The following is a 52,898-nucleotide window of genomic DNA, read 5'->3' on the forward strand; positions in this document are numbered from 1 at the left end:
GATCATGAAAATCCGCACCAGGAAGCCCGCCGCCGGCAAGATCAGCACCAGCCCCCACCAATGGCCATAGGCAAAGGCGATCGAGGACAGCGCCCAGAGTGCTGCGAAAGGGATCAGGGTGATCGCCAGTTCGACGGCGCTGCGCCGCCTGTCCGGCTTCTTGTAGCGCGCCAGGATCTTCAACCAGGCGCGCTTACTGTTGGCGGCAGTCTCAGGGGAAATCATGTTCATCATGAAGCATAGGCGGAGGGGCCCGGCTCCCGCAAGGCTAATCACGAGAAATTACCGCGCGTAATTGTCGCGATGGGGCGCGGGATCCTCGATCCAGGCCGCGACTTCAGGTTCTGTTCTAACCCTTGCAACTCTGCCAACCCGGATCGCATCCGGTCACATGCATCAATGGCGCGCGCCGCCAGCCATGCTGTTTTCCAGGCCGTCGAGACGTTCGAGTTGGTCCCGGAAGCGGTCGGGAATGTCTTTCTCGGCGCGAAAGGCCGGCAGCGCATGCAGAAAGCGTCTCACCGCCGCCGTGCCTAGCTGGCGCCGGATTTCGGCGGCGATCCGATCTTTCTTTTCGCCCTTGTCGCGGGGTGTCATTTCAAAAATCCTGTGTCGGTTCGAAAATCCTCCAGCCAGCAAATGGTTCCCCGATCGCGCCGCCGGGGCAAGCAAAGGTGGAAGCTATGGTAAAGTTTGAATTAAAATCGAAGCATCGCACTGATCGCCATTCGGTTTGAACGGCTGGGCGCGTGCCTTCGCTTACCCCTTGATTTTTGCCCACCAAACCTCGATATCGGGCTCAAAATCTACACTATTCGAGATGATGGGAAACGGCGATGAGCGACCAGGCAAAAGACGAACGCGCGCCCGACGAAATTGAGGCGACCGAAGCCAATGCCGAGCGCACGGAAGGTGGCGTCGATGGCGATTATGAAGCGGTTGTGCGGCTCCTGAAGGAGAATGAAGAGCTGAAGGACAGGGCGCTTCGCGTTGCGGCCGAGATGGAGAACCTGCGTCGCCGCACCGCGCGCGACGTGCATGACGCGCGTACCTATGCGGTCGCGAACTTCGCCCGCGACATGCTGTCGGTTTCGGACAATCTGCGCCGCGCGCTGGACGCTATTCCCGCCGAGGCCAAGGCGTCCGGCGATGCGGGTTTCAAGGCGCTGATCGACGGCGTCGATCTCACCGAGCGTGCCATGCTGTCCGCACTGGAGCGGCACGGCGTCAAGAAGCTCGCGCCGGAAGGCGAGAAGTTCGATCCCAATTTCCACCAGGCCATGTTCGAAGTGCCCAATCCCGATGTGCCGGCCAACACGGTGGTGCAGGTCGTGCAGCCGGGCTATTCGATCGGGGAGCGGGTGCTGCGCCCGGCCATGGTCGGCGTTGCCAAGGGCGGCCCGAAAATCGCCGCCGGCGAAGCGCCGGTCGAGCCGGGGCCCGTCAACGAGCAGACGGAGAAGGACGCGTAGTTAGGGGAATAGGGAATAAGGCACTAAGGCACTAAGGCACTAAGGGGCGTATCAAGAGTACGGCTTCGTGCTAAACATACTCCCCTACTCCCCTGCTGCCTTACTCCCTGGTCCCGCCCTTGAACCCCATCGCGCTTCTCGACTATGCCGGCGTTGCGGTCTTCGCGGCGACAGGTGCGCTTGCCGCGTCGCGCAAGCAGCTCGACGTTATCGGCTTCCTTTTCCTGGCGTGCGTCACCGGCATCGGCGGCGGCACTCTTCGCGACGTCATCCTTAACCTGCCGGTTTTCTGGATCGCCAATTCCAGCTATGTGCTGATCTGCGCGGCGGTTGCGGTGCTGGTGTTTTTCAGCGCACACCGTGTCGAATCCCGCTGGAAGTGGCTGCTCTGGCTCGACGCCGTCGGGCTAGCCGCTTTTTCGGTGATGGGTGCGGCCAAAGGGTTGGCCATCACCGGTTCGCCGGTCGTTTCCGTCATCACCGGCGTGCTGACCGCCACATTCGGCGGCATCCTGCGCGACGTGCTGGCAGGGGAGCCTTCGGTGCTGCTGAGGCCGGAAATCTATGTTACGGCCGCCCTGGTTGGCGCGTCGATCTTCACATTGGGCGATGTCGCCGGACTGCCGCAGATCGTGTCAGGCTTGGCCGGTTTCGCCGCGGCATTCGCCGTGCGCGGCGGCGCGCTCAAATTCGGCTGGTCGTTTGCGTCCTACAAGAGCCGGCCCGGCAGGCGGCCGGAGGATATTTCGTGAGAGAAGGGATTAGGGACTAGTGAGTAGTGAGTAGTGATTAGGGTTAATCAGTAGGTGTAAATTATGATGTCTTCACTACTGACTACTGACTACTGACTACTGACTACTGCTCACGCAGCAAAACGCTGCGCTTCCCCGCCGTAATAATTGACGTAGCGGGCGCCGATCTCCTTGACCGGCATCACCACGAACACATCGACCGTCGAGAATTCACGATCGATGACGCAGCCGTCGCCGATGCGGGCGCCGACCCTGAGATAGCCCTTGACCAAGGGCGGCATCGCAGCGATCGCTGCCTTGGCATTGACCGCCTCGATCGGCATCAGGTCCATGGAACAATAGCGCCCGGCGACGGCGCGCACGTCCCAGGCCGAATTCGTGCGGCAGTGATGCGCCAGATAGGTGAGCGCCTCGGCATGGGCCGCCGGCACCGTGCCCTGGAAAGACGCACAGCCGGTCATCACGCCAATGCCGTAGTGGTTGATGTAGGCCCAGATGCCTTGCCACAATGCCTCGATGGTGCGCTTCGAACGGTATTCCGGCAGGACGCAGGAGCGGCCGAGCTCGAGAAAGCGCTGGCCGGGGTGACGGGCGATGAGCTTGGTCAGCTCGAACTCGCCTTCGGAATAGAAGCCGCCGGCGGCCGCAGCGATTTCTTGCCGCAGCAGCCGGTAGGTCCCGACGATGCGGCGATGTTCGGGGCCGGAAAGCGAGGTATCGAAGACGAGCAGGTGATCGCAGTGCGGATCGAAGCGGTCGGCATCACGGCGGTCCTGCACCTGAAACAGGTTCTTCCTGGCGCCAAGCTCGTCGTAGAATACCCGGTAGCGCACTTCCTGCGCGGCCGCGATCTCGGCCTCGTTGCGGGCCAGCCGCACTTCGAGGTTGCCGATACGGCCGAGCGCTGCGCCCTTTGTGACGGAATCGACATTGCGCCCGGCAAGCAAGGCGCCGCCGGCGTTCGGCCGAGTGTCACATTCCGGCATAACTGTATGCACGAGTGATTCTCCTTCGAGCCATCCCTCTTGGCACGGGGATACGGTGTAGGTGCAACAGGATTGTGACAGTACCGTGATACGGCGTCGCGGGCAATACTTCGTCGGCTGGCGAATACGGTCAACCGGCTACGTTATGCAAAAGCAAGGTGGCGCCGCTCGGCAGGAGATTGATGAAAAAAAGGCTCAGGCGGCGACCTGCCCCTCGATGGCGTCGACCAGTGCATCGGGGTCGAGCGGCTTGGTGACAAAGCCGCTGGCGCCGTGGGCGAGCACCGCATGGCGGGTCTTTTCCTGGCTGTCGGCCGACAGCACCATGATGGGCACTGGCGGCACGGCCGTCTCCTCCTCATGGCGGCGGATGGCGGCGATGGCGTCCATCCCATCCATCACCGGCATGTGCAGGTCCATCAGCACCACGTCGAAGCGGTGTTTGTGTCCGGCACCGGTAACGGCCTCGACCGCCGCCTTGCCGTTGCCGACAACCTTGACGCGATGACCGGCCTTCAGCAGCGTGGCGCGAGCGAGCATGGCGTTGATGTCATTGTCCTCGGCGATCAGCACCGACAGGCCACGCTGGCGATCACTGGCGGCGCGAAGCGCCGGCGGGTGGGGCTTTTCCGGCCGTGTCGGGGCAAGCGCCGGCGCATGACTGCTCAGAAGCACACGCAAAAGTGTTCCGCCTCGCACCGGTCTGGCGAGGAAGGTCGCGTAGCCGCTGGCGCGGAACTCGCCGAGCATGCCGCGATCGGTCGGGGCGATCAGCGTGATGGCTTCGCAATCGGAAAAACCGCTTTGGCGCAGCCGCTTGAGCAGTCTTCCGTCGCCCTCTTCCATGGCCGCGTCGACCAGCAGCACGTCGCAATCGCCGGAGAACGATGCCGCCTGCGCCACGGTGGTGGCGATATCGACCGCGCCGCCGTTGGCGCGGATGCTGCGGGCGATGGCGTCGGCCTCGACGATATTTCTCGACAGGATTACCGCGTGCCTGCCCTGAAGCGCGTCCATGCGGCCCGGTGGTGGCTCGCTCGCGGAGATGGCCGGGATATCGAAGACGAATTCCGAACCCTGACCCAGCCGGCTGGAGACGGAAATCGTGCCGCCCATGGCGGTCACCAGGCGCTTGGAGATGGCAAGACCGAGACCGGCTCCGCCATGCGCGCGCGTCGAGGTACCGTCGGCCTGCTCGAACTCCTCGAAAATGCGCTCCATGTCGTCTTCATGCAGGCCTGGCCCGGTATCCGCGATGGTGAAGCATATGCGGTCGGTGGTTTCAGTGCGGGCGCGCGCTATACTCACCAGCACCCCGCCGCTGTCGGTGAACTTGATGGCGTTGCCGATCAGGTTGAGCAGCACCTGCCTGACCCGGCCCGGATCTGCGGTGATCAATTGCGGCACGTCGGGCTCGACATGGCAGCCGAGGCCGATATCCTTGGAGAAGGCGCGCGCGGCGAGGAGCTCGACAACGTTGTCGGCGATCTCGCGCACCGACATTGGCTGCGGTTCGGGATCGAAGCGTCCCGCCTCGATCTTGGAATAGTCGAGCAGGTCCTCGATGAGGGCCAGCAGCGCGCTGGCCGAGGTCGAAATGGCGCCGACATAGGTCTGCTGCTCCGGCGACAGGCTGGTATCGGCCAACAGCCTGGCCATGCCCATGATGCCGTTCATCGGCGTGCGGATTTCATGGCTGACGGTGGCGAGGAAGCGCGATTTGGCCTGGCTTGCGTATTCGGCCCGCTCGCGCGCGGTGATCAGCGAGGATTCGGCACGCTTGCGGGCGGTGATGTCGCGGGCGATGGCGCGATGCGAGACAGCACCGCTGTCCTTGTCGCGCACCGACAGTTCGATCCACGAGAACCAGCGCGAACCCCCGGGCGTGCGGATGGCGACGTCGGTGGAACTCAGGCATTCATGGTCGGAAAAGGCGGCGTCGGGAACGATACCGACTTCGATGCCGAGTTCCGCCAGGGTCTTGCCGGCGAGGTCGCGCTGATCGACCTCGACGAGATCGGCGAACACCTTGTTGGCATAGACGATATAGCCGTCGCGGTCGCGGTGGATGACGAGATCGCCAAGCGCGTCGATCAGACCGCGAAAGCGCTCTTCGCTCTCCTGCATCTCCCACATGCGATCGGCCAGCGTCTCGATCTCGGCACGGCTGCGAGCCGTGGTTTCATCAAGCAGCGCGGCGGTGCGGTGTTCGTTCCTTCTGGCGCGCAGGTGCAGGCCGAAGCCGGCAAGGCCGGTCGCCAGCAAAGCGAGGCTGATGAAGATCGGCGCGCCGGTCAGGTGGGTCAGCCCCGCCAGCATGATGATGGCGACGAAGGTCAGCAGCGGCAAGCCTTCGCGGCCGGCCAATCGCGGCTCATTCCTGGCCTGTTGCGGCTCAGGCGCCAGCGGCGGTGCGGCGACGAACCGCCGCGCCGACGCCGGCGGGGGTACCGCATCGACGTCTTCGCCAGTCTCCACTTCCTGGATGCCGGATTCCGCGACCATGCGAAAATCCTACCGGACAGAAATTATGGAAGCCTGCGGGGGATCGTTCGAATTTTAGCGGATAGGTTGTTTTACCCCGGCGAACTCACTGCATGTCTACGACGACGCGGCCGCGGATCTTGCCGTCGACGATGTCGCGCGCGGCGTCGATGATGTCGTCGAAGCCGATGGTCGTGGACAGGCTGGCGAGCTTGCGCAGATCCAGGTCGGCGCCGATGCGGCGCCAGGCCTCGAGCCGCACCGGTTTCGGCGCCATCACCGAATCGATGCCGAGCAGCGAAACGCCGCGCAGGATGAAAGGTGCCACGCTCGACGGCAGGTCCATGCCGCCGGCCAGGCCGCAGGCCGCGACGGCACCGCCATAGGAGGTCATAGAGAGCACATTGGCCAGTGTGTGGCTGCCGACGGAATCGATGCCGCCCGCCCAACGCTCCTTGGCGAGCGGCTTGGTCGGCTGGCTGAGTTCGTCGCGCGATATCACCTCCGCGGCGCCAAGATCGATGAGATACGGGCTTTCGGCATTGCGCCCTGTCGAGGCAATGACGTGATAGCCCAGGCTGGACAGGATGGAGACCGCGACCGAACCGACGCCGCCGGCCGCGCCCGTCACCACCACGGGCCCGCGATCGGGCACGATGCCGTGCCGCTCCAGTGCCATGACGCACAGCATTGCGGTATAGCCCGCGGTGCCGACCGCCATCGCGTCATGCGCGCTGATGCCGTCGGGGAGCGGCACCAGCCAGTCGCCGTTGACGCGGGCGCGCCCGGCATAGGCGCCAAAATGCGTCTCGCCGACGCCCCAGCCGTTCAGGATGACCTTGTCTCCCTTGCGCCAGTCGGGATGCGAAGAGGATAGGACCGTTCCGGCGAAATCGATGCCTGGCACCAAGGGCCAGCGGCGAATGACCGGCGCGTTGCCTGATATTGCGAGCCCATCCTTGTAGTTCACCGTCGTCGCTTCGACGGCGACGGTGACGTCACCTTCCATGAGATCGGCTTCGGTGAGGTCGGTCACCGCCACCGACTGTTTCTTTTCGGCGTCGCGCGAAACGAGGATGGCTTTGAAGGTTTCGGGCATTTTTCTCTCCTCGATCTATCGACGTTTGGACTCTGCTGCGGCGGCCGCGCCGGGTCAATCGCTCAGGCGTCGGGACCCTGGGGCTTGGGCTGGCGCCGCCAGCCGAAAACTTCGTCAAGCACGACCAGTGCGGCGCCGACCGAAATGAAGGCGTCGGCGAGATTGAACACGGCGAAGGACCAGACCGGAGTGTGGAACAGGATGTAGTCGATGACGTGGCCGTAGACGGCACGGTCGATCAGATTGCCGAGCGCGCCACCGATGATCAGGGCAAAGCCGGTGCGGGCAACCACATGGCCTGCGGGCGTGTGCGTGGCCAGATAGAGCACGAAGCCGACGACGAGCACGGCGATGACCACCAGGCCGGTATCGCCGAAGGATGAGAACATCGAGAAGGCGATGCCGGTGTTGTAGGTGCGAAACAGCGCCAGGAAGGGCAGGAGATCGAGCTTTTCCTGAAAGGGAAGGCCGGTCTCGACCAAATGTTTTATCCACTGGTCGAGCGCGATCGCCGCGACGACCAGCAGCGCATAGGGAGACCATGATTTCACGATTGGGCAACCCTCATTGCGGATCCACCATTGGATCCAGCTTCAGCGCGCCGCGGCGGATCTCGAACAGCATGACGCCGGTGGCGACGGCAAGATTGAGCGAATCGGCTCGGCCTGCCTGCGGAATCCTGAGCAGCCTGTCGCAACTCGCCGCCAGGCTTTCGGGCAGGCCTTGCTGTTCATTGCCCATCATCAGCAGCACCGGCCCCCGGGAAAAATCGACCGAGCGGTAGTCGACCGCGCCTTTGAGGTGCGTGCCGGCGACGAGGCCAGAAAACCCGCCGCGCCAGGCGAGGAATGCGTCGGTCGTCGCCTTGGCCACCGGAACGGCGAAGATCGAGCCCATGGTGGCGCGCACCGTCTCCACCGAAAAGGGATCGGTGGTGTCTCCGACCAGGATCACGCCCTTCGCGCCTACGGCGTCCACCGTGCGGATGACGGTGCCGAGATTGCCGGGATCACGCACCCGGTCGAGCGCCACCCAGACATCGCCATTGTCGGCGCGGATATCCTTCAGGGCCAGGAATTTCTGCGAGAAAACGCCGATCACCATTTGCGGATTGTCGCGGCGGGTTATGGCGACAAGCACTTTTTCCGAGACTTCAAGCACCGTGCCGCCGGAAGCCACCGTGCGCGCAGCGACCTTCTCCACCGCCGCGTTGCCGCGTCCGGCCTTGGCGAAGACCAGGGTCCTGATATGCCAGCCGAGGTCGAGCGCATCGATGACCAGCTTCAGTCCCTCGGCCATGAAGGCGTTCTGCTGGTCGCGGAATTTTTTCAAGGCTAGCGCCTTGATGTCCTTGACCAGCGGATTGGCGAGGCTGGTGACCTCTTTCACCTGCCCGACCGGACGGGCGCCGTCATATCCACTCATCAGGCCACCCAGCGCGAGAACAGCGAGGTCGACAGCGCGCGGCCCGCCGATTTTTCGCGGATGATCAATTCGCCCGATTCAACCCTGCCGCCCATGCCGGCAAAGGTGTCGCGCATGAGGGCATGGATGGCGAAGAAGGAGGCGCGGATCGAATAAGCGGTCAGCACCACGGCAAGCGGTTTCGGGGTCAGGATCGATCGGCAGAGATCGGTCAATGCCGGCAGGTCCTCGAACAACTGCCAGACCTCGCCCTTGGGGCCGCGGCCATAGGCGGGCGGGTCGAACAGAACGATGTCATAGCGGCTGCCGCGGCGCTCCTCGCGCTCGGCGAATTTCACCGCGTCTTCGACGATCCAGCGGATCGGCTTGTTGCCAAGCCCGGCCATCTCCTGGTTTTCGCGGGCCCAGCCGATCGCCTTTTTCGAGGCATCGACATGAGTGACCTCGGCGCCGGCGCGCGCCGCCACCAGCGAGGCAAGGCCGGTATAGCCGAACAGGTTGAGCACCTTGACCGGCCGCCTGGCCGCCGCGATCAGTCCGGCCATGTGATCCCAGTGCGAGGCCTGCTCGGGAAACACGCCGACGTGGCGAAACGAGGTGAAGCGGCCGAGATAGTCGATGCCGTCGTGCTTCATAGGCCAGGTCTCGCCGAGCGGCGTCCCGGGGAAGCGCCAGCGGCCAATGCCTTCCTCGTCGGTATCGCCGGTGAAGACAGCGTCGGCGCGGTCCCATTCCCTTGCCGGTAGCGCCTTCTGCCAGATCGCCTGGCCCTCGGGGCGGACGATCCGATAAGGACCGTATTGTTCGAGCTTCTGGCCGGCGCCGCTGTCAAGCAGCGCATAATCGGCATTGGGCGCCACTTCGAGGATCAGCGGAAGCTGTTCGGCCGGAAGAGCGCCGTCGCGACGGGCCAGGATGCGGGGCGCCGACTTCTGCTCGGGGCGCTCGTCGACCTTGGCCTCGGGCCGCTCCTGCGGCCTGGCCGTTCCACGGCCTTCATGCGGACGCACCCGTTGTGCACCGCTTTTTGCGGGCGGACGGCTGTCGCGGCGTTTGTCGCGAAAAGATTTCAAGCAGGAGCATCTCCGAGGCGTGGCCGCTTTTGACATAGGGCAACCGGCTTCGCAACCAAGTCCGCCGCGCAAGCGTCGCCTGGTCATGTCGGCTTGCGATGGACCAATATCAAAGAAACAGGCAAATCTTCGATATGTCCCGCTCCGAACGCCTGCTCGACCTGATCCAGACATTGCGCCGGCATCGCATGCCGGTGAGCGGGCAGTCGCTCGCCGACGAACTCGGGATTTCAATTCGCACGCTTTACCGGGACATCGCAACGCTGCAGGGCCAGGGGGCGCCGATCGAGGGCGAGGCGGGGCTCGGCTATGTGCTGAAGCCCGGATTCATGCTGCCGCCGTTGATGTTCAGCGACGAGGAGATCGAGGCAATTGTGCTCGGTTCGCGCTGGGTCGCCAAGCAGCCGGATTCGCGGCTTTCGTCAGCGGCCGTCAACGCGCTTGCCAAGATCGCGTCGGTGCTGCCTGATGATCTGCGCGAGGATCTCGACGCCACCACACTGCTGGTCGGGCCGCCCAGCGGGACTGTCGAAGGCATCGATCTCGGCCTGGTGCGGCAGGCGATCCGCAACGAGCGCAAGCTGGACTTCTTCTATCGCGATGCCGGTGGCGCGGGCTCGCGGCGCATCGTGTGGCCGTTCGCGCTTGGGTTCTTCGACAAGGTGCGGGTCGTGGTGGCGTGGTGCGAAATGCGGCAGGATTTCCGGCATTTTCGCACCGACCGCATAGCCGAGCTCAAGACGACGGATCTGCGCTATCCGCGCCGCCGTCAGGCGCTGCTGAAGGAATGGCGGGCAACGCTCGACACCCCACGGCGTTAGCGGTGTGTAAGCTGTCCAGGGCGCCTTTCGTGACGGATACTGCCAGAATCTGACAGTGATGCGCTTTATGTCTGTCCCGGTCGAAACCCCTGGAGAACAGTCATGGTCACCCCCAATTTCGTCATCCTCTACGTCGACCAGCCGCAGCGTAGCGGCGCCTTCTACAGCGCGCTGCTCGGCCGCGAGCCGGTCGAAAGCGCGCCGACATTCGTGCTGTTCGTGCTCGACAACGGTTTCAAACTCGGTCTCTGGTCGAGGCATACGGTGGAACCGGCGGCGGCAGCGGCCGGCGGCGGGGCGGAGCTGGTCTTTGCGCTGGAGACGCCCGAGGCAGTCGATGCCGCCCATGCCGACTGGTCCGGACGTGGGCTGAAGATCCTGCAGGCGCCGACCGACATGGATTTCGGCCGCACCTTCGTTGCGCTCGATCCCGACAACCATCGCCTGCGGGTCTACTGGCTGTCGGACGGGCAGCAGGCCGACGGGGAGCAGGAATGAGCGCGTATTGGATCGCGGTGGCGTCGGCGCAGCACGTCCGGCGCGGCCGCGAGGGCGGCTTTATGCAGGTCAACCACGGCAAGGCGGCGCCGCTGCGGCGGATGCAGCCCGGGGACGGCATTGTTTATTATTCGCCGACAACGATTTTGGGCGAGAAAGACGGGCTGCGGGTGTTCACGGCGATCGGCACGGTACGGGAGGGAGAACCCTATCAAGGCGACATGGGCGGCGGCTTCACGCCCTTTCGCCGCGACGTCGACTGGGCGGCGGCCGGGGAAGCGCCGATCAAGCCATTGCTCGACAGGCTGGACTTCACGGCCGGCAAGCCGAATTGGGGGTATCAACTGCGCTTCGGCCTGTTCTCGATAAGCGCGGCCGATTTCGCCGTAATCGCCGAAGCTATGGGCGCTAACCAGCCGGGACAGTAAGCTAGGTCCTGAGCGCCTTGTAGACGGCAATGCCGGCGGCAAGGTCCTCGAGCGCGGCGCCGACCGACTTGAACAGCGTGATCTCGTCGGCGCTCCGGCGCCCTTGCTTCTGACCGCGCGCCAGCTCGTGCAAATCGGCTATGATGGCTTCCGATTTCAGCACGCCGGAAGCGAGCGGTATGACGATGTCGCCCGCTTCCTTGGTGGCGCCGGCGTGGGTGTCGACATAGACCCGGGCGCGCCCTATCGCCTCGTCGTCGCTTTCGCGCATTGTCGGGGTGAAGCCGCCGACCATGTCGACATGGCTTCCCGGCTTCAGGCGGGCGCCCTTGATCAGCGGATCGGTGGCGATCGTCGCCGACGAGACGATATCGGCCTGGCCGAGCTCGGCATCGAGATCGGTCGCTGCGCTCGCCGCGAAGCCCTCGGCGCGCAGTCCGGCGGCGACCTTCTCGGCGTTGTCCAAGGTGCGATTCCAGATGCGGATGGTCCTGATCGGCCGCACGGCGCAATGCGCCTTGGCGAGGAATGGCGACAGCGCACCGGCCCCGATCACCAGCAGCCGGGAAGCGTCTTCGCGCGCCAGATAGGATGCGGCGAGCGCCGAGGCGCAGGCCGTGCGCCATTGCGTCAGCCGCTGGCCGTCGATCAGGGCCTCCGGTTCGCCGGTGGCGCCGTTGAGCAGGAGATAGACCCCCATCACCGCCGGTTTGCCGATGGCATTGTTGTCGGGCGAGACGGTAACGATCTTGACGCCGACGTGTCCCCCGGCCGAGATGCCGGCTGCGTTGAAGTCGGTCCAGGCCGGCATCAGCAGCAAGGTCGAGGCCGCACCGTCCGGCCGTTCGACCGTGTGATGGTGCCGGACAGGTTGCACCGCGCCGTCACGGAAAGCCACGCGCAGCGTCTCCACCAGCCCTGGGAAGGTCAACGCCTGGTCGACCTCTGCGGCCGAAATGGTCAGCATGGGAAACTCCGTGAAGAAAATCGCGGGCCCGAGAGGGCCCACAGCGCCGTGCGGCGGTCAGTTGGTCGGCTTCGGCAGCACCGGTCCCTGCGGTGTCGACGGGGTGCGGCCGATCGCCTGGCGCAGGTTCTCGGCCTCGACGCCGCGCTGGCGCGCCAGCTTGCGGTAGCGTCCCTGCTTGACCCAGGTCGCCAGGCTGCCGACGACCATGCCGACGGCGAGGGCCAGGAACAGAAAGATGAACAGCGGCAAAGTGAGCGTCAGCGCCGGATTGCCGGGATTGAATGGATCCAGCGTGAAGGCGACGAGTTCGCGATTGGCGACGGCCAGCGCGATCAGGATGATCGCCAGGGGCACGAAGACCACGATGAGCATGAAGCGATTGAGCATGATGTTTTCCGTCGGAAACCGACCTCCCGGGAAGGGCCGGTCTGGCGTCGCGCCTACTTTCCGCCATTCAGCCTTTCGCGCAGTTCCTTGCCGGTCTTGAAGAAAGGCACCCATTTCTCCTCGACCTCGACGGATTCACCAGTGCGCGGGTTGCGGCCGGTGCGGGCCGGGCGGTTTTTCACCGAAAAGGCGCCGAAGCCACGCAATTCGACCCGGTTGCCTTCGGCGAGCGCGTCGGTGATCTCGTCGAAAATCGCGCCGACGATGTTTTCAACGTCGCGCAGGAAAAGATGCGGATTGCGCGTGGCAATAATCTGCACAAGTTCGGACTTGATCATCGGACGGGTCCCCTGAAATCGGTGCGGTCGAAATTATGAGGATGATTTTGTTTGCTTTTTCATCCACCCCAAACGGCGTCTCAAGGGTGCCAGACGGAAACGAGACCGTCAAGAAACAAGCGGTCGGCGCCAAGTTCATGGATGATATCGCCGCTGTAGTCCGGCAGGCCGAGCGCGCCGGCGATCGTTCTCACCATCGCTTTGGACAACAGGAAGCCGCCGCGCCGCTCCGTGTCCTTCCATTCGACCACCTTGAGTTTCGAGTCGACGCCCTTGGTCGCCAGCCAGTCGATCGCCTCGGTCTCGCCGCCGACGGCGTCGATCAGGCCGTTGGCGACCCCTTGGCGACCGGTGAAGATCGATCCGTCGGCGAGCGCCAGCGCTTGCTCGCGGGTCATCTTGCGGCGTTCGGCGACGATGCCGACGAACCAGTCGTAGCTGTCGAGGATGAGCTTGCGGACCATGGCGCGCTCGTCGTCGTTGGTCGGCTTGAAAGGCGAGGGCGAGGCCTTGAGCGGCGAGGATTTCACTTCCTCCAGCTTGACGCCGAGCTTGTCCATCAGGCCGCTGACATCAGGATACTGGATCAACACGCCGATCGAGCCGACGATCGAGGTCTTGCGGGCGACGATGTGATCGGTGGCGCTCGCGATCATGTAGCCGGCCGACGCGGCGAGCGTGCCGACCTCGGCCGCGACAGGCTTGTCGGCGGCGAGCTTGCGCACCTCCTCATAGATCGATTCACCGCCGACGGTGGTGCCGCCGGGGGAATCGATGGCGAGGATCACGCCTTTCACCCTCGGCGACTTGCGGATGGCTTCCAGCCGCTCGATCAGTTCGTCGTCCTCGGTTATGGTGCCTTCGATCCTGACCTTGGCGATATGATCGACGGCCGAGCCGCCGAAATCGTCGCGATAGAACCAGGCCGAGATCGCAATGACGCCGAGCGCAACGATGGCGATGGCCGCAGCGCGCCAGAAGGTCAGCTTACGCCGCAAGCGGCGGCGGTCGATCAGGTCGTCGGCTCTCAATGCCATGGTCAGCCTCACGGTCGATGGAAAGAGATGCTTTTAGACCATGACGTCCCGGTCTGGAAGCAATTCCGTCTGCGCAGGACGCGGCAATCCGCGCGCGGCGCACGCGAGGCAAGTGCGCGTCAGCGTCCGCCAAGACGTCGGTTTCGTGATTGGTCCGTGAAACGAACGGCAGGTAAGGGGAGAGCCGATGGTAACGAAAAATGTACGCCAGACGTCTATTTCTGCTATGAAGCAGGGCTGTCGGTGTTGATCCGTTCTGATCTGCACGACAGCAACTGTCACATTTTCGCGGTTTTCGTCGGCTTGTGCTTGCTTGAAAGCGCCGACGTCCCACCTATAGGCGGTGTTGCCCGGCGGGGCAGGGGTTTTAGAAGAAAGCAGTTATGTTAGCGCGAACGAGTGAAGCGAGCAGCACCGAGACGGAGTTGGCTCCCCCGGCGGACGGCCCGGCGAGGGGGGACGCGTTCGATCGCGCACGGCGGCATTCGCGCCGGGTGCGGGTGCTCAAATTCGCCGTGCCGGTGCTAGCGGCGTTGATCGCCATTGCCTTCCCGGTCTATTCCTACCTCGCCGCACCGGTGTCCGTCGCGGTCCAGGCGGAAGGCACCGCCTTTTCCAACGGCAAGCTGGTGATGGCCAACCCCAAGCTCAACGGCTTCACCAAGCAGAAGTTGCCCTATTCCATGACGGCATTGCGCGCCATACAGGACGTCAGCACGCAAGGCATCATCGAACTCGACGGCATCGATGCCAAGGTGCCGATCGCGGCCGACAATGTCGCTGCGATCAAAGCCACGCATGGCACCTACGATCGCGACGGCAATACGATGCACCTGACCAGCGACGTCACGATCGCCACGACCGACGGCCTTCAGGCCAAGTTCAAATCGGTCTTCCTCGACATGGGCAAAGGCACTATGAAGACGGATGACCCCGTGGACGTCAGCCGTGACGGGTCGCAGATCACCGCGAATTCCTTGTCGGTGCAGGACAATGGCAAGGTTCTGGTGTTCGAGAACAAAGTGCGCGTCAATATCGATCCCGCCAATCTGAAGGCGGCAGAGGCAAAGGGCGAAGAAGCGAATGTGGCTCATTAGTTCGACACGGCTTGCCGCCGCAGCTTCGGCGCTGCTTTTGCTGGGGCTTGCGCCGGCGCTGGCGCAATCCAGCGCCGAGAGCGCGTCCGGGCTCAAACTGTCGGGCGACAAGCCCATCCAGATCGAGAGCGACAAGCTGGAGGTCCGGCAGGCGGACAACGTCGCCGTGTTCACCGGCAACGTCACGGTCGTGCAGGGACCGACCCTGCTCAAGTCCGGCAAGATGATGGTCTACTACGTCAAGGACCCGAACGCGGCCGCAAAGGGGACGGAAGCAGCGGGAGCGGCGATGACCGGCTCCGCCAACATCGATCACCTTGAAGTCAGCGGAAAAGTTTACATCAAGTCGAATGACCAGATCGCGACCGGTGACAATGGCACCTTCGACATGAAGACGCAGGTGCTGGTCCTGTCCGGCAAGGAAGTGGTGCTGTCGCAAGGCCCCAATGTCCTCAAGGGCTGCAAGCTCACCGTGCAGATGAAGACCGGCCTCGCCAATGTCGACGGCTGCGGCGGACGTGTCATCATGTCGATGACGCCACCGCCGAAATCGGGAGCGACGAACCCCTGATGGCCAGCCTGTCGTCGCTGACGGCGCGTCTTCCGGGGCGGGCCGCCGGCAAGGTTTCGGCTCCGGCCACGGTCACCGCCGATAAGGCGAAGTTCAAGGGAACCTTGATCGCCAAGGGCCTGACCAAGAGCTACAAGGGTCGCAAGGTGGTCAGCGGCGTCACGCTCGGGGTGCGTGCCGGCGAGGCCGTCGGGCTTCTCGGTCCGAACGGTGCCGGCAAGACCACCTGTTTCTACATGGTCACCGGCCTGGTGCCCGTGGACGAGGGCACGATCGAGATCGACGGCTTCGATGTCACCTCCATGCCGATGTACCGGCGTGCGCGTCTGGGCATCGGCTATCTGCCGCAGGAGGCCTCGATCTTCCGCGGCCTCAGCGTCGAGCAGAACATTCGCGCCGTGCTGGAAGTGGTCGAAAAGAGCCGCAAGGAGCGCGAGCGCAGCCTCGACGAACTGCTCGAGGAGTTCCACATCAGCCATCTGCGCAAGGCGCCATCGATGTCGCTTTCCGGCGGCGAACGTCGGCGCCTGGAGATCGCGCGTGCGCTGGCCACGCGCCCGGCCTACATGCTGCTCGACGAGCCTTTCGCCGGCATCGACCCGATTGCCGTCGCCGACATCCAGCAACTGGTGCGTCATTTGACGGCGCGCGGCATCGGCGTGCTCATCACCGATCACAATGTGCGCGAGACGCTCGGCCTGATCGACCGCGCCTACATCATCCATGCCGGCCAGGTGCTCACTCATGGCCGGGCCGATGAAGTGGTCGCAAATCCCGACGTGCGGCGGCTCTATCTGGGCGAGGGATTCACGCTTTGAGCGTGAAATTTGTTTCCTGACGCGATTTTTTGCCTGTCAGGGGCCGCTTTTTCGTGATTTTGCTCCGGGATAACGCTCCGGTAAGCGGGTTTTGCTAGCGTTTGCCTTGACAAGCAAAAGCCGGGCCAGTTTCTATCGGTTCGCGAAAATTCCTTCCGGCAGTCCGGATGCAGACGAGGCGTTTGAAACCGAACCATGGCGTTGGCGGCGAAACTACAGCTACGACAGTCGCAGTCGCTGGTGATGACGCCACAGCTGATGCAGTCGATCCGGCTGCTGCAGTTCACCCATGCCGAACTCGAGCACTTCATCGACGAGGAGATCGAGCGCAACCCGTTGCTGGAGCGCGCCGAGCCGCAGGACGACGCCGCCAGCGACCAGGCGCCGAGGACCGAGGCGGCACCGGAAACGGCCGACGACGGCGACTGGTTCGAGACCGAAGCGGGATGGAGCGCCGAGGCGATCTCGGAAAAGCTCGACACATCGCTGGAGAACCTGTTCCCGGACGACCCGGGCACCAGCGAGCGGCTCGGACCAGACCTCACGGCACAGTGGAAATCGGCGACCGGCAATGGCGGCACGTCCTCGTCCGAAGGCTTCGATGCCGGCGACATGGCGGCGACCGCGATCACGCTGCGCGATCATGTCAGCGAGCAGATCGCGCTCGCTTTCGCCGATCCGGCGGCGCGCCTGATAGCCGGCGAACTCGCGGACGGCCTCGACGAGACCGGCTATATGCGCGCCGATATGGCTGAGATAGCCTCGCGCCTTGGTAGCGGCGCCGACGCCGTGGCCAAGGTGCTGTCGGTGTGCCAGACCTTCGAGCCGGCCGGCCTGTTCGCCCGTGACCTTGCCGAATGCCTGTCGCTGCAACTTGCCGTGCGCGACAGGCTCGATCCGGCGATGAAGGCGCTGATTGCCAATCTCGAACTCCTGGCGCGCCGCGATTTCCACACGCTGAAGCGGATCTGCGGCGTCGACGAAGAGGACCTGCTGGACATGCTGGCCGAGATCCGGGCGCTCGATCCGCGGCCGGGCATGGCATTTTCGGGCGGCGCCAGCGACGCCGTCATTGCCGATGTCGAGGTGCGCGCGGCCAATGACGGCAGCTGGACGGTCGAGCTCAACGCCGAAACGCTGCCGCGCGTGCTGGTCGACCACATCTATTTCGCCCAGGTTTCGCCGCACGCCAAGAACCAGGCCGAAAAGGATTTCCTGGCCGAGTGCCTGCAGAACGCCAATTGGCTGACGCGCAGCCTCGATCAGAGGGCAAAGACCATTCTCAAGGTCGCATCGGAGATCGTGCGCCAGCAGGATGCCTTCCTCGTCCATGGCGTGCGCCAGCTGAAGCCGCTCAACCTGCGCACGGTGGCCGACGCCATAGGCATGCACGAATCGACCGTCAGCCGGGTCACCGCGAACAAGTACATGCTGACGCCGCGCGGCGTGTTCGAACTGCGCTATTTCTTCACCGCCTCGATAGCCGCGTCGGGCGGTGGCGAGGCGCATTCGTCGGAAGCGGTGCGCGACCGCATCAAGCAATTGATCGACGAGGAAAAAACCGTCGACGTCCTGTCCGACGACGCGATCGTCGACATGTTGCGCGAAAGCGGCGTCGACATCGCCAGGCGTACGGTCGCCAAATACAGGGAAGGCATGAATATCCCGTCCTCGGTGCAGCGCCGGCGCGAGAAGCGGGCCCTTGCCAGCGCCGGGCGCTAGGTTCGGCGATTTTCCACAGGGTTTCGCGCTTCATTGACAAGCTGCGGTGAAGTGGCTAGAAGCCCGCCCGCATGAGACGGGCTCGACGCCCGCTAGCGGATGGTCCGTCACGACAATGGCCTAGGGATGGTCAAGAAGGCGGCTTGTGATCAACCGGAAAGTTTGGATTTAAATCGGCGCGAGTGACGCCGCAAAGCTTGTGCGCACGGACCACGAGTATAAACTCCGGCCAGTTTGAAGCCTGAGCAAGGAAGGTCAGTTTTCAGATGAATCTGCGCATATCGGGAAAACACATGGATATCGGCGATGCGTTCCGTACGCGCATCAACGATCGTGTCGGCGAGGCGATCGGCAAATATTTCGACCGCGGCTTTGCCGGACATGTCACCGTCATCAAATCGGGCTCGCGCTATTCGGCGGATTGCATGATCCGGCTGGATTCCGGCGCTTCGCTGCAGGCGACCGGCGATGCCCAGGACCCGACGCTGGCTTTCGAGGCCGCGGCGGATCGTCTGGAAACCCGGCTTCGGCGCTACAAGCGCCGGCTGAAATCGCACAATTCGGGCAATGGCGAGCTCACCGATATCGCCTACACGGTGATGGCGCCACTCGCCGATGACGACGAGGACATTCCGGAGGATTTTGCGCCGGCCATCGTCGCCGAATCGACCATGACGCTGAAGACCATGTCGGTGGCGTCGGCGGTCATAGAACTCGACACAAAGGACAGTCCGGTCTTCGTCTTCCGCAACGCCGGAAACAATCACGTCAACATCGTCTATCGCCGGCCGGATGGGAACATCGGCTGGATCGATCCGTCCACGACCAAGGTCGCACAGGGATAAAACCGGCCGCACGAGGGGTGGGGACTGGTGACGGCAGGCGAACAAGGGATTTTCAAGTATGGATCTGAGCGATCTCATCAACGTTCCGGCGATATTGCCGGCGTTGAAGGCGAACTCCAAGAAGCAGCTTCTGCAATTGCTGTCGGAGAGGGCGGCCGCGATTTCCGGCATTCCGGAGCGGGAGGTGTTCGACACCATCCTGCAGCGCGAGCGGCTCGGCTCGACCGGGGTCGGCAACGGCATCGCCATTCCGCACGGCAAGCTGGCCGGCGTGAAGCGCATCGCCGGCGTGTTCGCCCGCCTGGAGACGCCGGTCGATTTCGAGGCGCTCGACGACCAGCCGGTCGACCTGGTGTTCCTGCTGCTGGCCCCTGAAGGGGCCGGCGCCGATCATCTGAAGGCGCTGTCGCGCATCGCGCGGGTGCTGCGCGACGCCGATACGGTGGCCAAGATCAGGGGAACGCGCGACGCCGTGGCGATCCACGCGCTTTTATCGGACACCCAGGCCTCGCACGCGGCCTGACGTTTTCTGGATGAACAATGGTAGGGCCGCCACGGGCGGCCCCGTTCGTTTTCAGCGGAAAATCGCCTTAATGAATGGCGACCGTGGTCAGGTCGTTTTCCATGGCGCCGGCCAGCGCGCGATCGCGCGCATCCGAAAGCAGGATCGGCTGGCCGTTGGCGGCAAACAGCGCCCACAATTCCATGCCGGGCGCGATTTCGCCAATGCCCGGGAAACGGCCGAGCAGTTCCTCGCTCGTAACCTTGCGCAGATAAGCGACCGAGCCCTCGCCGAGATGGGCGAATTCACCGCTGGTCATGGTGGGATTTTGTGTAGGATTTTGGTCAGTTCTGGTCATTTCAAGCCTCCTTGGCGCGAGACGCCGCCCTGGTTCTGGGCAGTAGGCCATCCCGCATGAGAGCCATCGGCAAAGATCAGTCTTTCACCGATATGTTTATTTTCCGTACCAGCCGCTCGGACTCGGGCCGATCGAGATCGATCGACAAAAGGCCGTTCTTCAGCTCCGCCGCAATCACCCGCATGCCGTCGGCCAGCACGAAGCAGCGCTGGAATTGGCGTGCGGCGATGCCGCGGTGAAGAAATTCGCGCTCGGTATCGTCGGTCTGACGACCGCGCACGACCAACTGGTTTTCCTCCGTGGTGACATCGAGATCGCTTTCGGCGAAACCGGCGACAGCGAGCGTGATGCGCAGCCTTTCGGCCTTGCCGTCGGCGCCGCTGAGCCGCTCGATGTTGTAAGGAGGATAGCTGTCACCGGATTTCGCCAGGCGCTCCAGCGTCTTTTCCATGGCGTCGAAACCCAGGAGAAGCGGGCTGGAGAAAGGCGTCATTCGGCTCATGTTACATTGTCCTCTCAAGAGCGACATAAACTGGAAAAACCCAGATGGCATTTTTCCCGATGGTCTTGATATGGTCCGCCCCACGACCAAGTTCAAGCCATCAAAACACCCGCCCAAAAAGACCACGTCGTGGACTCACAAGAATGATCGACATGGCGCTTGAAACGGCAGTGAGATGCAAGGAGAAGCGCTGCGCCGGGATTCGTCCCCCGGGCGGAGCGGTTCGGCAGCTCAAGGCCGGTTCGGTGCGTTTCGCATGCTCGCTCGGACGCATGAGCTCATGGCCAAACAAGGAATTGAAATGCCCCAAACACGCAAGATCATCATCGACACGGATCCTGGCCAGGACGATGCCGTCGCCATATTGCTGGCGCTTGGCAGCCCCGAGCTGGAGATCGTCGGCATATCAGCCGTAGCCGGCAACGTGCCGCTGAACCTTACCGAAAAGAACGCCCGCAAGATCTGCGAACTGGCCGGCCGACCCGACATCAAGGTCTATGCCGGCGCCGTCCGTCCCCTGGCGCGTGAACTGGTTACGGCCGAGGCGGTGCATGGCCAAACTGGCCTCAACGGGCCACAATTGCCCGAACCGACGATGAAGCTGCAGGATAAGTACGCCGTCGATTTCATCGTCGAGACGCTGATGAAGGAAGAGAGCGGCAGCATCACGCTGTGCGCTCTCGGGCCGCTCACCAATATCGCGCTGGCGCTGATCCGCGAGCCGAGGATCGCGCCGCGCATCAAGGAAATCATCCTGATGGGCGGTGGCTTCTTCGAAGGCGGCAATGTCACGCCGGCGGCCGAATTCAACATTTATGTCGATCCGCACGCGGCCGAGGTGGTGTTGAAATCCGGCATTCCGATCGTGCTGATGCCGCTCGACGTCACCCACAAGGCGCTGACCACCGCCAAGCGCACCCAGGCCTTTCGCAAGCTCGGCACCAAGGTCGGTACCGCAACGGCCGAGATGCTGGAGTTTTTCGAGCGTTTCGACGAGGAGAAATACGGCACCGATGGTGGGCCGCTGCATGACCCCTGCGTCATCGCCTACCTGTTGAAACCGGAGCTGTTCAAAGGCCGCAACTGCAATGTCAGCGTGGAAACCAGCTCGGAACTGACCATGGGCATGACCGTGATCGACTGGTGGGGCGTCACCAAGCGGGAAAAGAACGCCAAGGTGATGGGCGACATCGACCATGACGGCTTCTTCGCGCTGTTGCTGGAACGGCTGGGGCGGCTTTAAATCCGCCTCCTTACCTTCTCCCCTTGCGGGAGAAGGTGGCCTCGCGAAGCGAGGCCGGATGAGGCTGTTCCAGGGAACGCCAGCGCCTCACTCCGTCACGCCCCCCCAACCGTCTCGGCGCTGCGCGCCGATCCACCCTCCCCCACAAGTGGGAAGGAAAGGCGGCGGTGCTTACTTCGACCGCGAAAACGCCAGCCACAGGCCGCCGCCGACCATGAAGCTGCCGCTGATCCTGGACAGGAGCTTGACGCGGCGAGCGGACAGGATGCGACCGGCGCGGCCGGCGGCCAGCGCATAAGTCGAATCCGACATGGCGGCGAAGATCATGGCGGTGAGGCCCATGACGACGATCTGCAGCGAATAATTGCCTTGCGGCGCGATGAATTGCGGAAAGAAGGCGCCGAAGAAAATCAGCGTCTTCGGGTTGCTGAGCGCCACCAGCAGGCCCTGCAGGAAAAAGCCGCCGCGCGGCTTCCGCACCGTTCCGTCGGCGTTCAGCTTGCCCTTGGACCGGAACATCTGCACGCCCATCCAGATCAGATAGGCGGCACCGATCAGCCGCACCCATTCGAACCAGTGCCCCATGCCCGATATCAGCGTGTTAAGGCCGATGCCGACGATGGCGATCATGACCGCCAGGCCGGCCTGCGTGCCGGCGACATTGGCCAAGCCGGCGCGGGCGCCATGACGGATGCTGTTGGCGATGATCAGCGTGACCGTCGGCCCTGGCACCAGGATGATGACGACGCACGCAAGGACATAGGCGGCATAGAGTTCCAGCGACATGATTTTTCCCTCGGGCAGAATGCCGCCTGTGCGGCGCCACAATCAATGCATGGCGGCGATGCCGGTGCAAGCCGGCACATGGAGCCGCGCGATACGCAGATGCACCGGATTCAGGCGCCGGACGGCCACGGCAGTGTCGTCTCATAGGCCGCCGCCGCCTTCAGCACAGCCATGTCGCCACGCGGCCGGCCGATCAGTTGCATGCCCATCGGCCGGCCTCTGGCGTCGAAGCCGACCGGCACGCTGACGGCCGGGCAGCCGCCCATGGTGGCGGGCGCCGAAACCTGCATCCAGCGGTGATAGCTGTCCATCGGCCGGCCGGCGATCTCGCGCGGCCAATGGGTGCCGACGTCGAACGGAAAGACTTGCGCGGTCGGCAATGCAATCAGGTCGAAGCGGTCGAACAGCGACAGCAGCGTCCGGTACCAGGACGTCCGGACGACCGAGGCGGCGCGAATCCGAGGCGCCGTCAGGAGTTGCGCGTTCTCCACCTCCCAGACGGCTTCGGGCTTCAACAGGGCGCGCCTGGCAGGATCGTCATAATGCACTTTCAGCGCGCAGCCGCTGCTTGCCTGGCGCAACGTCACGAAGGCCTGCCACAAGGCCTCGAAATCAAAATCCGGCACCAGTGCCTCGGCCTTGAACGAGGCCTCCCCGAAGCGGTCGAGCGCGGCCTGGCAGAGCTCGAGGATGCCGGGCTCCATGGGCAAATGCCCGCCCAGATCGCCGAGCCAGGCGACACGGCCGCCTTTGGCGGGCATATGCAGGCCTTCGAGGAAGGAGCCTTGTTTCTCATAGGACAAGGGTGCGCGCGGATGATGGCCCGCCTGCACGTCGAGCAGCAGCGCCATGTCGCCGACATTGCGACCCATCGGCCCATCGACGCCCATCTGGGCATGAAAGACCTCGACGTCCGGGCCGCCGGGGACGAGCCCCTGCGATGGCCGGAAACCATAGACATTGTTCCAGGCGGCTGGATTGCGCAACGAGCCGCCGAAGTCGCTGCCGTCGGCGACGGGCACCATGTCCAGCGCCAGCGCCACCGCGGCGCCGCCGCTCGAGCCGCCGGCGCTCAAATCTGGATCAAAGGCGTTCAGCGTCGGGCCGAACACGGGATTGTAGGTGTTGGAGCCGAGGCCGAATTCGGGAACGTTGGTCTTGCCGATGATGATGGCGCCGGCCTTGCGCATGCGCTCGACGAAGAAATCGTCCTCCTGCGGCACGAAATCGGCGAAGATCGGCGAGCCGAAGGAGGTGCGCAGGCCGCGGGTCATTGCGAGATCCTTGACCGCGATCGGCAGGCCGAAGAGCGCACCGGCCCGGTCCGGACGGGCATCGGCTGCGTCGGCCTCGCGCAGGATATCGCTACGATCGCGCAAGGAAACGATGGCGTTGACGAGCGGGTTGACGGCTTCGACGCGGTCGAGGAATGCCGTCACGACCTCACGTACCGAAAGTTTCCTTTGCCGGATCGCGTCGGCCAGCTCGACGGCGGACAGGCGGCAGATGTCGCCGGTCGGTGGCGCGGCATGCTTTGTCTGGGGGCGCATTCTGGTCGTCTCAGCGGGATTTCAGGAGTGCCTGGTCGACATCGGCGGCCAACGGGATGGCCGGCTGGGCGCCCGGCTTCAGGCATGCCAGCGAGCCGGCCGCGCCGGCCCGGGCGAGCGCCTGTTCGAGGGGCAGGCCCGACGACAGGCCGGCGGCGAAATAGCCGCAAAAGGTGTCGCCTGCACCAACCGTATCGACCGGGGTGATCTTCAATGCGGGAACCGTCAGGGAATCGGTCGGCGTCGCCGCCATCACGCCGTCGCCGCCGAGCGTGACGACGATGGTGCGGCCGGTTTTCCCGGCAAAGTCGCGCATCCGTGCCGCGCGGTCGCGCCCGCTCAGCGACAGCACCTCGCCATAGAGGTCGAACTCGGTCTCGTTGGCGACGACGTAGTCGGCCTTGTCGAGCAAACCGGCCGCGTCGCGATGGAAGGGTGCGGTGTTGAGCACGGTGACGGCACCGGCCGCGCTTGCCTGATCGAGCGCGGCTTCGACGGTCGCAAGCGGGATCTCGTGTTGCAGGAGCACGACATCGCCTTTTCCGGGGAAGGCCTTGGACAGGTCGCCGGGCAGCACCGAGGCGTTTGCACCCGGCACCACGGCGATAATGTTCTCGCCATCGTCGCCGACCATGATCAGCGCGGTGCCCGTCGAGGCAAAAGTTTCGGCCACGCCAGACAGATCCACCTTGGCCTGGCGCAGCAGCGCCAGGGCCTCGCCGGCGAAACTATCCTTGCCGACGGCTCCCACCATGCGCACCTTTTCGCCGGCGCGCGCGGCGGCCAACGCCTGGTTGGCGCCCTTGCCGCCGGGCGCGGTGGCGAAACCGGAGCCGCTCACCGTCTCGCCAGGGCTCGGCAAGCGGTCGACATTGGCGATAAGGTCGAGATTGATCGAGCCGACGACGATGATCAAGGAATGCCTCCTCATGAATGAGCGGGAAGCTATCCTGTAAGATCGTTGCTTTCCAGTGCATGCCGATATGGCAAGCGCCGCGGTGCCGCGTCATGCGAGTCATCGGGGCGTCGTCGTTTTCCACGTGACAATGCCGGCGGCAGGTCGCCGGCGTTCCCGATTTCAAGAGGTGACCTGTCCCGCCTCCCAGCCCAGAATGGCGCGCTTGCGGGTCAGGCCCCAGTGGTAGCCGGTGAGGTCGCCGGATTTACCGATGGCGCGGTGGCAAGGCACCACGAAGGAGAGCGGGTTGGCGCCGTTGGCGGCGCCGACGGCGCGGCTGGCGCTCGGCGCGCCGATGCTGGCGGCGATCGAGGAATAGGTGCGAGCCTTGCCCATCGGAATCTGGAGCAAGGCCTCCCAGACGCGAACCTGGAAGTCGGTGCCGATCATCACGACATGCAGCGGCTGGTCCGGGCGCCACAGCGTCGGGTCGAAGATGCGCGCGGCGTAGGGACCGGTCGCGGCCATGTCCTCGACATAGACGGCATTCGGCCAGCGGCTGGACATATCCGCGAAAGCAGCGCGCTCCTCGCCCGGATCGCTGAAGGCGAGGCCTGCAAGCCCTCGGTCGGTGGCCATGATCAGGGCGGTGCCGAATGGCGAGGTATGATAGCCATAGCGGATGGTGAGCCCGGCGCCGCGCGTCTTGTAGTCGCCCGGCGACATCGCCTCATGGGTGACGAACAGGTCGTGCAGCCGGCCGGGGCCGGACATGCCGAGCTCGAACGATGTTTCAAGCAGCGGCATGCCGGAATCGAGCAGCCTGCGGGCATGGTCCAGCGTCACCGCCTGCAGGAAAGCCTTGGGCGAAAGGCCGGCCCAGCGTGTGAACAGCTTCTGCAGGCCGGTCGGCGTCTCGCCGACCTCCTCTGCAAGCTCCTCGAGGGAAGGCTGATCGCGATAGTCGAGGCTGATCTTCTCGATGGCGCGGCGCACGATTTCGTAGTCGTTGCCTTCGGGCGTGATGTCCTTCTTGAGGACTGCTGTCTGGGTGCTCATGGGAATTCTCCTTGAGCCGGAATATCAGCCCTTGGGGCGCCGATCGCCACCCGAAACTTGCCTTCTTGCGGCGCATACCCAGATAAACTCTGGTTTTCGAGCCCAGGAGTCGCCATGGCGGGTGAAAAGGTAAATCTCGCCGGCGCGAAAGAAACCTTGCTGATGACGCTCTACGGCAAGGCGCTGGAAAGCCGGATGCCCCATTCGCTGCTTGGGGATCGTTTCGCCGACGAGGCGGTGCGTAAGATCGACTATGATTTCTCAAGACTCAAGGTCGACAGCAATCTCGGCATCGGCCTGGCGATCAGGGCAAAGACGCTGGACGTCCGCGTCGAGGAGTTTCTGGCCAGAAATCCTGATGCCATCGTGCTGCATCTGGGGTGCGGGCTCGACACGCGCATCTTCCGGGTCAATCCGCTACCAGGCGTCGACTGGTTCGATGTCGACTATCCGGAAGTCATTGAACTCAGGCGCAAGCTTTACCCGCCGCGCGACCGCTATCGCCTCATCGCTTCGTCGGTAACAGAGCCGGACTGGCTGGCTGAAGTGCCCCGCAACCGACCGGCCATCGTGGTGGCGGAGGGGCTGACGCCCTATCTTCCGGCCGAGGAAGGGTTCCGCCTGTTCTCGCGCCTGGTCATACATCTTGCCGGCGGCGACCTGATCTTCGACGCTTACAGCGGTTTCGGCCTGAAGCTGCTGCGCCTCAATCCGGCGATCAGGGCGACAGGCGCCGAGGTCCACTGGGCGATCGAGGATCCGCGCGAACTGGAACTGGCTGTCCCGAAGCTGCGATTCATCGAAGACATTCCGGCCTATGGACCTGAACACGCCGCCCGCATGGGCTGGTCCGCGCAGCTGTTCGTTCGGCTTTGGAAATACATTCCTGCACTGCGCAAGATCGGCAGGCTTTTGCGCTATCGCTTCTGAAACGTCGTACCCTTGTTCGACGCGGTCCGGACGCAGCTGTTCGGCTAGCGCGCCTTGGCGGTGGCGAGCGCACGTGAAAAGGCGGTGGCGAAGCTTTCGCGGGAATCGGGGTCGAGAAAGCCGCCGATCGCCACGTTTTGTCCCTGCGCCTCGACCGCCATCCGGGTGATGCCGATTTCGGCGTGACGGGCGACCGAAAAGCGCGCCCAGAACGGGTTGAAGCGGTGCGCTTCCGATTTTCCCGACGGCGCGGTCTTGCGGATATCGAGGCTGGTGCGCGAGATCGACACCTCCTCGCGGGCGCGGCCGGCACGGTAGTTCATGCGGAAGGCAATGTAGACGGCGACAACGTCCAGACCGAAGAAGCCGAAAACCGGCCAGGCGCCGCGCGACAGGAAAAAAGCCCCGGTCACCAGCCAGCCGAACAGCAGCGCGCCCATCAGCACGGCGAAGCCGGTCTTGCCCAGCGACCGGTGCGGGGTCAGCAAGGCGCTGAAGAAGGGTTCGTCTGCCTGGAACGAGGCGTTTGTGTCGTTCATATCTGGATATTATAGGAAGGAAATGGCAAGCCCCAAGTCCAAAGTACCCGCACAATCCGAAAAGAAGCCACTGCCTGGACGGCGCGACGGCTCGAACGCCAAGCCGAGCCCCAGGCCGGCCCGATCCAGAACGCTCTACAGTCCGGCGGAGGTGCACGAGATTTTCCGGCGCTTTGCCGTCCAGCGGCCGGAGCCGAAGGGCGAGCTCCAACATGTAAATCCCTTCACCCTGCTGGTGGCCGTCGTGCTGTCGGCGCAGGCGACCGACGCCGGCGTCAACAAGGCGACGCGGGCGCTGTTCAAGATCGCCGATACGCCGCGCAAAATGCTGGATCTGGGTGAGGCCAGGGTCGGCGACTATATCAGGACCATCGGTCTGTGGCGCAACAAGGCCAAGAACGTCATCGCGCTGTCGCAGGCATTGATTCGCGATCATGGTGGCGAGGTGCCGGACAGCCGGGACGAACTGGTCAAATTGCCGGGGGTCGGGCGCAAGACCGCCAATGTCGTGCTCAACATGGCCTTCGGCCAGCACACGATGGCCGTTGACACGCACATCTTCCGTATCGGCAACCGCATAGGACTGGCGCCCGGCAAGACGCCCGAACAGGTCGAGCAGGGGCTGTTGAAGATCATTCCCGACGAATATATGCGCCACGCGCATCACTGGCTGATCCTGCATGGCCGCTACGTCTGCAAGGCGCGCAAGCCGGATTGCCCGGCCTGTGTCATCGCCGACCTCTGCAAGGCGCAGGAAAAGACGACCAGCGTGCCGGCGCCGCTGGTCGAGATCGCTCCGCTCGAGGAAGCGAGCGGAATTCAATAAGTTAACTCTCCTCCACAAACACCTCTTCGCGCTTCTTCTTGACCGCAGGCAGGAAGACGATGACGAGCACGGCGAGCGCAATGAGGAGCAGGCCGGCGCTGATCGGTCTCGTCACGAAGGCGCTGGGATCGCCACGCGACAGAATCATGGCCCGGCGGAGATTTTCCTCAAGCAGGGGGCCAAGCACGAAGCCGAGCAGCAGGGGCGCGGGTTCGCAGCGCAGTTTGGTCAGGAGATAGCCGAGGAAGCCGAAAAAGGCGACGGCGTAGAGGTCGTAGACATTGGTGTTGACGCTGTAAACGCCGATCGAGCAGAACGCCATGATGATCGGGAAAAGCACGTAATAGGGGATCGTAAGCAGCTTCACCCAGAGCCCGATCAGCGGCAGGTTCAGGACGATCAGCATCAGGTTGCCGATCCACATGGAGGCGATGATGCCCCAGAAAAGCGCCGGCTGTTCGGTCGCGACATTCGGGCCGGGCACGATGCCCTGGATGATCATCGCGCCGATCATCAGCGCCATGACCGGATTGGCTGGAATGCCGAGCGTCAGCATGGGGATGAAGGAGGTCTGCGCGCCGGCATTGTTGGCCGATTCCGGCCCGGCGACGCCTGCGATCGCGCCCTTGCCGAATTTTTCCGGGTTTTTCGACACGCGCTTCTCGACCGTGTAGGAGGCAAAGGCCGCGAGGATCGCGCCGCCTCCCGGTAGGATGCCGAGCGCTGAACCGATGATCGTTCCGCGCACGATGGGCGCCGCCATGCGCCTGAAGTCGTCGCGGGTGGGCATGAGCCCTGAAACCTTTCGGATCATCACCGAGCGCTCATGCTCGTTCTCGAGGTTGCGCAGGATCTCGGCAATGCCGAAGACGCCGACCGCCACGGCGACGAAATTCAGCCCGTCGGCATATTCGGGGATGCCGAGCGTGAAGCGCGGTGTGCCGGTGTAGATATCGGTGCCGACAATGCCGAGCAACAGACCGAGCACGACCATCGCCAGCGCCTTGACGATCGAACCGTGCGCAAGCGCGACCGACGAGACGAGGCCGACGACCATCAGCGAAAAATATTCGGCCGCGCCGAACTCCAGCGCGATCGAGGTCAGCGGCGGGGCGAAGATGGCGACGAGGAAGGTCGACACCGTGCCGGCGAAGAACGAACCGATCGCCGCGATCGCGAGTGCCGCGCCGGCGCGGCCGTTCCTGGCCATCTGATAGCCGTCGATCGCCGTGACGGCCGAGGACGATTCGCCGGGCATGTTGATGAGAATGGCCGTGGTCGAGCCGCCATATTGCGCACCGTAATAGATGCCGGCGAGCATGATGAGGGAGGAAACCGGGTCGCCGATCTGAAAGGTGATCGGCAAGAGCATGGCGATGGTCGCGGTGGCGCCAATTCCAGGCAGGACGCCGATCAGCGTGCCAAGAAGGACGCCGATCAGGCAGAAACCAAGGTTCGTCAGCGATGAAGCGGTCGAAAAGCCGAGCGCCAGATTGTCGAGGAGCTCCATGCTCATCTCCTCACAATGGCAGCCATGGGCCAAAGCGTCGGAACGGAAGGCCGAGTGCGTAGCTGAAGACGAAAAATGCAAACAGGGTCAGGCCAGCCGACAGCACGAACGCGGTCAGCGGTTTCATGTGGCCGCTGGCGAACGATGCGATCAGCGCCGTCAGGAAGATTGACGGAATGAAGCCAAGGCCGCGCACCGTCAGGCCGAAGAAGATCGGAGCGGGAAGGATGAACAGCGAGCCGCGCCACGCAATGTAGCCGATCGGATCGCCCTCGAATCGCACCGCCTGGAAGAGGATGACGAGGCCAAGCAGGATCAGCACGATCGCCAGCACCAGCGGGAAATAGCCCGGCCCCATGCGGAAGGCGGTGCCGATTTCCAGGCCGAGCGACTGCAACGCGAAAAATGCGCCGAAAACGATGAACAGCGCAGCGCATATGCCGTTCGTCCTGTCGATTGCGAAAGCCTTCATGACATTCCTCCCAAGCTGCGGGCGCGCGACGATACCGAAGCGAAAACGGGGCGCCGGCGGCGCCCCGTTCAAAACTCAGTCGGCGTATTGGCCGGCGGCTTCGATGATCGGCTTCCAGCGCGCGATCTCGTTTTCCAGCTTGGCCTTCAGCGCGGCCGGCGTCGCGTCGGCCTGCGGCGACGGCCTGGTGCCGAGCTCGGCGAAGCGGGCGGCGACGTTCTCGTCCTTCAGCGCGACCTGCAGGGATTTCGACAGCCGTTCGGTGATCTCCGCCGGAGTGCCCTTGGGGGCATAAAGACCGTGCCAGATGCTGATCTGCACGTCGGGAAGGCCGACTTCCGTCGTCGTCGGGACATCGGGCAGCACATCGAGGCGCTCCGGCGAGGTGACGGCGTAAGCCTTGATCGTGCCGCCCTGGATCTGCTTGGTGGTGTTGGTCGTCTGGTCGCACATGATGTCGACCTGGCCGCCGAGGAGATCGGTCATGGCCGGGCCGGTGCCCTTGTAAGGGACGGTGACCAGCGGCGTCTTGATAGCGCTCATGAACAGCATGCCGCAGAGATGCGAGGCAGCACCTATGCCGGCATTGGCTACGGTGACGCTATCCTTGTTGGCCTTGGCGTACTCGACCAATCCCTTCAAATCGGCCGGCTCGAGGTCCTTTCGGCCAACGATGGTCATTGGGACCTCGGTGACGAGGCCGACATATTCGAAGGCGTTCAGCGTGTCGTAGGCGAGCTTTCGGTAGAGTGTGGCACTGGTGGCCATGCCGATGTGATGGAGGAGCAGGGTGTAACCGTCCGGCTCGGCCTTCGCGACGCGGCCAGCGCCCAGCGTGCCACCGGCGCCGCCGACATTCTCGACGATGACCTGCTGGCCGAGATCCTTGGACATGGCTTCCGCGACAAGACGCGTGACCGTGTCGGTCGGGCCGCCGGCCGCAAACGGCACCACGACGGTGATGGTGCGTTCGGGATAGGTTTGCGCGCCTGCGGCGACCGGATAAAGCGTGACGGCCACGGCGGCAGCCAGAGCGGCGACAAATCTTCTCATCGTGATTTCCTCCCAGAGCTTAAATCTTCAACCGCTGCGCGGAGTTCTCCTCGACACCGGCTGCACGGGTACAACTAGGGCAGGCTAACAGATTGCAATCGTACTCAAATGGCAAAGTGCTGATATCCGCAACCGTTCTGGCATGCGATCCATGAGGCGGCCGGACCATCGGAGGAACGACTGTCCCGGCTGGATCGGGGCACGCCAAGCGCGCGCCGTCTGTCTGGAAGATGATCCGCCCGGCCTGGCCCTTGCTCGCGGCCGGTGATTTGCTAGGTGCTTTGCAGGTTTGAGCGAGGGCGACCCATGAACCATCACGACACAAGCGGCGTTCCGATTATCGAAACGACGCGCGCCATCCTGCGAGCGCACCGGCTGGAGGATTTCGACGCCTATGTCGCCATGTGGGCCGATCCGGTCGTCACCCGCTTCATCGGCGGCAGGCCGCGCACGCGGGAAGAGAGCTGGATGCGCTTCCTGCGTCACGCCGGGCTCTGGTCGTTGCTCGGCTACGGTTTCTGGGCGATCGAGGACAAGGCGACGGGCCGTTTCGTCGGTGAGGCCGGGTTTCACGACCTCAAGCGCGATATGGAGCCGCCGATAGAGGGCATTCCGGAGGCCGGGTGGGCGCTCGCTCCGGCCGCCCACGGCGCCGGCCTCGCCACCGAGATCGTCAGCCGCGTGCTTGGCTGGGGCGACGAGACCTTCGGACGTGGCAAAACCGTCTGCATCATCGACCCCGAAAACACCGCTTCCTTGAACGTGGCGACGAAGTGCGGCTACCGGGAGGTGGCGCGGACCATCTATCACGAAACCCCGACCATCCTGCTGGAGCGGTTGGCCTGAGCACTCGCCAAGTGCCTAAAGCGCGCGGCGTCGAAACGGATTCATGCGCTGCGCTTAGCTTTCTTGTTTTACGTCGTTCTCCCAAAGCCGAGGTCCCTTTGGGCGGCATGCATTAGCGGTCGTTCCGCAAGGGCGTCGAAATGATCCGAGAACGCCGTCTGCTCCTGATAACCGCGCCGGGACTGGCATTATCCGTTTGCACCGCGGCTTCGCGAGCCGCTTCATCGAGCATCGAGGCATCCTCGCCGAAGGCGCGGGTGGCGCGGGCCGCAGCCTCGAGCAGCGGCCGCCGCATGCGCCGCAGGAAGGCCGCGTTGACGCGTGTGCTCGGGCCGGCCAGGGTCAAGGCGCCGAGCAGAACCCGCCCAGGCCCGAACACCGGCGCCGAGACGCCCGCCGTCTGCGGGTCGCGGTCGCCGATGGCGAGGCAGTTGCAGGTCTTGCGGATGGTTTCGTAGGGTTCGCCCGGCTGTCCGGAAAACGCCGCCAGCACACGCCCGCCGGAGCCCACCAGCAACGGCAGGACGTCACCCTCGCGAATCGTATAGCGGATAGGATGCTTGGACTCGACGCGATAGAGACAGGTGCGCACGTCTCCCGACCGGACATAGAACGCAACGCTTTCCCAGCTTAGCTCGCAGAGATCGCGCATGATCGGCAGCAGGATGTCGACCGCCACGACCGACCGCTGATAGAGCGCGCCGAGCCGGAAGCTGGCCGGTCCGATGCGGTAGCGGCCGTCGTCCAGGCGCTCGAGCAATTGTCCGCGCAAAAGCGAATTGGCCAGGCGCAGAATGGTGCTCTTATAGAGGCCGGTTCGGGCCGCGATCTCGGAAAGGCTGAGCGAGCGGTCCGCCGTGGTGAATGCATCGAGGATGGCAATGGCCCGGTCAAGCGCGGCAACACCGTCGGCTGACGCGCTCCGGATTTCGATGCCAGCTGGTTTGCCTGCCGAATTCATTGGTCCCCAGTCGAACAAAGGTCGAGCGGCGCGATTGTGTCGCGCAGCTCAAGCATTCTGTCCAGCAGAATATCGTTCCTGTTGACGGAACGCGGTAAAGTCTGCTTGAACTCAAGCACGGGTCTGGTTTCAGGCGCGTTTTTGGCGGGCACCGGAGGAGGTGTCGTGATTTGGAGGAATCCCATGCTGAACAGACGCAAATTTTTGATGAGCACCGCTGCCGCGGGGGCCGCCGGGCTGGTGGCGTCGCGTCTTTCTCCCGCTCTTGCCCAAGGCACGCCGCAGATCCAGATTTTCGTGCCGGCGGCGCCCGGTGGCGGCTGGGACCAGACCGCGCGCACGATGGACCAGGTGCTGCGCAGCGAGAAGCTGATCTCCGGCTCGCAGATCACCAATGTCGGCGGCGCCGGCGGCACGGTCGGGCTGCCGCAATTCATCAGTCAATGGAACGGCAAGGGCAATTCGCTGATGGTTGGCGGCATGGTCATGGTCGGCGCCATCATCGCCAACAAGGCTGCCAATAATTTGACGCAGGTCACGCCGATCGCCCGGCTCACCGGCGAGTTCGAAGCGCTGGTGGTGCCGGCGGCCTCGCCGTTCAAGACGGCCGCCGACTTCGTCGCCGCGCTTAAAGAGGATCCGACGAAGGTTCCCGTCGCCGGCGGCTCGGCCGGCGGTTCGGACCATATCCTGTTCGGCCTGATCGCCAAGACGGCGGGCGTGCCGGCGACAAACCTGTCCTACGTGCCGTTCGCGGGCGGCGGCGAGGCGCTGTCAGCGCTGCTCGGCAACCAGGTGGCGGCGGGCATTTCCGGCTTTGGCGAGTTCTCCGAACAGGTCAAGGCCGGGGCGCTCAGGCTGCTCGCCATTTCCGCCGACAAGCGGCAGGAGGGCATCGATGCGCCAACGCTGAAGGAAGCCGGCATCGACGTCGAACTGTTCAACTGGCGCGGCGTCTTCGCACCCCCCGGCGTCTCCGATACCGATAAGGCGGCGATGATCACGCTGGTCGAGACCATGGCCAAGAGCGATGCCTGGGCCACGGAATGCAAGAACCGCAACTGGACGCCCATCCTGCTCACCGGCGACGACTATGCGAAGTTCCTTGCCGAGGATACGGCTCGCATCGAAGCCATCCTCAAGGATCTCGGGCTCGCCTGATTTCCCTGAAGAGGGCGGGTTCATGGCCCGCCCTTTTTCCTCCCGCCGTTCGCATGGACATGCGATCCACCGGGGATGAAGATAGGATAAAAGCCGGCTGTGAGATGCCGGCTGTCTTGGGAGGACATTCATGAGCACCAGCGACCAGCAGGCTGCGTCCTCGCGCCTTGCCGTACCCGAACTGCTGATCGGTATCGGGCTTCTGGCCTGTGCCGGGGCGGTCGCCTGGCAGACCTTGGCGATCCCGGTGTCGCCGCTTTACTCCAAGGTCGGCCCGACCGTCTTTCCCTACCTGACCATGTTCGGCCTGGTGGTTCTTTCGCTCCTGCTCATCGTCGCCGCACTGCGCGGCGGCTGGCAGCCGGAAGAGGAAAAGGAGACGCCGACCGACTGGAAGGCGATGGGCTTCGTCGTCATCGGCCTTATCGCCAACCTGCTCCTGATCCAGCCGCTCGGCTTCACCGCGGCATCCGTCATCATGTTCGTTCTGGTCTGCTACGGCTTCGGCAGCCGGCATACGCTGCGCGATGCGCTCACTGGCCTCGTGCTGGCGCTGGCCGCCTATTTCGGCTTCGCCAGGGCGCTCGGCGTCAATATCGGCGCCGGTTTCATCGAGAACCAGCTGAATACGGTAATCGATGCGTTCACCAGCACGCTGAGGGGCTGACGCCATGGAAACGCTAGGCCATCTGGCACACGGTTTCGCCGTCGCCTTCACTCCGGTCAACCTTCTGTGGTGCCTGCTCGGCACCACGCTTGGCACCGCCATCGGCGTGCTGCCCGGCCTCGGACCGGCGCTGACCATCGCGCTGCTTCTGCCGATCACCTACCAGGTTGCGCCGGAGGCCTCCTTCATCCTGTTTGCCGGCATCTATTACGGGGCCATGTATGGCGGCTCGACGACCTCGATCCTGCTCAACACGCCAGGCGAAAGCGCTACCATCGTCACCGCGCTGGAAGGCAACAAGATGGCCCGGTCCGGGCGCGGCGGCGCCGCACTTGCCACCTCGGCGATCGGCTCCTTCGTCGCCGGCACTCTCGGCACGCTGGGCGTCGCCTTCCTGGCGCCTATCGTGGTCAGGTTCGCGCTGGCCTTCGGCCCGGCCGAATATTTCTCGCTGATGGTGCTGGCCTTCATCACGGTTTCGGCGGTGCTCGGCTCGTCCTCAGTGCGCGGCTTGACCAGCCTGTTCGCCGGCTTTGTTATCGGCATGATCGGGGTCGACCTGCAGACCGGCCAGCCGCGCTTCACCTTCGGCATGACCGAACTGCTCGACGGCGTCGACGTCATCATCGCCGCCGTCGGCCTGTTCGCCGTCGGTGAGACGCTCTACATGGCCTCGCGCCGTTATGCCGGCAAGGACGAGATCGTGCCGCTGAAGGGCTCGCTCTATATGACGGCGGCCGAATGGAGGCGCTCGTGGAAGCCCTGGTTGCGCGGCGCCGCGATCGGCTTCCCGATCGGCGCCATGCCGGCCGGCGGCGCCGAGATCCCGACCTTCCTGTCCTATGCCATCGAAAAGAAGCTTTCGAAGCACAAGCAGGAATTCGGCACGGTTGGCGCCATCGAGGGCGTAGCCGGTCCGGAGGCCGCCAACAATGCCTCGGCTGCCGGCGTGCTGGTGCCGATGCTGACGCTCGGGCTGCCGACCTCGGCGACGGCGGCAATCATGCTTTCGGCCTTCCAGAGCTACGGCATCAATCCAGGCCCGCTGCTTCTGACGACACAAGGCAACCTGGTCTGGGGACTGATCGCCAGCCTGTTCATCGCCAACGTCATTCTCGTCATCCTCAATCTGCCGCTGATCGGGCTTTGGGTGCGGCTGCTGAAGATCCCGGCGCCGCAGCTCTATGCCGGCATCCTGGTTTTCGCCACCGTCGGCACCTACGGCATTTCGCAGTCGCCGATCGACCTCGCCATCCTCTATCTCCTGGGTGCTGCCGGCTTCCTGATGCGGCGCTTCGATTTCCCGACCGCGCCCGTCATCATCGGCATGATCCTGGGACCGCTCGCCGAAACTCAATTCCGCCGCGCCATGACGATCTCGAACGGCGACTGGTCGGTGTTCTACAAGCACCCGCTGTCGCTGACCCTGCTGACGCTGGCCTTCATCGGCCTGGTCGGGCCGCATATCTGGGCCTACATCGAACGCCGCCGATTGCGGGGGCCGGAGCATGTGCCGGGCGATGCCTGATCGATTTGAAGTGACATGACAGACCTGCTTTCCGGCATCCGCGTGCTCGACCTGACCAACGTCCTGGCCGGGCCCTACTGCGCCTACCAGTTGGCGCTGCTCGGCGCCGACGTCATCAAGGTCGAGGCGCCGCAAGGCGGCGACCTGGCGCGACAGCTCGGCGGTTCGCCGGAACTCAACCAGGCCGGCATGGGAGCTTCGTTCCTGGCTCAGAATGCCGGCAAACGCTCCGTCGTGCTCGACCTCAAGAAGGAAGCCGAGCGCGAACGCTTCCTCGACCTGGTCGCCAGCGCCGATGCGCTGGTGGAAAACTTCCGCCCCGGCGTCATGGGCCGGCTTGGCCTCGGCTACGAGGCGCTGAAGGCGGTCCGCCCCAACCTTGTCTACTGCGCGATATCGGGCTTCGGCCAGACCGGGCCGATGCGCGACAATCCGGCCTATGACCAGATCATCCAAGGCCTTTCGGGCATTATGAGCATCACCGGCACGCCGGAGACGGCACCCTTGCGGGTCGGCTATCCCGTCGCCGACACGCTGGGCGGACTGGTCGGGGCCTTCGCCATCGTCTCGGCGCTGGTAAGGCAGAAGACGAGCGGCGAGGGTGCTTTTCTCGACGTGTCGATGCTTGAATGCACATTGTCGGCGCTTGGCTGGCCGGTTTCCAACTATCTGACGGCCGGGGTCGATCCCAAGCCGATGGGCAATGAGAACATGACGGCGGCACCGTCGGGCGCCTTTCGCACCGGCGACGGTCTGCTCAACATCGCCGCCAACAAGCAGGAGCAGTTCGTAACGCTTTGCCGGCTTATCGAACGGCCGGAGCTGGCGTCGGATCCACGCTTTGCCGAGCGCGAGACGCGCAAGCGGAACCGTGCGGCGCTGAAGATCGAGATCGAGGGGGCCCTGGCGAATGGCCCGGCGGCTGCGTGGGAAGAAAAACTGAACCGCGCCGGGGTGCCGGCGGGCAGGGTGCTGACGATCCCGCAAGTGCTGGCCGAACCGCAGGTGCTGGAGCGCCAGATGACCAGGGCTTTCGACGGCGTGGCTGACATGGAGAGACCGCTGACGGTTCTGCGCGGCGGCTTCATGGTCGATGGTACGGCTCCATTGCCGGCCTCCCCGCCACCGGCCCTGGGCGAGCACATGGACGAGGTTTTCGCCGGCCTGTCGCCGCGAGCGAAGACAAAGGCACTCACATGAACGAGCAAAAGACGATATGAGTGAGCAAAAGACGGGCCGCGAGCGTGCAGAGGAGTGGTGGCAGACCGGCATCATCGAAATGCGGCCGGGCGTCATCCGGCTGCGCGGCTATGAAATCCAGGACCTGATCGGCCGCGTCAGCTTCCCGGCTGTCATCTGGCTGATGCTGCGCGGCGAATTGCCCAGCGAGGAACAGGCCGCGCTGCTCGGCATCGCGCTGGGCGCCGCAGTCGACCACGGGCCGCAGGCGCCGTCGATCGCTATCGCCCGCATGGCGGCGACCTGCGGTGTCGGCATCAACAGCGCCATGGCTTCGGCCATCAACGTGCTTGGCGACGTCCATGGCGGCGCCGGCGAGCAGGCGCTTGCCTTCTATGGCGACATTGCCGCGGCGCTCGATGGCGGCACGACGCTGAAAGAGGCTGTCTCGGGGCGGCTTGACCGGTTCTTTGCCGGGGAAAAGGGCTACGTGCCGGGGCTGGGCCATCGCTTCCATCCGGTCGACCCGCGCGCGCCGCGCCTGATGGAACTGACTCGGGAGTTTGCCGCGCGCGGCGTGATCAATGGCCGCTTCGCCGATATCGCCGAGGCGATCGAGGCGGAGGTCGCGCGGCGCAAGGGCAAAAAGATACCGCTCAACATCGATGGTGCGACCGCCGTCATTTACGGCGAGCTCGGCTTTCCGCCACCGCTAACGCGGGGGCTTTTCGTGCTGTCGCGCTCGGTCGGCATCCTGGCGCATGCCTGGGAACAATCCCAGCAAGCCGAGCGGAACAAAGGTCCGCTGCCACGCGAATGGCTGTGGGCCTATGCCGGGACGCCAGTGCGACCGCTCCCCGAAGAGGACGGCGCCGGGGCGTGAGGCCTTTACGTAGGGCCGATTTGTGCCGGCTGGGGAAGCTTCAAGGTCCTTACCAGCGTCGAAAGTTCGGGTTCGTCGATGAGCATGGCCGCATCGGCCGGCGCCAGCCAGGCCCGTTGCCGCCGTTTGGCTTCCTGCCAGTCGGCAAGCTCTTGCGTTACTTCCAACAGATAGACGATGACATCGACGCGCACGAACCGGTTGGCCAGCCGCTTCCAATAGGAATAGGTGCCCGCTGGCTGCTTCAGGGTCTTGCCGAGCACGCCCGCTTCTTCCTGCGCCTCGATGGTGGCCGCCTTGCGTCCGCTCTTGCCTTTCATCGGCCAGCCCTTGGGTACGATGAAGCGCCTGGTGGTGCGCGAGGTGACCAGCATCACCTCGATGTCGCCGCGCTGGTCCAGCCGAAAAGGGATAGCCGCGACCTGGCGGATCGTCTCGCCCTTCTTGGCCTTGCGCACGGCCTTTTTCTTGCTGGCTGCCATTCGTAAAATCCAGTCGGTGCAGTGCCCATACCGTGACGCGGTGTCGTTGCAAAACCCAAACTGCCGCAAGGGCACCGGAACGCCCCTACCATGTAAGTCGGCTAAATAAAAGGGAAGCCCGCCTCAGCGGCAGGTGCTTACGGCGGTGTTGCCGATTATCTGGGTCTGGCAGTTCGGCCTGACCCGCGGCACGATGGGCGGCGGCTGTTGCACGATCACCCGGTCCTGAGCCCGATTCTGTTGCTGCTGTTGCTGAAACTGCTGCCGCTGGACACGGTTTTGCAAGGCCTGCAGATCGTTCTGCTGGATCAACGCGTTGTTGTCGACGGAGGGAATGAGCACCTGCGCGGAAGCAGGCAGACAGATGCCCGCCAGCGTCGAGGCTGCCAATGCCGCCGTCATGAAAACCGTTGATGGCCGAAGCGCCAACATCTGCTCATTCCCGCACAAATAAAATTCACTCTACATATAGTGCGTTTGTCCCCTCGTGCCACGCCAGAGTGCCGATTAACAGGAAATCGCGTGATCGCGCCCCCTTCGCGGCGGAGGAGAAATCTGCCCCGCCGCCCGCATCGCACTTGACGGAAGCGGTCGATTCACCGCTCTATCGGGTTGACGCTGGCCTCGAATTCCATGGCGTCAACGGCGTCGGCATGTCCGTCGGATGCAACGGCGCCTTCGAGGAAACGGTCAAACAGAACGCCGACAGTGCGTCCCTCAGTGTCAGCATCCAGCTGGCTCAGGGATGGAGCCGGGCAAAAGGGGTCCTTATGAGGAAGCATGCGTATCTGCTGGCGATGCTGGCGGCTGCCTGCATCGCCGGTCTTCCAGCCGCGGCGGCGCAGACAAAAGGCGACAAAGCGACGGCCGCGCCCGGCGCCAACCAGCCACAGCTGCCCGGCGGCGCATCGGCCTTGTCCGAAACCCACGGCGACTGGGCGGTCAACTGCCAGATATCGGGCGCGGCCAAGGCATGCAGCCTGTCACACCAGCAGTTCAACAAGCAAAGCAACCAGCGTCTGCTGGCGATAGAGTTGTCGAGCAAGACGGGCGAAGACGCGACCGGCACGCTCGCTTTGCCGTTCGGCCTGGCGCTCGCCAAGGGCGTCACCCTGACGATCGACGACCAGAAGCTGGACGGCAGTCTGCAGTTCAACACTTGCCAAGCCGTCGGCTGCCTGGTGCCGGTGGCGTTCGATGCCAACGTCGTCCCCGTGCTCAAGGCGGGCACCACCTTGAAGGTCGATGCCTTCGCGGCGGATACGGGGCAAGCGGTTAGCTTCTCCATCCCGCTCAATGGCTTCGGAAGTGCGCTTGCCCGGACGGCCGAGCTTCTTGCCGACTAGCGGTTCAGCGTTCCACAGAATCGCTAGCTTGCGCTAAGCCTTTGTTTTAGGAATTCCGACGGTCCAGCTCGTCACGCTGCGGTCGTTTTCAGCCGTTCCGCGATCAGGGTGGCGAGCCGGGTCGCCACTTCGTCCTTGCTCATCTCGGGCCATTCCTCGACGCCGGTCTTCGAGACGATGCGAACACGGTTGCGGTCGCCGCCCATCACACCGGATGGGCCGACGCCGCTGGTCTGCGACACGTCGTTGGCGACAATGAAGTCGGCGCCCTTCTTCCTCAGCTTGGCTTCGGCGTTGCGCAAAAGGTCCTGCGTCTCGGCGGCGAAGCCGACCACCAGCGCCGGCCGCTGCTTGTGATGCCCGACGCCCGCAAGGATGTCGGGGTTCTCGATCATGCGCAGCACCGGTGGGCCTTCGCCCGGCGCTTTCTTGATCTTCTCGCCAGCTGGGCTGTCGGTGCGCCAATCGGCGACGGCGGCGACGAATACCGCCGCATCGGCCGGTAGAAGCTGTTCCACGGCATCGCGCATTTCCTGCGCCCGCTCGACGTGGATGGTTTTCACACCAGCCGGATCGGCGATGCTGACGGGACCGGAGACCAGCCTCACGTCGGCGCCGAGCCTGGCCAATGCCGCCGCTATGGCATGGCCCTGCTTTCCCGACGATCGGTTGGCGATGTAGCGAACGGGGTCGATCGGCTCGTGCGTCGGGCCAGACGTGACGATGATCTTCTTGCCGGCCAGCGGCTTCGATCCGGTATCGAGCAGCGCCTCGATGGCGGCGACGATCTCCAGCGGCTCGGCCATGCGGCCTTCGCCAGCCTCGTTGCTCTCGGCCATCTCGCCTTTGGCGGGGCCAACAAAGGTGATGCCATCCTTGTGCAGCGCCGCACGGTTGCGCCGCGTCGCCGGATGCGCCCACATTCTGGGGTTCATGGCCGGCGCCATCAGCACCGGCTTGTCGGTGGCCAGGAGCACGGTGGAGGCAAGATCATTGGCGTGGCCGTTGGCGAGCTTGGCCATCAGGTCGGCGGTGGCGGGCGCCACGACCAGCAGATCGGCCTCGCGCGACAGCCTGATATGGCCGACATCGTGCTCGTCATTGCGATGGAAGAGATCGGTAAAGACATGGTCTGCCGAGAGCGCACCGGCCGACAGCGTGGTGACGAATTCCCGCGCAGCCGACGTCATGACCACGCGCACCGCCGCACCCCTTTCACGCAGACGGCGGATCAGGTCGAGTGCCTTGTAGGCGGCGATGCCGCCGCCGATGATGAGCAAGATGCGCTTGCCGGAGAGGGTCATGGAGGACCAGAGATCATCAGCGAGTTTCTTCTGATCAAAATCTACTTTTTGCAGCTGCCGGCCGAATTCGAGGATCTCCTCCGCCGTAACGAAATCCTTGGCACCTTTGAAGGTGGGCGCCACTTCCTTGAGCAGCAGACTTCTTGCCTCCTGCTCCATCGACACACCATGACGGGCAGCCCGCTCGCGCAGTCTTTGTTTCAAATCCTCGTCGAGATTGCGAATGGTCAGGGTACCCATGGCTAACTTTGCCTGCCTGCCATTGGTTGAACCTTGGCCTCGTCCTTAAATGTCAGGCGTCCGCCATCGAAGCCTTTCGTGGTCGGAAGCCCAACTGATGCCGCGAGCACATCCCGCGCCTCCTGCTCCATGGAAACGCCGCGCGCAGCACCGCGTTCACGCAATCGCTGCATGACATGATCTTCCAGATTCCGGACAGTAATCCTGGCCATAGTCGCACTCCTGCGCACAATATAGCTATCCCGCCTTTCGACTGCAATGACAGCATCGCTGTCATTGCAGTCACTTAGAGCAGCTTCCAGGCTATATAGACCAGCGTCAGGGCTATCACCCAAAGCGCCACGCGGCCGGAGCGGTTGTAGCGCGCTTCGGCCTTGCCGATGGCGCGGGCCGTCGCCTCGTCGAAGCGCAGACCATGTTCGGCCATCAGGTCGATCTCGCGCGACAGCCGCTCGGTGCGCGCTGCCAACTCGGGGGCTTGGCGGATCAGCGTCAGCATCGCCTTGCCGCCGTCGCGGGCGTCGGCCAGCAGGCCGCTTGGACCGAGATTTCCTGATATCCAGCCGCTGACCACGGGTTCGGCGGTCTTCCACATGTTGAAGGCCGGATCGAGCGTGCGCGCCACGCCCTCGACCACCACCATGGTTTTCTGCAGGAGGATCAGTTCGGGCCGTGTCGCCATGTCGAAGAGTTCGGTCACCTCGAACAGCAGCGTCAGAAGCTTGGCCATGGAAATGGTCTCGGCCGGCTGGCCATGGATCGGCTCGCCAATGGCGCGGATCGCCTGGGCGAAGGCCGCGACATTGTGCTGGCGCGGCACGTAGCCGGCCTCGAAATGAACCTCGGCGACGCGCAGATAGTCGCGCGTGATGAAGCCGTAGAGGATTTCGGCGAGGAACCGGCGCTCCTTCTTGCCGAGCCTGCCGGCAATGCCGAGATCGACGGCGACGATCGTGCCATCAGCCTCGACGAACAGGTTGCCCGGATGCATGTCGGCGTGGAAGAAGCCGTCGCGCAGGGTATGGCGCAAGAACGACTGGATCAGGTTGGCCGCGATTGCCCTCAGATCGTGTCCAGCGGCGGCGAGTCCGGCGATGTCGTTCATCTTGATGCCGTCGACCCATTCCATGGTCAGCACGTCGCGGCCGGTGCGCTCCCAGTCGACGGAAGGGACGCGAAAGCCCGGATCCTCCCTGGTGCTTTGACCAAGTTCGGAAAGCGCGGCCGCCTCGAGGCGCAGGTCCATCTCGATCTTGGTGGTCTGCGCCAGCGTCTCGGTCACCTCCACAGGCCGCAGCCGGCGTGAGGAGGGGATGTATTTCTCCTGCAGGCGGGCGGCGAGGAAATAGCTTTCAAGATCCTGGAAGAAGCGGCGGCGCACGCCCGGCCGGATCACCTTGACCGCCACCTTTCTGACGACGCCGCCATCGACCGTTTCAGCGGCATGGACCTGGGCGATGGAGGCCGCAGCGACCGGGTCGCCGAACTGCGTGTAGAGGTCGCCGAGCTTGCGCCCGAGCGAGCCCTCGATGGCCGCCACCGCCTCGGCCGTCGGGAAGGTGTGCATCTTGTCCTGCAGCATGGCGAGATCGAGCGCCATGTCGTTGCCGACGACGTCGGGCCGTGTCGCCAGAAACTGGCCAAGCTTGACATAAGACGGCCCGAGCCGAACCACCGCCTTGGCCAGCCGATCGCTGCGCTCATAGGCGAGCGCGCGGCGGCGGGTAAACAGCCGCGCCAGCCGCCAGCCCAATTTCGGCAGGCCGGACAGTTCCTCGCCAGGCAAAGCGGCGACGACGCCCTCGCGCACAAGCACCCAGCCGGCCCGCATGAGCCGAAATCCAGCGCTGACGGTGCTCATGCCCGGGCCTGCCTCAAAGTTTCCAGCCCGAATGAAGCGCGGCGATGCCGCCGGAATAGTTGCGGAACGAGACCCGATCGAAGCCCGCGCGGGTTATCATGGAAGCAAAATTCGCCTGGTTGGGGAATTTCGCGATCGACTCGACCAGATAGGAATAAGGCTCGCCGTCGCCGGTGACGGCCTTGCCGATCTTCGGAATGGCCTTGAACGACCAGGCCTCATAGACCCTGTCGAGCAACGGCATCTCGACCTCGGAAAATTCCAGGCACAGGAACCGCCCGCCCGGCTTCAGCACGCGCAACGCTTCGCTGAGAGCGACGTCGATCCTGGGGACGTTGCGGATGCCGAAAGCGATGGTGTAGGCGTCGAAGGTGGCGTCCGCGAACGGCAGTTCCTCGGCATTGGCTTCGACGAAGTCGGTGTTGCCGGACATGCCTTTCTTTTGCGCCCTGTCGCGACCGACGGCGAGCATCGAGCCGTTGATGTCGAGCACGGTGGCATGAGCATGCCCATGGCTGGCATCGACGATGCGAAAGGCGATGTCGCCGGTGCCGCCGGCGACATCGAGCACGCGCCAGCCCGGCCGCTTCGGCGGATTGAGCCAGGTTACCATGGCATCCTTCCACAGCCGGTGCAGGCCGCCCGACATCAGGTCGTTCATCAGGTCGTAGCGGTTGGCGACCTTGTGGAAAACATCGTTGACCAGGGGCTGCTTGTCGCCTGCCCCTACACGCTTGAAACCATAGGAGGTTTCCATGCCGCCGGCGGCCGTGGTTCTCTCAACTGACATTTTTTTGATCCGTCATAAAACCGGCGGGACCATAGCCGATCGATGGTGCGGGCGCTATTGTTTAAGGCGCGGTGTTCGGCCGCGCTTCCAGGTGGCGGGTTTCGAGACCTGGACTGACCGACGGGATGTTTGAATGCCTTTGAAAGCGGAACTGCACTGCCACATCGAAGGGGCAGCGGCACCGGAACTCGTCATCCGACAGGCGCAGAAATACGGCAAGGACATCTCGCCCTATATCCAGAACGGCTCTTTCGTCTGGCACGATTTCACCTCTTTTCTCGCCGCCTATGACTTCGCCTCCGACCTGTTCCGGACCGAGGAAGACTATGCGCGGCTGGCTGACCATTATCTGACCAGCCTGGCTCGTGACGGCGCCATCTACTCGGAGGTCTTCACCTCGCCGGACCATGCCACGAAGGCGGGGCTGTCGCCGAAGGCTTATACGGATGCGCTCGGCGAAGGCATGCTGCGCGCCAAGGCCAAGACCGGCATCGAGGGCCGTATGATCGTCACCGGAGTGCGCCATGCCGGCGTCGAGTCCATCGAGCAGGCAGCGCGCTTTGCCGCGCGCTGCGGACACCCGCTGGTAACCGGCTTCGGTGTCGCCGGCGACGAGAGGGTCGGCGAGATGGAGGACTACGTCAGGGCATTCGAAATCGCCCGCGAGGCCGGGCTCGGCATTACCGTTCACGCAGGCGAACTGACGGGGTGGGAGACGGTCCAGGCGGCGCTCGATCACATCCGCCCGTCGCGCATCGGCCATGGCGTGCGCGCCATCGAAAACCCCGATCTTGTCCGGCGCATCGCCGATGAGGGCGTGGTGCTGGAATGCTGTCCCGGCTCCAACATTGCGTTGAAAGTGTTCGACAGTTTCGCCGCCCACCCGTTCCCCGCCCTGCTCGCGGCCGGCTGCAAGGTGACGCTCAACTCGGATGATCCGCCCTATTTCTGGACCTCGCTGAAACGCGAATACGACATTGCGGCCGAGTATTTCTCGATGAACGAGAAGGCGCTGGCGGCCGTTACCCGAACGGCCATCGAGGCCGCTTTCGTCGACAGGAAGACCAAGGCAACGCTGCTCAGCCGGCTGGATGCGAAGGCCAGGTGAATGAAGGCTGGGTGGACAGGGAGTGGCCAGCAGTGAGCAGTTTGGCGGAGCGCGCATCGGGACTCGCAAATCGGCTCACTATTCACTACTCACTATTGGCTACTCACCACGAACCACGTCGGAGCACATCATGAAGGGCGTCACCGTCGTCGACCACCCGCTTGTCCAGCACAAGCTGAGCATCATGCGCAAGAAGGAGACATCGACGGCCGGTTTCCGGCGGCTGCTGCGCGAGATCTCGCTGCTGCTCGGCTATGAGGTGACACGCAATCTCGAACTCACGACGACGACCATCGAAACGCCGATCGAAATGATGGAGGCGCCGACGCTGGAAGGCAAGAAGCTGGTCTTCGCCTCGGTGCTGCGCGCCGGCAATGGCTTGCTCGAAGGCCTGCTCGACCTGGTTCCGGCGGCCCGCGTCGCCCATATCGGCCTCTATCGCGACCATGAGACGCTGGAAGCAGTCGAATATTTCTTCAAGGCGCCGAGCGACCTCGCCGACCGGCTGGTCATCGTCGTCGATCCGATGCTGGCCACCGCCAATTCCGCCATCGCGGCGATCGACAAGTTGAAGGGGCGCGGCGCCACCAACATCCGCTTTCTGTGCCTGCTGGCGGCGCCCGAAGGCATCGAGCGCTTCACCAAGGCACATCCCGACGTTCCCGTCTTCACGGCTTCCATCGATCGCCAGCTCAACGAGAAGGGCTACATCATGCCCGGCCTCGGCGACGCCGGCGACCGCATGTACGGGACAAAGTGATTTACCGAAAGTTTACGCAACGGCGCGGTTTCGAGCGGCGTTAAAACGGCAAACACCATCCCGGCGTTAAGGATCGGCCTTCACGACAGCGCCGCGCGTCCTGTCGGACGCTGCGACACTTTGATTCGCGCGTGATCCTTTCCGAAAATCGATCCCGATTTTCGGGGTCATGCGCCGGGGCCGATCCATGCTGCGCAAGCTACTTGTCCTCAGCGTCTTTGCCGGTACATCGGCATCCATCCCGATTGTCTATCAGTCGAATCCGCAGATGTTCGAAAGCCTGCTGAAAACGGCGGTGACGGCCAAGCCAGCGGCCGACGCCCGTCCGGAGGTCGCCTTGGCAGCGGCTCCCGACAAGCCGGTGGCGCCGTTGCCGATGGGCCGCAAGGTTGTCGTCACGGCCGACGCGCGAGGGCATTTCTCGTCGGCCTTCAAACTGAACGGACGCCAGATCGACGGCATGATCGATACAGGAGCGACACTGGTCGCCGTCAACACCTCGACGGCGCGCAGGATCGGTCTGTCGCTGAACCCGTCGGATTTCAGTCATGAGGTCAACACGGCCAACGGCACGATCAAGGCGGCGGTGGTGATGATCGACCGCTTGCAGATCGGCAGCATCACCGTCAACGACGTGCAGGCCATCGTGCTCGACGACAAGGCGCTGCACACCAATTTGATCGGCATGAGCTTTCTCAATCGGCTGGGCAAATATCAGGCCGAAAACGGCACGCTGCTTCTTGTCCAGTGAGCGGGCACGGCCGTTCGGGGCTGGGTCATATCAGCCACGCGGCAGGATGCGCCGGATGACCGACTTGTCGGCAGGCGGCTTGGAAGCGCCGATCGCATAGGCCGAAAGCACCGTTGCCGCCGTGGCTTCGGCGTCGGACACCGAGCGGGCATGGACCAGCGCCAGCGGCTCGCCAGCTCGAACCTCGGCGCCGACCGGCAACAGCCTGGTGATGCCGACCGCCGGGTCGACCTTGTCGTCTGGCCGGGTGCGGCCGCCGCCCAGCCCGACCACGGCAAGGCCGATATCGCGCGTGGCAATGCCGGTGACGAAGCCGTCCGCGATCGCTCTCACCGCGTGTTCCGTTGGCGCAACGGGCAAATATCGTTCCGGCTTCTCGATGAAATCGGCGGGGCCGCCGAGCACCGTCACCATGCGCGCGAAGGTGGCGGCGGCGCGGCCGCTGGCAAGGGTTTCGGTCGCCCGCCGCATGCCGTCCTGGTTGGACGGCACCAGACCCGCCGCCTGCAGCATTTCGGCGGCGAGCGCCAGCGTCACATCCTCCAGGCGCCGGTCGCGAAGGCGGCCGGTCAGGAAATCGACGGCGTTGCGCATCTCGACCGCGTTGCCGGCGGCCGAGGCCAGCGGTTCGTTCATGCCGGTGATCAGCGCCGAAACTTTTAATCCGGCGCCGCTTGCGACTTCGACCAGGCTGTTGGCGAGCGCCGTCGCGTCGCGCGACTTCTCCATGAAGGCGCCATTGCCGACCTTGACGTCGAGCACCAGCGAGCCCAGGCCTGCCGCCAGTTTCTTCGACAGGATCGAGGCGGTGATCAGCGGCACCGACTCCACGGTTCCGGTCACGTCACGGATGGCATAGAGCCGGCGGTCGGCCGGCGCGAGGTCCGCGGTCTGGCCGATGATGGCGCAACCCGCCTCCAGCACCGCCTTGCGAAACAGCGTGATGTCGGGCTGGCTGGCGTAGCCGGGGATGGAATCCATCTTGTCCAGCGTGCCGCCGGTGTGGCCGAGGCCGCGGCCGGATATCATCGGCACATAAGCGCCGCAGGCAGCGACGATCGGCGCCAGCATCAGCGAGACGTTGTCGCCGACGCCGCCTGTCGAATGTTTGTCCGTGACCGGGCCGGGCAGGTCCGACCAGTCGAGCACGTCGCCGGAATCGCGCATGGCCAATGTCAACGCCACGGCCTCGTCGCGGCTCATGCCGTTGAAGAACACCGCCATGGCGAAAGCCGCGACCTGGCCATCGGTGACGGCGCCATCGGTTACGCCAGCGATGAAGTCGGCGATTTCGCGCGCCGGCAGTCTGTGGCCGTCACGCTTGTGGCGGATGATTTCCTGCGGAAGCATCAGTTCTCCAACAGTCCGTCGCGGAACACACGCTTTAGGATCGTCGCCAGCCGCGCGCCGCCGACCGGGGCCATATCCTTGGTCTCCTGGTGCGAAAGCTCGGCTCCGGTCATGCCGGCGGCAAGATTGGTGATGATCGAGCAGGCGGCGACACGCAGGCCAAGGAAGCGGGCAAGGATGACTTCCGGCACGGTCGACATGCCGACCGCGTTGGCGCCCATGATGCGCGCCATGCGGATCTCGGCCGGCGTTTCGAAGCACGGGCCGGAGAACCACATGTAGACGCCCTTGTGCAGCGCCGTGCCGGTCGCCTTCGCCGCCTGTTCGATCGCCTTGCGGATGCCGGCATCGTAGGCTTCGGTCAGGCCGACGAAACGGCGATCGCTCGGCTCGCCGATCAGCGGGTTGGTGCCGGAGAAATTGATGTGGTCCGATATCAGCATCACCGAACCCGACCCCATCTCCGGATCGACCGAGCCGGCGGCATTGGTGAGGATCAGCTTGGTGATGCCGGTGCCGGCGAGCACCTCCAGCACCGGCCGCATCGCCGCCGCGTTGCCGTGCTCGTAATAGTGGGCGCGGCCCGACAGCATCAGCACCGGCGTGCCGGCAAGCAGCCCGACCACCACCTCTCCGGCATGGCCGGAAACGCCGCTTCTGGGAAAGCCGGGCAGATCGGCATAGGAAACACGGATCGGGTTCTCGACCTGGCTGACCAGCCCTCCCAGGCCAGAGCCCAGCACCAGCGCCGTGGTCGGCGCCAGGCCGTCCAGCCGTTCGATCAGATGGTCGAGCGCTTCCTTCATTTCAGCATGTCGCCGCGAAAGCCGTAAGGCAGCATGTCGCCCATGGTCACGGTTTCGGCGACGCCCGCATTGTCGCAGAGATAGAGTTTCGTTTCCGGACGGCAGAATTCGGCCAGCCGCTGCCGGCAGCCGCCGCAAGGCGAGCATTTGGCCATGCGCTCGGCAAGGACGGCGATTTCCATGATCTTGCCGCCGCCGCCCATGATATAATGGCCGAGCGCCGTCGTCTCGGCGCACCAGCCTTCCGGATAGGAGGCGACCTCGATATTGGCGCCCGTGAAGACGCGCCCGTCCTCGGTGCGAAGTGCGGCACCGACCGGAAATTTCGAATAGGGGGCGTAGGCCTTGGCCATGGCAGCCTTCGCCGCTTCGAATAATTCATGCGACATTTCGGTATTCTCTCCGATGATCTTGTCCATAAGCCGGCGCGCCTTTTGCGTCGCGCCCTCGATCCTCAGCGTTCCTTGACATAAGGCACGCCGCCGGCGCGCGGCGGGATCGCCTTGCCGATGAAACCGGCGAGCAGGATGACGGTGAGAATATAGGGCAGGGCCTGCATGAACTGCACCGGCACCTTGCCGATGAGCGGCAGCGGCGAGCCTTGCAGGCGGATCGACAGGGCGTCGAGGAAGCCGAACAGCAGGCAGGCGAACATGGCGTTGACCGGCTTCCACTTGGCAAAGATCAATGCGGCCAGCGCGATGTAGCCCTTGCCGGCGGTCATGTCCTTCACGAAGCCGCCATTCTGCACCATCGACAGATAGGCGCCGGCGACGCCGGTCAGGATGCCGGTGCAGATCAGCGCCCTGTAGCGCAGCCAGGCGACCGAGATGCCGGCGGTGTCCACGGCGGCCGGGTTTTCGCCGACCGCGCGCAGCCGCAGCCCAAAGCGCGTGCGAAACAGCACCCACCAGGTGAAAGGCACCATCGCGAAGGCGAGATAGACCAGTATCGAGTGGCCGGAGATCAGTTCCGCGTAGATCGGCCCGAGGACCGGCACGCCTCGGACGGCCTCGGCGCCGGGCCAGATAATGGCTTCGAACCGCTCGGCTGGTTGCAGCGCCGGCGTGCGCCCGCCTTGCTGGAACCAGGCCTGGCCGAGGATAATGGTCGAGCCGGCGGCGATGAAGTTGATCGCCACGCCGGAAACGATCTGGTTGCCGCGATGGGTGATCGAGGCAAAGCCGTGGATCATCGCGAACGCGACCGAGATCAGGATCGCCATGCCCAGTCCGAGGAAGGCGGAATGGAAGACCGACGCGGCCGCCGCACCGGCGAAGGCGCCGACCAGCATCTTGCCTTCGAGGCCGATGTCGAAGATGCCGGCGCGTTCCGAATAGAGGCCGGCCAGGCAGGCGAGCAGCAGCGGCACCGAGAGGCGGATGGTGGAATCCAGCGTCTGGACGATGGCGTTGAAGGTGTCCATTCAGGCGCCTTTTCCCTTGACCGCTTCCATGCCGACCGACCTCGGGCTGAGCGAGGCGAACAGCGCCTGGATGTAAGGCCTGAACATGTGTTCGAGCGCACCGGCGAACAGGATGACCAACCCTTGAATGATCACGATCATGTCGCGGCTGATCGCAGGCATCTCGAAGGCGAGTTCGGCGCCGCCCTGGTAGAGCATGCCAAACAGGATGGCCGCCAGCACGATGCCGACAGGGTGCAGGCGACCCATCAGCGCCACGGCGATGCCGACGAAACCGGCGCCGCTGACGAAGTCGATCGCGACATTGTGCTGGTCGCCCATCACCGGATTGAGCGCCATCATGCCGGCGAGCGCGCCCGAGATCATCATGGCGGTGATGATGATGCGGGTTTCGGAAATGCCGGCATAGCGCGCCGCCTTTGGACTGTGGCCGTAGGTGCGCATCTCATAGCCGAGCTTGGTGCGCCAGATCAGCAGCCAGACCAGGAAGGCCATGAGCAGCGCGAGCAGGAAGGAGATGTTGAGCGGCGCCGACCGGATCTTGGCGCCGAACAGCTCGATGACCCAGTTGAGTTTCGGCAATTCCGCGCCCGCCAGGAAGTTGCGCGTCTGCGGCGCCTGCGAGGCTGCCGGTTTCAACGGGCCGACCAGCAGGTAGACCATGATCGAAGCAGCGATGAAGTTGAACATGATGGTGGTGATGACGATGTGCGAGCCGCGCCTGGCCTGCAGATAGGCGGGGATCAGCGCCCACAAGGCGCCCACGGCCGCCGAAGCCACGATGGCCAGCGGAAATGTCAGCCACCATGGCAGCACGCTGTCGAAGGAGAGACAGACGATGGCGATGCCAAGGCCGGCGATGTAGGCCTGCCCCTCGGTGCCGATGTTGAACAGGCCGCAATGCGCTGCTACCGCCACCGAAAGTCCGGTGAAGATGAAGGTGGTGGCATAGAAGAGGGTAAAGGCGATACCTGTTCCCTTGCCGAAGGCGCCCTCGACCAGGATGACGGCGGCACGGAACGGGTTCTCGCCGACCAGAAGCACGACGAAGCCCGCGACGATGAAGGCCACAGACAGATTGATCAGCGGGATCAGCCCATAGTCGGCCCAGGCCGGCAATTTGGCATAGGGCGTGCTCATTGCGCCGCCTCCTGGCGCTCAACACCCGCCATCAGCAGGCCGAGCTCGCCCTCGCTCGCCTCCGGCCCGCGTTCGCCGACGATGCGGCCGGCAAACATGACCAGGATGCGGTCGGAGAGCGAGCGGATCTCATCGAGCTCGACCGACACGACCAGCACGGCCTTTCCCTGGTCGCGCATGGCGATCAGGCGCTTGTGGATGAACTCGATGGCGCCGACGTCGACGCCGCGCGTCGGCTGGCCGACGATGAGAACGCCGGGGTCCTGTTCGATTTCGCGCGCGAGCACGATCTTCTGCTGGTTGCCGCCGGAGAAGTTGGCGGTCTTCAGCCGTGGATTGCCGGGGCGGATGTCGTATTTCTCGATCTTGTCCTTGGCATCGGCAACGATGGCATCGATGTTGAGGAAGGGTCCTCTGAGGTAGCGGGGATCGTCATGGTAGCCGAGGATGGAATTCTCGTTCTCCTCGAAGGCCAGCACCAGCCCGACATGATGGCGATCCTCAGGCACATGGGCGAGGCCGCGGTCGCGCAGTTCGCCGGGATCGGCCTTGCCGGTGAGATCGATCGGCTTGCCCTCGAGCATCACCGAACCGGAAACGGCGTGCCTGATGCCGGAGATCGCCTCGAGCAGTTCGGACTGGCCGTTGCCGGCGACACCGGCGATGCCGACGATCTCGCCGGCGCGCAGGTCGAAGGAGATGTCGTCGACCATGGTGACGCCGCGGGAATCCTTGACCGTCAGGTTCTTGACCGCGAGTTTTACCGCGCCGGCTTCCGCTTCGCCCTTCTCCACCCGCAAGAGCACGCGGCGCCCGACCATCAGCTCGGCCAGTTCCGCGACGGTGGTCTTCTTCGTTTCCCTGGTCGCCACCATCGTGCCCTGGCGCATCACCGAAACCGTGTCGGTGATGGCCATGATCTCGCGCAATTTGTGGGTGATCAGCACCACCGTCTTTCCCTGCTCCTTCAATTGCTTGAGGATGCGGAAGAGGTGGTCGGCCTCGGCCGGCGTCAGCACACCCGTCGGCTCGTCGAGGATCAGGATCTCGGCGCCGCGATAGAGCGCCTTGAGGATCTCGACGCGCTGCTGCAGGCCGACCGGCAATTCCTCGACGATGGCGTCGGGATCGACCTCGAGGCCGTATTCACGCTCCAGCCGCTCCAGTTCGGAACGCGCCTTGGCGATGCTTTTCTTCAGCAAGGCGTCGCTTTCGGCGCCGAGGATGACGTTCTCCAGGACCGAGAAATTGTCGACCA

The 52,898-nt window shown here is 64.2% G+C and carries 59 protein-coding genes (2 of these 59 cut by a window edge); 24 read left to right on the top strand and 35 right to left on the bottom strand.

Annotation, left to right across the window (positions count from 1 at the left end; all coding sequences use genetic code 11):
* Together FJ942_RS03910 and FJ942_RS03915 are read right to left on the bottom strand one after the other, a co-directional pair.
* Nucleotides 1–231 carry the 5' portion of a fatty acid desaturase gene (locus FJ942_RS03910; RefSeq protein ID WP_140897250.1) on the bottom strand. The gene continues 792 nt to the left of window position 1, outside the view, so the window shows 231 of its 1,023 coding nt (coding positions 1–231); its start codon is at nt 229–231; its stop codon lies off the left edge, out of view.
* Between the two features lie 165 nt (nt 232–396).
* The gene (locus FJ942_RS03915; RefSeq protein WP_140500234.1) at nt 397–597 is read right to left on the bottom strand and encodes a hypothetical protein; all 201 of its coding nucleotides are present in this window, start codon (nt 595–597) and stop codon (nt 397–399) included.
* 239 nt (nt 598–836) lie between these two features.
* Between FJ942_RS03915 and grpE the strand changes: the two genes are divergently transcribed.
* Both grpE and FJ942_RS03925 read left to right on the top strand, forming a co-directional pair.
* Nucleotides 837–1,472, top strand: a complete 636-nt coding sequence (gene grpE, locus FJ942_RS03920; protein WP_140897251.1) for a nucleotide exchange factor GrpE — start codon at nt 837–839, stop codon at nt 1,470–1,472.
* 119 nt (nt 1,473–1,591) lie between these two features.
* Complete coding sequence (locus tag FJ942_RS03925) at nt 1,592–2,224, top strand: trimeric intracellular cation channel family protein (RefSeq protein WP_140500230.1); 633 nt, start codon at nt 1,592–1,594, stop codon at nt 2,222–2,224.
* Nucleotides 2,225–2,334: 110 nt separating this feature from the next.
* On the opposite strand, the gene FJ942_RS03930 is transcribed toward FJ942_RS03925, so the two are convergent.
* The 6 genes from FJ942_RS03930 to FJ942_RS03955 form a co-directional block, all read right to left on the bottom strand.
* On the bottom strand, nt 2,335–3,222 hold the full coding sequence (locus FJ942_RS03930) for a GNAT family N-acetyltransferase (RefSeq protein WP_140500229.1): 888 nt from the start codon (nt 3,220–3,222) through the stop codon (nt 2,335–2,337).
* A gap of 183 nt (nt 3,223–3,405) precedes the next feature.
* Nucleotides 3,406–5,715 (bottom strand): PAS domain-containing hybrid sensor histidine kinase/response regulator, encoded by a 2,310-nt coding sequence (locus FJ942_RS03935; RefSeq protein ID WP_140897252.1) that lies wholly within the window; start codon nt 5,713–5,715, stop codon nt 3,406–3,408.
* 85 nt (nt 5,716–5,800) lie between these two features.
* Entirely contained in the window at nt 5,801–6,793 is a 993-nt protein-coding gene (locus FJ942_RS03940; RefSeq protein WP_140897253.1) for an MDR family oxidoreductase, read from the bottom strand.
* Nucleotides 6,794–6,855: 62 nt separating this feature from the next.
* A complete protein-coding gene (gene lspA / locus FJ942_RS03945; RefSeq protein ID WP_140897254.1) occupies nt 6,856–7,344 on the bottom strand; it encodes a signal peptidase II in 489 nt (162 codons plus the stop codon).
* A 13-nt stretch (nt 7,345–7,357) separates the two neighbouring features.
* Nucleotides 7,358–8,218, bottom strand: coding sequence for an RNA methyltransferase (locus FJ942_RS03950; RefSeq protein WP_140560244.1), 861 nt, complete (start codon nt 8,216–8,218; stop codon nt 7,358–7,360).
* Nucleotides 8,218–9,291 carry a class I SAM-dependent rRNA methyltransferase gene (locus tag FJ942_RS03955; RefSeq protein ID WP_140897255.1) on the bottom strand — a complete coding sequence of 358 codons (1,074 nt, stop codon included), beginning with the start codon at nt 9,289–9,291 and terminating at the stop codon, nt 8,218–8,220. The genes FJ942_RS03950 and FJ942_RS03955 overlap by 1 nt, the downstream gene beginning before the upstream one ends.
* 134 nt (nt 9,292–9,425) lie before the next feature.
* Here FJ942_RS03955 and FJ942_RS03960 point away from each other — a divergent pair, with 134 nt between their 5' ends.
* The 3 genes from FJ942_RS03960 to FJ942_RS03970 all read left to right on the top strand — a co-directional run bounded on the left by FJ942_RS03960 (nt 9,426) and on the right by FJ942_RS03970 (nt 11,038).
* The gene (locus tag FJ942_RS03960) at nt 9,426–10,112 is read left to right on the top strand and encodes a YafY family protein (protein ID WP_140897256.1); all 687 of its coding nucleotides are present in this window, start codon (nt 9,426–9,428) and stop codon (nt 10,110–10,112) included.
* Between the two features lie 102 nt (nt 10,113–10,214).
* A complete protein-coding gene (locus FJ942_RS03965) occupies nt 10,215–10,610 on the top strand; it encodes a VOC family protein (RefSeq protein WP_140897257.1) in 396 nt (131 codons plus the stop codon).
* Complete coding sequence (locus tag FJ942_RS03970; protein ID WP_140632940.1) at nt 10,607–11,038, top strand: EVE domain-containing protein; 432 nt, start codon at nt 10,607–10,609, stop codon at nt 11,036–11,038. The genes FJ942_RS03965 and FJ942_RS03970 overlap by 4 nt, the downstream gene beginning before the upstream one ends.
* Before the next feature lies 1 nt (nt 11,039).
* Here the strand turns inward: FJ942_RS03970 and FJ942_RS03975 are convergent, their stop codons facing one another.
* The 4 genes from FJ942_RS03975 to sppA all read right to left on the bottom strand — a co-directional run bounded on the left by FJ942_RS03975 (nt 11,040) and on the right by sppA (nt 13,770).
* Nucleotides 11,040–12,005, bottom strand: coding sequence for an ornithine cyclodeaminase family protein (locus tag FJ942_RS03975; RefSeq protein ID WP_140897258.1), 966 nt, complete (start codon nt 12,003–12,005; stop codon nt 11,040–11,042).
* Nucleotides 12,006–12,062: 57 nt separating this feature from the next.
* The gene (locus FJ942_RS03980) at nt 12,063–12,395 is read right to left on the bottom strand and encodes a DUF1049 domain-containing protein (RefSeq protein ID WP_140500210.1); all 333 of its coding nucleotides are present in this window, start codon (nt 12,393–12,395) and stop codon (nt 12,063–12,065) included.
* A gap of 53 nt (nt 12,396–12,448) precedes the next feature.
* Nucleotides 12,449–12,733, bottom strand: coding sequence for an integration host factor subunit beta (locus FJ942_RS03985; protein ID WP_006200394.1), 285 nt, complete (start codon nt 12,731–12,733; stop codon nt 12,449–12,451).
* Between the two features lie 80 nt (nt 12,734–12,813).
* Nucleotides 12,814–13,770, bottom strand: coding sequence for a signal peptide peptidase SppA (gene sppA / locus FJ942_RS03990; protein ID WP_140513756.1), 957 nt, complete (start codon nt 13,768–13,770; stop codon nt 12,814–12,816).
* 383 nt (nt 13,771–14,153) lie between these two features.
* Between sppA and lptC the strand changes: the two genes are divergently transcribed.
* From lptC to ptsN, 6 genes are all read left to right on the top strand, one after another.
* A complete protein-coding gene (lptC, locus tag FJ942_RS03995) occupies nt 14,154–14,867 on the top strand; it encodes an LPS export ABC transporter periplasmic protein LptC (RefSeq protein WP_140560247.1) in 714 nt (237 codons plus the stop codon).
* Nucleotides 14,854–15,438: an LptA/OstA family protein gene (locus tag FJ942_RS04000; protein WP_140566097.1), complete on the top strand. Its 585-nt coding sequence runs from the start codon at nt 14,854–14,856 to the stop codon at nt 15,436–15,438. The genes lptC and FJ942_RS04000 overlap by 14 nt, the downstream gene beginning before the upstream one ends.
* Nucleotides 15,438–16,256: an LPS export ABC transporter ATP-binding protein gene (gene lptB / locus FJ942_RS04005; RefSeq protein WP_140500202.1), complete on the top strand. Its 819-nt coding sequence runs from the start codon at nt 15,438–15,440 to the stop codon at nt 16,254–16,256. The genes FJ942_RS04000 and lptB overlap by 1 nt, the downstream gene beginning before the upstream one ends.
* Before the next feature lie 195 nt (nt 16,257–16,451).
* Complete coding sequence (rpoN, locus tag FJ942_RS04010; protein ID WP_140897259.1) at nt 16,452–17,978, top strand: RNA polymerase factor sigma-54; 1,527 nt, start codon at nt 16,452–16,454, stop codon at nt 17,976–17,978.
* 266 nt (nt 17,979–18,244) lie between these two features.
* Nucleotides 18,245–18,823, top strand: a complete 579-nt coding sequence (gene raiA / locus FJ942_RS04015; protein ID WP_140500197.1) for a ribosome-associated translation inhibitor RaiA — start codon at nt 18,245–18,247, stop codon at nt 18,821–18,823.
* A gap of 58 nt (nt 18,824–18,881) precedes the next feature.
* On the top strand, nt 18,882–19,346 hold the full coding sequence (gene ptsN / locus FJ942_RS04020) for a PTS IIA-like nitrogen regulatory protein PtsN (protein ID WP_135898701.1): 465 nt from the start codon (nt 18,882–18,884) through the stop codon (nt 19,344–19,346).
* A gap of 67 nt (nt 19,347–19,413) precedes the next feature.
* On the opposite strand, the gene FJ942_RS04025 is transcribed toward ptsN, so the two are convergent.
* Nucleotides 19,414–19,683, bottom strand: a complete 270-nt coding sequence (locus FJ942_RS04025; protein ID WP_140500195.1) for a DUF1150 family protein — start codon at nt 19,681–19,683, stop codon at nt 19,414–19,416.
* Nucleotides 19,684–19,759: 76 nt separating this feature from the next.
* The gene (locus FJ942_RS04030; RefSeq protein WP_013893014.1) at nt 19,760–20,185 is read right to left on the bottom strand and encodes an Hsp20 family protein; all 426 of its coding nucleotides are present in this window, start codon (nt 20,183–20,185) and stop codon (nt 19,760–19,762) included.
* A gap of 301 nt (nt 20,186–20,486) precedes the next feature.
* Here FJ942_RS04030 and FJ942_RS04035 point away from each other — a divergent pair, with 301 nt between their 5' ends.
* Nucleotides 20,487–21,428, top strand: coding sequence for a nucleoside hydrolase (locus FJ942_RS04035; RefSeq protein ID WP_140584710.1), 942 nt, complete (start codon nt 20,487–20,489; stop codon nt 21,426–21,428).
* Between the two features lie 171 nt (nt 21,429–21,599).
* Here FJ942_RS04035 and FJ942_RS04040 read toward each other — a convergent pair whose 3' ends face one another.
* The 4 genes from FJ942_RS04040 to FJ942_RS04055 form a co-directional block, all read right to left on the bottom strand.
* Nucleotides 21,600–22,214, bottom strand: a complete 615-nt coding sequence (locus FJ942_RS04040; RefSeq protein ID WP_140897260.1) for a LysE family translocator — start codon at nt 22,212–22,214, stop codon at nt 21,600–21,602.
* Between the two features lie 110 nt (nt 22,215–22,324).
* Nucleotides 22,325–23,764 carry an amidase gene (locus tag FJ942_RS04045; RefSeq protein ID WP_140672254.1) on the bottom strand — a complete coding sequence of 480 codons (1,440 nt, stop codon included), beginning with the start codon at nt 23,762–23,764 and terminating at the stop codon, nt 22,325–22,327.
* A gap of 10 nt (nt 23,765–23,774) precedes the next feature.
* Nucleotides 23,775–24,680, bottom strand: a complete 906-nt coding sequence (locus tag FJ942_RS04050) for a ribokinase (protein ID WP_140897261.1) — start codon at nt 24,678–24,680, stop codon at nt 23,775–23,777.
* 162 nt (nt 24,681–24,842) lie between these two features.
* Nucleotides 24,843–25,721: a bifunctional helix-turn-helix domain-containing protein/methylated-DNA--[protein]-cysteine S-methyltransferase gene (locus FJ942_RS04055; protein ID WP_140549513.1), complete on the bottom strand. Its 879-nt coding sequence runs from the start codon at nt 25,719–25,721 to the stop codon at nt 24,843–24,845.
* Nucleotides 25,722–25,835: 114 nt separating this feature from the next.
* On the opposite strand from FJ942_RS04055, the gene FJ942_RS04060 reads away from it, so the two are divergent.
* Nucleotides 25,836–26,651 (top strand): class I SAM-dependent methyltransferase, encoded by an 816-nt coding sequence (locus FJ942_RS04060; RefSeq protein ID WP_140632955.1) that lies wholly within the window; start codon nt 25,836–25,838, stop codon nt 26,649–26,651.
* Between the two features lie 44 nt (nt 26,652–26,695).
* On the opposite strand, the gene FJ942_RS04065 is transcribed toward FJ942_RS04060, so the two are convergent.
* A complete protein-coding gene (locus tag FJ942_RS04065) occupies nt 26,696–27,190 on the bottom strand; it encodes a DUF2244 domain-containing protein (protein WP_140897262.1) in 495 nt (164 codons plus the stop codon).
* 22 nt (nt 27,191–27,212) lie between these two features.
* Between FJ942_RS04065 and nth the strand changes: the two genes are divergently transcribed.
* Complete coding sequence (nth, locus tag FJ942_RS04070; protein WP_140897263.1) at nt 27,213–28,016, top strand: endonuclease III; 804 nt, start codon at nt 27,213–27,215, stop codon at nt 28,014–28,016.
* 1 nt (nt 28,017) lies between these two features.
* On the opposite strand, the gene FJ942_RS04075 is transcribed toward nth, so the two are convergent.
* The 3 genes from FJ942_RS04075 to FJ942_RS04085 all read right to left on the bottom strand — a co-directional run bounded on the left by FJ942_RS04075 (nt 28,018) and on the right by FJ942_RS04085 (nt 31,051).
* Nucleotides 28,018–29,526: a tripartite tricarboxylate transporter permease gene (locus FJ942_RS04075; protein ID WP_140879541.1), complete on the bottom strand. Its 1,509-nt coding sequence runs from the start codon at nt 29,524–29,526 to the stop codon at nt 28,018–28,020.
* A 10-nt stretch (nt 29,527–29,536) separates the two neighbouring features.
* Nucleotides 29,537–29,998, bottom strand: coding sequence for a tripartite tricarboxylate transporter TctB family protein (locus tag FJ942_RS04080; protein WP_140897264.1), 462 nt, complete (start codon nt 29,996–29,998; stop codon nt 29,537–29,539).
* Between the two features lie 75 nt (nt 29,999–30,073).
* On the bottom strand, nt 30,074–31,051 hold the full coding sequence (locus tag FJ942_RS04085) for a tripartite tricarboxylate transporter substrate-binding protein (protein ID WP_140897265.1): 978 nt from the start codon (nt 31,049–31,051) through the stop codon (nt 30,074–30,076).
* Between the two features lie 306 nt (nt 31,052–31,357).
* Here FJ942_RS04085 and FJ942_RS04090 point away from each other — a divergent pair, with 306 nt between their 5' ends.
* Entirely contained in the window at nt 31,358–31,897 is a 540-nt protein-coding gene (locus tag FJ942_RS04090; RefSeq protein ID WP_140560257.1) for a GNAT family N-acetyltransferase, read from the top strand.
* A 112-nt stretch (nt 31,898–32,009) separates the two neighbouring features.
* Here the strand turns inward: FJ942_RS04090 and FJ942_RS04095 are convergent, their stop codons facing one another.
* Nucleotides 32,010–32,858: an IclR family transcriptional regulator gene (locus tag FJ942_RS04095; RefSeq protein ID WP_246679651.1), complete on the bottom strand. Its 849-nt coding sequence runs from the start codon at nt 32,856–32,858 to the stop codon at nt 32,010–32,012.
* A 183-nt stretch (nt 32,859–33,041) separates the two neighbouring features.
* On the opposite strand from FJ942_RS04095, the gene FJ942_RS04100 reads away from it, so the two are divergent.
* The 5 genes from FJ942_RS04100 (at nt 33,042) to FJ942_RS04120 (ending at nt 38,276) form a co-directional block, all read left to right on the top strand.
* Nucleotides 33,042–34,019 (top strand): tripartite tricarboxylate transporter substrate-binding protein, encoded by a 978-nt coding sequence (locus tag FJ942_RS04100; RefSeq protein WP_140496391.1) that lies wholly within the window; start codon nt 33,042–33,044, stop codon nt 34,017–34,019.
* Nucleotides 34,020–34,149: 130 nt separating this feature from the next.
* A complete protein-coding gene (locus FJ942_RS04105; RefSeq protein WP_140624400.1) occupies nt 34,150–34,686 on the top strand; it encodes a tripartite tricarboxylate transporter TctB family protein in 537 nt (178 codons plus the stop codon).
* A 4-nt stretch (nt 34,687–34,690) separates the two neighbouring features.
* Nucleotides 34,691–36,214, top strand: coding sequence for a tripartite tricarboxylate transporter permease (locus FJ942_RS04110; RefSeq protein ID WP_140556474.1), 1,524 nt, complete (start codon nt 34,691–34,693; stop codon nt 36,212–36,214).
* A 15-nt stretch (nt 36,215–36,229) separates the two neighbouring features.
* On the top strand, nt 36,230–37,414 hold the full coding sequence (locus tag FJ942_RS04115) for a CoA transferase (RefSeq protein ID WP_140560258.1): 1,185 nt from the start codon (nt 36,230–36,232) through the stop codon (nt 37,412–37,414).
* Nucleotides 37,415–37,430: 16 nt separating this feature from the next.
* Nucleotides 37,431–38,276 (top strand): citryl-CoA lyase, encoded by an 846-nt coding sequence (locus FJ942_RS04120; RefSeq protein ID WP_140496383.1) that lies wholly within the window; start codon nt 37,431–37,433, stop codon nt 38,274–38,276.
* 5 nt (nt 38,277–38,281) lie between these two features.
* On the opposite strand, the gene FJ942_RS04125 is transcribed toward FJ942_RS04120, so the two are convergent.
* Both FJ942_RS04125 and FJ942_RS04130 read right to left on the bottom strand, forming a co-directional pair.
* Entirely contained in the window at nt 38,282–38,758 is a 477-nt protein-coding gene (locus FJ942_RS04125) for an NUDIX hydrolase (protein ID WP_140897266.1), read from the bottom strand.
* A 123-nt stretch (nt 38,759–38,881) separates the two neighbouring features.
* On the bottom strand, nt 38,882–39,160 hold the full coding sequence (locus FJ942_RS04130) for a hypothetical protein (protein WP_224557047.1): 279 nt from the start codon (nt 39,158–39,160) through the stop codon (nt 38,882–38,884).
* A gap of 11 nt (nt 39,161–39,171) precedes the next feature.
* On the opposite strand from FJ942_RS04130, the gene FJ942_RS28765 reads away from it, so the two are divergent.
* Complete coding sequence (locus tag FJ942_RS28765) at nt 39,172–40,104, top strand: invasion associated locus B family protein (RefSeq protein ID WP_246679654.1); 933 nt, start codon at nt 39,172–39,174, stop codon at nt 40,102–40,104.
* Nucleotides 40,105–40,175: 71 nt separating this feature from the next.
* Here FJ942_RS28765 and coaBC read toward each other — a convergent pair whose 3' ends face one another.
* The 4 genes from coaBC to ubiE all read right to left on the bottom strand — a co-directional run bounded on the left by coaBC (nt 40,176) and on the right by ubiE (nt 44,299).
* Nucleotides 40,176–41,648 carry a bifunctional phosphopantothenoylcysteine decarboxylase/phosphopantothenate--cysteine ligase CoaBC gene (gene coaBC, locus FJ942_RS04140; RefSeq protein ID WP_210243339.1) on the bottom strand — a complete coding sequence of 491 codons (1,473 nt, stop codon included), beginning with the start codon at nt 41,646–41,648 and terminating at the stop codon, nt 40,176–40,178.
* Between the two features lie 2 nt (nt 41,649–41,650).
* Nucleotides 41,651–41,860 carry a plasmid stabilization protein gene (locus FJ942_RS04145; RefSeq protein ID WP_140496375.1) on the bottom strand — a complete coding sequence of 70 codons (210 nt, stop codon included), beginning with the start codon at nt 41,858–41,860 and terminating at the stop codon, nt 41,651–41,653.
* 74 nt (nt 41,861–41,934) lie between these two features.
* Nucleotides 41,935–43,509 (bottom strand): 2-polyprenylphenol 6-hydroxylase, encoded by a 1,575-nt coding sequence (ubiB, locus tag FJ942_RS04150; protein WP_140676109.1) that lies wholly within the window; start codon nt 43,507–43,509, stop codon nt 41,935–41,937.
* A gap of 13 nt (nt 43,510–43,522) precedes the next feature.
* Nucleotides 43,523–44,299 (bottom strand): bifunctional demethylmenaquinone methyltransferase/2-methoxy-6-polyprenyl-1,4-benzoquinol methylase UbiE, encoded by a 777-nt coding sequence (ubiE, locus tag FJ942_RS04155; RefSeq protein WP_140513738.1) that lies wholly within the window; start codon nt 44,297–44,299, stop codon nt 43,523–43,525.
* Nucleotides 44,300–44,432: 133 nt separating this feature from the next.
* Here ubiE and FJ942_RS04160 point away from each other — a divergent pair, with 133 nt between their 5' ends.
* The 3 genes from FJ942_RS04160 (at nt 44,433) to FJ942_RS04170 (ending at nt 46,918) form a co-directional block, all read left to right on the top strand.
* Nucleotides 44,433–45,407 (top strand): adenosine deaminase, encoded by a 975-nt coding sequence (locus FJ942_RS04160; RefSeq protein ID WP_140686064.1) that lies wholly within the window; start codon nt 44,433–44,435, stop codon nt 45,405–45,407.
* 130 nt (nt 45,408–45,537) lie between these two features.
* On the top strand, nt 45,538–46,167 hold the full coding sequence (gene upp, locus FJ942_RS04165; RefSeq protein WP_140686063.1) for a uracil phosphoribosyltransferase: 630 nt from the start codon (nt 45,538–45,540) through the stop codon (nt 46,165–46,167).
* 187 nt (nt 46,168–46,354) lie between these two features.
* Entirely contained in the window at nt 46,355–46,918 is a 564-nt protein-coding gene (locus FJ942_RS04170) for a TIGR02281 family clan AA aspartic protease (RefSeq protein WP_140556484.1), read from the top strand.
* Nucleotides 46,919–46,948: 30 nt separating this feature from the next.
* Here FJ942_RS04170 and deoA read toward each other — a convergent pair whose 3' ends face one another.
* The 6 genes from deoA to FJ942_RS04200 form a co-directional block, all read right to left on the bottom strand.
* Nucleotides 46,949–48,268: a thymidine phosphorylase gene (gene deoA / locus FJ942_RS04175; RefSeq protein WP_140686062.1), complete on the bottom strand. Its 1,320-nt coding sequence runs from the start codon at nt 48,266–48,268 to the stop codon at nt 46,949–46,951.
* Nucleotides 48,268–49,074, bottom strand: a complete 807-nt coding sequence (locus FJ942_RS04180; protein WP_140522472.1) for a purine-nucleoside phosphorylase — start codon at nt 49,072–49,074, stop codon at nt 48,268–48,270. The genes deoA and FJ942_RS04180 overlap by 1 nt, the downstream gene beginning before the upstream one ends.
* The gene (gene cdd, locus FJ942_RS04185) at nt 49,071–49,463 is read right to left on the bottom strand and encodes a cytidine deaminase (RefSeq protein ID WP_140522725.1); all 393 of its coding nucleotides are present in this window, start codon (nt 49,461–49,463) and stop codon (nt 49,071–49,073) included. Before cdd ends, FJ942_RS04180 begins: the two co-directional genes overlap by 4 nt.
* Nucleotides 49,464–49,528: 65 nt before the next feature.
* A complete protein-coding gene (locus tag FJ942_RS04190) occupies nt 49,529–50,500 on the bottom strand; it encodes an ABC transporter permease (RefSeq protein WP_140657308.1) in 972 nt (323 codons plus the stop codon).
* Nucleotides 50,501–51,640 carry an ABC transporter permease gene (locus tag FJ942_RS04195; RefSeq protein ID WP_140513733.1) on the bottom strand — a complete coding sequence of 380 codons (1,140 nt, stop codon included), beginning with the start codon at nt 51,638–51,640 and terminating at the stop codon, nt 50,501–50,503.
* Nucleotides 51,637–52,898 carry the 3' portion of an ABC transporter ATP-binding protein gene (locus FJ942_RS04200; RefSeq protein ID WP_140897398.1) on the bottom strand. 271 nt of this gene lie beyond the right edge of the window, so the window shows 1,262 of its 1,533 coding nt (coding positions 272–1,533); its start codon lies off the right edge, out of view; it ends in the stop codon at nt 51,637–51,639. Before FJ942_RS04200 ends, FJ942_RS04195 begins: the two co-directional genes overlap by 4 nt.

It is taken from the genome of Mesorhizobium sp. B2-4-2, assembly GCF_006442845.1.
GTDB lineage: Bacteria > Pseudomonadota > Alphaproteobacteria > Rhizobiales > Rhizobiaceae > Mesorhizobium.

What these genes read in the sequence shown, in the direction of transcription:
- FJ942_RS03915 (WP_140500234.1), bottom strand. Translation starts at nt 597, where the DNA reads ATGACACCCCGCGACAAGGGCGAAAAGAAAGATCGGATCGCCGCCGAA.
- grpE (WP_140897251.1), top strand. Translation starts at nt 837, where the DNA reads ATGAGCGACCAGGCAAAAGACGAACGCGCGCCCGACGAAATTGAGGCG.
- FJ942_RS03935 (WP_140897252.1), bottom strand. Translation starts at nt 5,715, where the DNA reads ATGGTCGCGGAATCCGGCATCCAGGAAGTGGAGACTGGCGAAGACGTC.
- FJ942_RS03940 (WP_140897253.1), bottom strand. Translation starts at nt 6,793, where the DNA reads ATGCCCGAAACCTTCAAAGCCATCCTCGTTTCGCGCGACGCCGAAAAG.
- FJ942_RS03950 (WP_140560244.1), bottom strand. Translation starts at nt 8,218, where the DNA reads ATGAGTGGATATGACGGCGCCCGTCCGGTCGGGCAGGTGAAAGAGGTC.
- FJ942_RS03960 (WP_140897256.1), top strand. Translation starts at nt 9,426, where the DNA reads ATGTCCCGCTCCGAACGCCTGCTCGACCTGATCCAGACATTGCGCCGG.
- FJ942_RS03965 (WP_140897257.1), top strand. Translation starts at nt 10,215, where the DNA reads ATGGTCACCCCCAATTTCGTCATCCTCTACGTCGACCAGCCGCAGCGT.
- FJ942_RS03970 (WP_140632940.1), top strand. Translation starts at nt 10,607, where the DNA reads ATGAGCGCGTATTGGATCGCGGTGGCGTCGGCGCAGCACGTCCGGCGC.
- FJ942_RS03975 (WP_140897258.1), bottom strand. Translation starts at nt 12,005, where the DNA reads ATGCTGACCATTTCGGCCGCAGAGGTCGACCAGGCGTTGACCTTCCCA.
- FJ942_RS03980 (WP_140500210.1), bottom strand. Translation starts at nt 12,395, where the DNA reads ATGCTCAATCGCTTCATGCTCATCGTGGTCTTCGTGCCCCTGGCGATC.
- FJ942_RS03985 (WP_006200394.1), bottom strand. Translation starts at nt 12,733, where the DNA reads ATGATCAAGTCCGAACTTGTGCAGATTATTGCCACGCGCAATCCGCAT.
- sppA (WP_140513756.1), bottom strand. Translation starts at nt 13,770, where the DNA reads ATGGCATTGAGAGCCGACGACCTGATCGACCGCCGCCGCTTGCGGCGT.
- lptC (WP_140560247.1), top strand. Translation starts at nt 14,154, where the DNA reads ATGTTAGCGCGAACGAGTGAAGCGAGCAGCACCGAGACGGAGTTGGCT.
- FJ942_RS04000 (WP_140566097.1), top strand. Translation starts at nt 14,854, where the DNA reads ATGTGGCTCATTAGTTCGACACGGCTTGCCGCCGCAGCTTCGGCGCTG.
- lptB (WP_140500202.1), top strand. Translation starts at nt 15,438, where the DNA reads ATGGCCAGCCTGTCGTCGCTGACGGCGCGTCTTCCGGGGCGGGCCGCC.
- rpoN (WP_140897259.1), top strand. Translation starts at nt 16,452, where the DNA reads ATGGCGTTGGCGGCGAAACTACAGCTACGACAGTCGCAGTCGCTGGTG.
- raiA (WP_140500197.1), top strand. Translation starts at nt 18,245, where the DNA reads ATGAATCTGCGCATATCGGGAAAACACATGGATATCGGCGATGCGTTC.
- ptsN (WP_135898701.1), top strand. Translation starts at nt 18,882, where the DNA reads ATGGATCTGAGCGATCTCATCAACGTTCCGGCGATATTGCCGGCGTTG.
- FJ942_RS04025 (WP_140500195.1), bottom strand. Translation starts at nt 19,683, where the DNA reads ATGACCAGAACTGACCAAAATCCTACACAAAATCCCACCATGACCAGC.
- FJ942_RS04030 (WP_013893014.1), bottom strand. Translation starts at nt 20,185, where the DNA reads ATGAGCCGAATGACGCCTTTCTCCAGCCCGCTTCTCCTGGGTTTCGAC.
- FJ942_RS04035 (WP_140584710.1), top strand. Translation starts at nt 20,487, where the DNA reads ATGCCCCAAACACGCAAGATCATCATCGACACGGATCCTGGCCAGGAC.
- FJ942_RS04040 (WP_140897260.1), bottom strand. Translation starts at nt 22,214, where the DNA reads ATGTCGCTGGAACTCTATGCCGCCTATGTCCTTGCGTGCGTCGTCATC.
- FJ942_RS04045 (WP_140672254.1), bottom strand. Translation starts at nt 23,764, where the DNA reads ATGCGCCCCCAGACAAAGCATGCCGCGCCACCGACCGGCGACATCTGC.
- FJ942_RS04055 (WP_140549513.1), bottom strand. Translation starts at nt 25,721, where the DNA reads ATGAGCACCCAGACAGCAGTCCTCAAGAAGGACATCACGCCCGAAGGC.
- FJ942_RS04060 (WP_140632955.1), top strand. Translation starts at nt 25,836, where the DNA reads ATGGCGGGTGAAAAGGTAAATCTCGCCGGCGCGAAAGAAACCTTGCTG.
- FJ942_RS04065 (WP_140897262.1), bottom strand. Translation starts at nt 27,190, where the DNA reads ATGAACGACACAAACGCCTCGTTCCAGGCAGACGAACCCTTCTTCAGC.
- nth (WP_140897263.1), top strand. Translation starts at nt 27,213, where the DNA reads ATGGCAAGCCCCAAGTCCAAAGTACCCGCACAATCCGAAAAGAAGCCA.
- FJ942_RS04075 (WP_140879541.1), bottom strand. Translation starts at nt 29,526, where the DNA reads ATGGAGCTCCTCGACAATCTGGCGCTCGGCTTTTCGACCGCTTCATCG.
- FJ942_RS04080 (WP_140897264.1), bottom strand. Translation starts at nt 29,998, where the DNA reads ATGAAGGCTTTCGCAATCGACAGGACGAACGGCATATGCGCTGCGCTG.
- FJ942_RS04085 (WP_140897265.1), bottom strand. Translation starts at nt 31,051, where the DNA reads ATGAGAAGATTTGTCGCCGCTCTGGCTGCCGCCGTGGCCGTCACGCTT.
- FJ942_RS04090 (WP_140560257.1), top strand. Translation starts at nt 31,358, where the DNA reads ATGAACCATCACGACACAAGCGGCGTTCCGATTATCGAAACGACGCGC.
- FJ942_RS04095 (WP_246679651.1), bottom strand. Translation starts at nt 32,858, where the DNA reads ATGAATTCGGCAGGCAAACCAGCTGGCATCGAAATCCGGAGCGCGTCA.
- FJ942_RS04100 (WP_140496391.1), top strand. Translation starts at nt 33,042, where the DNA reads ATGCTGAACAGACGCAAATTTTTGATGAGCACCGCTGCCGCGGGGGCC.
- FJ942_RS04105 (WP_140624400.1), top strand. Translation starts at nt 34,150, where the DNA reads ATGAGCACCAGCGACCAGCAGGCTGCGTCCTCGCGCCTTGCCGTACCC.
- FJ942_RS04110 (WP_140556474.1), top strand. Translation starts at nt 34,691, where the DNA reads ATGGAAACGCTAGGCCATCTGGCACACGGTTTCGCCGTCGCCTTCACT.
- FJ942_RS04115 (WP_140560258.1), top strand. Translation starts at nt 36,230, where the DNA reads ATGACAGACCTGCTTTCCGGCATCCGCGTGCTCGACCTGACCAACGTC.
- FJ942_RS04120 (WP_140496383.1), top strand. Translation starts at nt 37,431, where the DNA reads ATGAGTGAGCAAAAGACGGGCCGCGAGCGTGCAGAGGAGTGGTGGCAG.
- FJ942_RS04125 (WP_140897266.1), bottom strand. Translation starts at nt 38,758, where the DNA reads ATGGCAGCCAGCAAGAAAAAGGCCGTGCGCAAGGCCAAGAAGGGCGAG.
- FJ942_RS04130 (WP_224557047.1), bottom strand. Translation starts at nt 39,160, where the DNA reads ATGACGGCGGCATTGGCAGCCTCGACGCTGGCGGGCATCTGTCTGCCT.
- FJ942_RS28765 (WP_246679654.1), top strand. Translation starts at nt 39,172, where the DNA reads ATGGCCGAAGCGCCAACATCTGCTCATTCCCGCACAAATAAAATTCAC.
- coaBC (WP_210243339.1), bottom strand. Translation starts at nt 41,648, where the DNA reads ATGGGTACCCTGACCATTCGCAATCTCGACGAGGATTTGAAACAAAGA.
- FJ942_RS04145 (WP_140496375.1), bottom strand. Translation starts at nt 41,860, where the DNA reads ATGGCCAGGATTACTGTCCGGAATCTGGAAGATCATGTCATGCAGCGA.
- ubiB (WP_140676109.1), bottom strand. Translation starts at nt 43,509, where the DNA reads ATGAGCACCGTCAGCGCTGGATTTCGGCTCATGCGGGCCGGCTGGGTG.
- ubiE (WP_140513738.1), bottom strand. Translation starts at nt 44,299, where the DNA reads ATGTCAGTTGAGAGAACCACGGCCGCCGGCGGCATGGAAACCTCCTAT.
- FJ942_RS04160 (WP_140686064.1), top strand. Translation starts at nt 44,433, where the DNA reads ATGCCTTTGAAAGCGGAACTGCACTGCCACATCGAAGGGGCAGCGGCA.
- upp (WP_140686063.1), top strand. Translation starts at nt 45,538, where the DNA reads ATGAAGGGCGTCACCGTCGTCGACCACCCGCTTGTCCAGCACAAGCTG.
- FJ942_RS04170 (WP_140556484.1), top strand. Translation starts at nt 46,355, where the DNA reads ATGCTGCGCAAGCTACTTGTCCTCAGCGTCTTTGCCGGTACATCGGCA.
- deoA (WP_140686062.1), bottom strand. Translation starts at nt 48,268, where the DNA reads ATGCTTCCGCAGGAAATCATCCGCCACAAGCGTGACGGCCACAGACTG.
- FJ942_RS04180 (WP_140522472.1), bottom strand. Translation starts at nt 49,074, where the DNA reads ATGAAGGAAGCGCTCGACCATCTGATCGAACGGCTGGACGGCCTGGCG.
- cdd (WP_140522725.1), bottom strand. Translation starts at nt 49,463, where the DNA reads ATGTCGCATGAATTATTCGAAGCGGCGAAGGCTGCCATGGCCAAGGCC.
- FJ942_RS04190 (WP_140657308.1), bottom strand. Translation starts at nt 50,500, where the DNA reads ATGGACACCTTCAACGCCATCGTCCAGACGCTGGATTCCACCATCCGC.
- FJ942_RS04195 (WP_140513733.1), bottom strand. Translation starts at nt 51,640, where the DNA reads ATGAGCACGCCCTATGCCAAATTGCCGGCCTGGGCCGACTATGGGCTG.